This is a genomic window from Sphingomonas sp. Leaf198 (assembly GCF_001424005.1).
In the GTDB taxonomy this organism is placed as follows: domain Bacteria; phylum Pseudomonadota; class Alphaproteobacteria; order Sphingomonadales; family Sphingomonadaceae; genus Sphingomonas.
Genome location: NZ_LMPX01000003.1, coordinates 221,133 through 275,989, shown reverse-complemented (window position 1 = coordinate 275,989; position 54,857 = coordinate 221,133). Strand labels below are relative to the sequence as shown.

The window sequence follows — 54,857 nt, the reverse complement described above, 5'->3', positions numbered from 1 at the left end:
GAAGCTGGCTCAAGCCGTCCGACCACGTCCCGATCATGACCGAGTTCGCGTTTTGAGTAATCCTCGCGCAGCGGCACGCGCGGTGGACGCTTTACGGCGTGGCTGGCCGATCGCGATCGACGGGCTTGTCCTGCTCGCGGTCGAGACGGCGGATGCGGAGCGGTTGGCGGCGTTCGATCCCGACGCGAATGGCGGCGTGCTGATCTCGTCGGGACGCGCGGCGACGTTGAAGCTCGCGAACCAGCTCGCGGCGGCGGATCCGACCGAGCCCGTGCTCGTCGATCGCGCGCCGTGGATCGACTTCGCCGCCGCGACCGCGCTGGCCGATCCGCAGTTCGACTTGGCCACCCCCCTCAAGGGTCCGTTCCAGACGCTCCCGCTCGCCGATCCGGACGCGGCGGCAGCTGCGTTGCGACTTGCCCGGATCGCGGGATTGCTACCGGCATTCTTCCTCGGCACGGGCGAACCCGAGGTCCGCATCGCCCGCGCGGACATCGACGCACACGAGGACGCGAACCGACTGACACTCGCGGCGCGCGCACGCCTTCCCGTAGAGGGCGCGGAGGATGCGGAGATCGTCGCGTTCCGCAGCCCCGAAAGCGCAGACGAGCATATCGCGCTGCTGATTGGCCAGCCCAACGGCCAGCCGCCGCTCGTCCGCCTCCACAGCGAGTGCCTGACGGGCGACGTACTCGGAAGCCTCAAATGCGACTGCGGCCCGCAGCTGCACGCCGCGATCCACGCGATCCAGCATGGCGGTTGGGGTATCCTTCTGTATCTGCGGCAGGAAGGTCGCGGGATCGGGCTGGTCAACAAGCTGCGCGCGTATGCGTTGCAGGACCAGGGCTTCGACACGGTCGATGCTAATACGCGGCTCGGCTTTGCGGTCGATGCGCGCGATTTCGGGGTAGCGGCGCGGATGCTGACGCTGCTCGGCCAGCGCGAGGTTCGGTTGCTGACCAACAACCCCGCCAAGGTTGCCGGGCTTGAAGCGGCGGGCGTGACGGTGATCGAACGCGTGCCGCATTTCCTCCCCTCGAACCCGCACAACGCGCAGTATCTCGCGACCAAGCGCGACCGCACGGGCCATCAGTTCTGATCGACATTCTTCCCTCACGCCGCCTGATCGTGGTGTTCGGCGCGGCCGTTCGTCCTGATGGCAGCCCGAGCCCGACCCTCGCCCGCCGCATCGCGTTCGCAGCGGCGGCGGCCGCGCGCTACGTCGATGCGGACCTGTTCTGCTCAGGCGCGAAGGGGACGCATGGCCCGTCGGAAGCGTCGGTGATGGCGGATGTGTTGGCCGAGACGGTCGATCGGTCGCGAATCCATCTCGACGAAGCGAGCGTGGATACGTTGCAAAGCGTCCTCGCCGCGACCGCGTTCGCTCGCGTGGGTCAATATGCGCAGTGCATGATCTGCACCGACGGCTATCACCAACCCCGCATCCGCATGCTCTTCGCAATGCTCGGCATGCCCGCGAGCGCGATCCACGTGCCGCACGGAGGGAGCCGGCGGTACCAGCTCAAGATGCGGTCGCGGGAAGCGGCGGCGATTCCGTATGATCTGGTCGCGGGGATCGGTGCGATCTGGCGGCGCAAGCGGGTGGGCTAAGCGAACATCGCCTCCACGCTCATCGAGCGGAGCACCCTTGGCCGTCGTCTAGTTTGTTTCCCCGCGAAGGCGGGGACCCAGACTGGGCTCCCGCCTTCGCGGGAGAACAAGGAGGCAGGAGCCCCCCAGGCTCCGATCAAATGCTTCCAATCAACCGGGTCACGTCGGCGAAACTCTCCGCCAGCGCATCGACACCGATCGCCTTCAACCGAGCACCATGCTCCGCATTGCAATGCGACCCCGCCGACAAACCAATGACATAGCCACCCGAAGCGACCGCGCCAGTCGCACCCACCGGCGAATCCTCGAGAATCGCCGTCCGCGTAATATCCACGCCAAGTTGCCGCGCCCCGAACAGATACAAATCAGGCGCGGGCTTGCCGTTCGTCACGTGCTCGCGGCCACTGTAGAGATGATCTCCGAACGCATCGCGCAGGCCGATATGCTCCAGATGCCGCGCGATCCACAAGACCGGGCTCGAAGACACGATCGCCTTGGGCAGGTCGGCAGGGAGCGAGCGGACGAACGCCACCGCGCCCTCGATCGCATCGACACCGGCCGCCATCACGCGCTCATCCTCGGTCTTCCGCGCGGCGTAGAAGTCTTCGGGGAGCGGCCGGTCGATCCAGCGCTCGATCGCGTCGATGAACTGCCGCCCGGCTAGCCCCATGAAGTTCGCCATCGACTCGTCGGCAGTCGTCGGATGCCCCGCGGCGGTCAGCCATTCGGCGATGTGCCGGTTGCCGACGGCTTCACTGTCGATCAGCACGCCGTCGAAGTCGAACAACAGCGCGTCGAACCGAACCGGAATGCTCATGCGCTCGTCCCCCGCGCGCCAAACAGCGCGCTGCCGATCCGGACATGAGTCGCGCCGATCGTCACCGCGGTCTCGAAATCGTCGGACATGCCCATGCTGAGCCCGGTCAGCGCGTGATCGCGCGCGAGTTTCGCGAGCAGCGCGAAATACGGCGCCGGCTCAATGTCCGCGGGGGGCAGGCACATCAGCCCTGCGATCGGCAAACCGGCGGCACGCGCCTGGTCCACCAGCGCGGGGAGATCGGAGATCGCACAGCCGCCCTTTTGCGGCTCGTCGCCGATATTGACCTGGAGAAAACAGTCCGGCCGACGATCGCTCGCCTCCATCGCCTTCCCCAGCGCGGTGACCAGCGACGGGCGATCGACCGCATGGATGCAGTCGAACAGCGCCACCGCCTCGGCCGCCTTGTTCGATTGAAGCTGCCCGATCAGATGCAGTTCGACGTCAGGATATTTCTCACGCAACGCCGGCCATTTCTCGGACGCCTCCTGCACACGATTCTCGCCGAACACGCGCTGGCCCTCGACGAGCAGCGGTTCGATCGCCTCGACCGGATGCGTCTTGGAGACCGCGATCAGCGTCACGTCGTCCGCGCGGCGATCGGCGATCTCGGCGGCCTTGGCGATCCGGGTGCGGATGGCCTGCAATTTGGTGGTGTCGTCAGCAATCATGCGGCGCGCTATAGGCAGCGGCGTGGCCCGTCGTAACCCCATTCCCACACGCTGGCTGATGACGGACGAGCGGATGGGCGACGCGCTCTGGCCAGCGCTGAGGCGATTGACGCCGGGATCCGGCGTGGTGTTTCGGCATTATGCCACGCCCGAGCGGGAACGGCAGGCGCTGCTGCGGCGAGTTATCCGCATCGCACAGGCGCGCAGGCTGGTCGTAGTGGTGGCCGGAAACTTTACGATCGCGGCCGACGGCGTGCATGGTCCGGCACGGACTCGCGGGATCAGAACTTGGCCCGCGCATTCACGCATAGAGGCCTTGGCCGGAAAGCGCGCTGGGGCTGATGCCCTGTTCGTATCGCCGATCCATCCCACTCGGTCGCACGACGGCGCGGCGGGGATCGGTCCGGCGCGCGCCATACGAATCGGAAGCGGGCTTGGGATACCGATGATCGCGCTAGGCGGAATGACCGAGTCGCGCTGGCGGCGCATCCAGCGGTTCGGTTTCCACGGCTGGGCCGCGATAGATGCCTGGATGCCTACAACGCGCCGTCATCCTGACGAAAGTCGGAGTCCAGTGCCATGAGACGCAGCGATCGGTAACCCTGGGTCCTGACGTTCGTCAGGATGACGGGAAGAAAGCCGAGCATCGCTCCACCGGATGCCTAGAAGCGGAAGGCTGTGCCCAGATACACGGCCTGACTATCGCGACGGTCGTCGTCGACCTTCACGAAGCGCTCGCGGTCAGACCGGTACCGGACTCCCGCGGTCACTGCGAGGCTGCGCGTCAGGGCGTAGGAGCCACCGACATCGACCGAATAGCTCGGCGCTTCCTCGACCAGGTGCGGTGCGTTGGCGAGCGGACGATCCGCTACAGCCTTCACAGTGCCGCTGAACTTCTTCGCGCTATAGCTCACCGCGAGGTCAGCCGCTTCACGGCCACCCGGCATCGCGCCGAGATCGAGCTTGTTCACGTCGCCCGAGATCGCGAACCGCTTCCAACCCACCGACATGCCGAGGTTATACGCGATCGGCGCAATACCGACGGTCGGCGTGGTCGAAGCAAGGCTGGCCGTGTTCACGATGCCGCGGTTGGTCTGCGCACGGACCGCGACGGTCACGGCGCGGTTGTCCTGGCGCGTTTCGGCGGGCGTGAAGCGGAAGCTGCCGGCGTCGAAGCCACCGCGCGCGAACATCGCGGCAAGGCGGGGGTCGGCGGCGGCGGGGGTGAACGATCCGATACCGCGAACCGCGGCGACGTTGTGCTTGGCGATCCGAGCAGGCTGTTCGCTGGCGCCGAAGGCGGGCGCGACGATTGCGGCGGTGGCGACAAGCGCCCCGGCAACCACCCCGAAAATTCCCCCACGCGTCATCACAACGAATTTGTCCTTCGAATCCCGTAATCGGATCCTCGTGAAACTGCGTCTATCACGAATTGATCCACCGCAAAGGCCGCAGACCCGGCGGATTGCCCTCTTCATCGCTGATTTGTCGGACAGTGTTGCAATCAGCACACAGATCGCTGCGTTAGCGCTACCGGATCGGTCGTAATCGACTCGATGCAGCGTCCGCATGTCGCCTTGCGCTGAGCCATGACTGGATGCCCGCGTCTGCTTGCGGGCACGCGGGCTCGCCTGTAGAGCAAGGTCTGATTTTCTTGCCAGGATGATGCCCATGTTCCGCCGCTCGCGTATCGCAGTCGTGCTGTTTGCCCTGCCTCTCGTCGCTTGCGGCGGCGGATCGGCGCGTCCCAAGGCGGATCTCGCCGCGTCGAAGATCACGACGATTGGCGTGAACAGCTACCTGTGGCGCGCGAGCCTCGACACGCTGGGCTTCATGCCGTTGCTGCAGACCGACTCCAATGGCGGCGTGATCGTCACCGACTGGTACATCAATCCGCAGACGCCGACCGAGCGTATGAAGGTCACCGTGTCGATCCTCGACCAGGACCTGCGCGCCGATGCGCTGCGCGTCGCCGCGCTCCGCGAAGTCAATCGCAACGGCCAGTGGGTCTCGTCGCCGGTCCAGGCCGCGACCACGCAGAAGCTTGAGGACATCATCCTGACCAAGGCCCGCGACCTGCGCCGCGCCTCGATCGCGGGCTGAGGACTAATATAATGGCGTCGCGTTTCAATGCGTTGAAGGCGGACGCGGCGTGGCAGAAGGTCTGGGACGAGCGCAAGACGTTCGCCGCGGACGACCTGTCGACCAAGCCGCGCTCGTACGTGCTCGAGATGTTCCCCTATCCGTCGGGGCGCATCCACATGGGGCATGTCCGGAACTACACGATGGGCGACGTGCTGGCGCGGTTCCGTCGGATGAAGGGCATGGAAGTGCTCCATCCGATGGGCTGGGACGCGTTCGGCATGCCCGCCGAGAACGCGGCGATGGAAAAGGGCGTGCACCCGGGCAATTGGACGCGCGCCAACATCGCGACGATGAAGGCGCAGCTGAAGCGGCTGGGTTTCGCGCTCGACTGGACGCGCGAGCTGGCGACGTGCGAGCCCGACTATTACGGGCATGAGCAGGCGCTGTTCCTCGACCTGTTCGCGGCGGGCTTGGTCTACCGCAAGGAATCGGCGGTCAACTGGGATCCGGTCGACATGACCGTGCTCGCCAACGAGCAGGTGATCGACGGTCGCGGCTGGCGCTCGGGCGCGCTGGTCGAGCGGCGCAAGCTGTCGCAGTGGTTCCTCAAGATCACCGACTTCGCCGACGAGCTGGTCGACGGGTTGGGCGCGCTCGAGCATTGGCCCGACAAGGTCAAGCTGATGCAGGAGAACTGGATCGGCCGCAGCCAGGGCTTGCAGTTTAAGTTCGACCTCACTGCTCCGCTCGCGGGAGGGGTCGGGGGAGGGCCTGACACGAACGCGGCAGCGTCCGAGGATGCCTCCCCTCCCGCAGGCGGAAGGGGAATAGATAGCGTCGAGGTCTTCACGACCCGTCCCGACACGATGTTCGGCTCCAGCTTCGTCGCGGTCGCCGCCGATCACCCGATCGCGCGCGCCATCGCCGAGACGAACCCCGACGCCGCGGCCTTCATCGAACTCTGCAAGCGCGGCGGCACCACCGCGGCGGAACTCGATACGCAGGAAAAGCTCGGCTTCGACACCGGCATCCGCGCGGTGCATCCGCTCGACAAGTCGTGGCACCTCCCGGTCTACATCGCCAACTTCGTGCTTATGGAATACGGCACCGGCGCGGTGTTCGGCGTCCCCGCGCACGACCAGCGCGATCTCGATTTCGCGCGCAAATACGACCTGCCCGTCAAGCGCGTCGTCAGCGAAGGCGATGACGACGCGCCCGTGTTCGTCGGCGACACAGCCTGGACTGGCGCCGGCACGATCGTGAACTCGCACTTCCTCGACGGCATGGACATCGAGGACGCCAAGCGCGTCGTGATCGAACGCGCCGAGGGCGACGGCTGGGGCAAGGGCACGACCGTGTTCCGCCTGCGCGACTGGGGTGTCAGCCGCCAGCGCTACTGGGGCACGCCGATCCCGATCATCCACTGCGACGCATGCGGCGCAGTGCCGGTGCCCAAGGATCAGCTGCCGATCGTGCTGCCCGAGGACGTCTCGTTCGACATCCCCGGCAACCCGCTCGATCGCCATCCGACCTGGAAGCACGTCCCCTGCCCGTCCTGCGGTGCGAACGCGCGGCGCGAGACCGATACGCTCGACACGTTCGTCGATTCGTCGTGGTATTTCATCCGCTTCGCCAGCCAGCCGGACGCCAAGCCGTTCGACCGGACGGGCGCGGAAAAGTGGCTGCCGGTCAACCAGTATATCGGCGGCGTCGAGCACGCGATCCTGCATCTGCTCTACGCGCGCTTCTGGACGCGCGCGCTGAAGCATATCGGCATGCTCGACATCGCCGAGCCGTTCGCCGGGCTGTTCACGCAAGGCATGGTCACGCACGAGACGTATAGCCGAGGCGACGCCGGCGACGTGCAGCCGGAGGTCGACACCGACGACGACGATTCGAGCGACGCGCCCATGAAGACGAAGTGGCTGTCTCCCGATGAGGTCCGCAAGACCGATACGGGGTATATCGAGATCGCGACCGGCGGCCCCGTGACGGTCGGTCGCGTGACGAAGATGTCGAAGTCGAAGAAGAACACCGTCGATCCCGAGCCGATCGTCGACCAGTATGGCGCCGACGCGGTGCGCTGGTTCGTGCTCTCCGACTCGCCGCCCGAACGCGATCTCCCCTGGAGCGAATCCGGCATCGAAGGCGCGTGGCGGTTCGTTCAGCGTCTCTGGCGCCTGATCGAGTCCGACGACGCAGCCAAGGCCGAGGGCGACGACATCGCCCTGCGTAAACTCTGCCACCGCACGACCGTCGGTATCGAGAGCGATATCAACGCCTTGCAGTTCAACAAGGCCGTCGCACGGCTCTACTCCCTGTGCAGCGCGATCGAGAAGGCCGCGCCCTCCGCAGACCGCGAGCAGGCGATCCGCACGCTGCTGCTGCTCGTGAGCCCGATGGTCCCGCACGTCGCCGAGGAAGCCTGGGCGACCGCGGGAAACGACGGCCTGATCGCCGACGCCGCCTGGCCGATCGTCGATCCGGCGATGTTGGTCGACGACGAGGTCACGATCGCGGTGCAGGTCAACGGCAAGCTGCGCGACACGCTCGTCTTCCCCAAGGGCGCGCCGAAGGACGAGGTCGAAGCCGCCGCGCTCGCCTCCGAAAAGATCGTCCGCCTGCTCGAGGGTAAGCCGCCCCGGAAAGTGATCGTCGTGCCCGACCGTCTCGTGAACATCGTCGCATGAAGCGCCTAGCGATCCTCGGCGCGCTGGCGCTGGCCCCCGCGCTGTCCGGCTGCGGCCTGCACCCGCTCTATGCCGGCGGCAGCAGCGGTCCGGTCGCGGGCGCGCTCGGCCAGGTCGAGATCGCACCGATCGCGGGCAAGAACGGCTGGCTGATGGCCACCGCGCTGCGCGACCGCCTGCCCTCGAACGGTGCACCCGCGCTCTACCGGATCGACATCCGCCTCGACGACGCGATCAGCGGCCTCGGCGTCCGCACCGACGACAGCGTCTCGCGCGAACGTCGCACGTTGCGCGCGCGCTATCAGCTCGTGCGGATCGGCGACAATTCGGTGTTGCTCGACGCGACCGCGGGCTCCGACGCCGGCATCGACGTCGTCCGCTCCGAATATGCGACGATCGCGGCCGAGAACACCGCCCTCGAACGCCTGTCGCAGATCGTCGCCGACCAGATCGTTGCGCGTGTCGCGCTGTACGCACGCAACACGCCGGCGGTCGCCGCGGCGCAGGCCACTACGCCCGCCAAGTGAAGGCCAGCGCAGGCCAGATCCGCGGTGCGCTGGCCAAACCGGGCGGCGACATCCGCCTGTACCTGCTCCACGGCCCCGACGAGGCCGGCGCAAGCGACCTCGCCCGCGTACTCGCCAAGGCGATGGGCGCGGATGCCGAACGCGTCGATCTCGACGGCTCGACGCTGAAAAGCGACCCCGGCCGGCTGACCGACGAAGCCGCGTCGCTATCGCTGTTCGCGGGTGCCCGGTTCGTCCGCGTCGCGTCGGCCGGCGAGGAAAGCCTCGAAGCCTTCACCAATCTCCTCGCGGCCGAGCGCGTCGGCAACCCGGTCGTCGCGATCGCCCCCACCGTCAAATCCACCGCCAAGATCGTCAAGCTCGCGATCGACTCTCCGCGCGCGATGGCGTTCGCCTGCTACGCCCCGACCGCGCAGGACGCCGAACGCCTCGCGACGACGATCGCCAACGAGAACGGCCTCCGCCCCGCCCCCGGCGTCGCCCGCCGCCTCGTCGACACGACCGGCGGCGACCGCGCCGTCATTTCGCGAGAGATCGAAAAGCTCGCGCTGTACCTAGACGCCGCGCCCGACCGACCCGCGGACCTCGATCACCACGCGCTCGATGCCGTCGGTGCAGACCTCGGCGATGCCGAAATGAGCCGTGCGATCGATGCCGTCATTGAAGGCCGGGTCGACGATCTAGGCGCCGAACTCGCCGTGCTCGAAGAAGCCGGCACGTCGCCGATACCGTGGCTTCGCCAACTCGTCCGCCGCCTGATCGCGCTCGCCGACATGCGCGGCGAAATCGACCGCGGCGAAGCGGTCGACGCCGTGATGAAACGCCACCGCGTATTCTTCAAGGAAGAGGCCAGCACGGCTAGGTCGCTACGCCGCTGGTCACCGGTAATGCTCGCGACGGCGATCCAACGCGTCCGAACCGCCGAGCGCGCGATCATGGCGTCGGGGAATGCTGGCGGGGTTGTGGCGGAGGCGGCCGTAGTGGCGCTATCCCAAGCGATCGCACGGCGAAACTAACGCGCAACCGCAATCGCGTCTGCGTCCGCCTCCGCTTCCCGCTTCCCGCCCCCTACCTTCCGTCATCCCGGCGCACGCCGGGACCCATGGACAGGGTGCGATCACTAACGAAGCGGACCGCAACCGTGGGTCCCGGCTTCCGCCGGGATGACGGAGAGTATTGGTCCTCCCTTCACCCTCCACCCCCTCCTATCCCCCGTTCGTCCTGAGCGAAGTCGAAGGATGGTCCGGGACGCAGGTGCTTCGACTTTGCTCAGCACCAACGGGCGGCGTGCGATTGGATCAGGCCGGCGACCTAAATCGCCCCACCCGTCAACCGCTGGCAAACCATATCGAGCTGGTCGAGCGTCGAGTAATTCAACGTCAACGTCCCCCCAGTCTCGGTATGCGCCACCTTCACCTGCAACCCGAGCAGATCCGCCAACTGCCGCTCCAACGCCGCGATATCCGCATCCGGCACCCGAGGCTCGGACGACCCGCCGCCGCCACGACTCCGCCCGGGCTTCGCATCACGCGCCAGCTTCTCGGTTTCGCGCACCGACAGCCCACGCGACACGACCTGGTCTGCGAGCGACTCCACATCCGGCGACCCCAGCAACGCCCGAGCATGCCCCATCGACAACGATCCATCGACCACCTGCGACTGCACCTGCGCCGGCAATTCGAGCAGCCGCAGCAGATTAGCCACATGACTGCGCGACTTGTGGACGATCTTGGCGAGCACCTCCTGCGTATGCCCATACTCGCCCGCCAGCCGCTGATACGCCTGAGCCTCTTCGATCGCGTTGAGATCCTCGCGCTGGATATTCTCGATCAGCGCAATCTCGAGCGTCTCGGCATCGTCGAAATCACGAACGACGACCGGCACCTCGTGCAGCCGCGCGCGCTGCGCCGCCCGCCAGCGCCGCTCGCCGGCGACGATCTGGAAATCATGCCCGTGCGGCCGCACCACGATCGGCTGGATCAACCCACGCGACGCGATCGACGCCGCCAACTCGTCGAGCATCGCCTCGTCGAAATGCCGGCGCGGCTGATCGGGGTGCGGCGACAGCGAACTGACCGGCAGCATCCGAACGCCCGACGATTGCGGCGCTGAGGCCCCATCGGCCGACACCGGCGTCTCGCGCGCCATTTCGCCGAGCAGTGCGTTGAGGCCCCTGCCCAACCCCGGACGCCCGCGCTTGTTCTCGCTCATGCCGCAGCCTGCGCGGTAGCGGGAAGCCGGCCGATCAACTCACGCGCGAGCGCGATATACGCCTGCGACCCCGAGCAGCGATGATCGTAGATAAGAGCGGGCAACCCGTGGCTCGGCGCCTCCGACAGCCGCACGTTGCGCGGGATCACCGTCTCGAACACGACCTTGCCGAGCACCGCGCGGACATCCGCCGAGACCTGGTCGGTCAACCGGTTACGCCGATCGAACATCGTCAGCGCGACCCCCAGGATCGACAGCCCAGGGTTGAACCGCTGGCGGATCCGCTCGACCGTACTCAACAACTGCGACAACCCCTCGAGCGCGAAAAACTCGCATTGCAGCGGCACCAGCAGCGAGTCCGCCGCGACCATCGCATTGATCGTCAGCAGCCCCAGCGACGGCGGACAATCGATCAGCGCGATATCCCACGGCCCCTGCGCCGCCTTCACCGCACGATCGAGCCGGTGCGTGCGCGCGTCGAAATCGACCAGTTCGATCTCGGCGCCGGACAGGTCTACCGTCGCCGGGACGATATCGAGCCGCGGCACGCGCGTGTGCACCACCGCTTCCTCGATCGACGTCTCGCCGACCAGCACGTCGTAGCTCGACCGCTCGCGCTGCGAATGGCCGATGCCGAGCCCGGTCGACGCGTTGCCCTGCGGATCGAGATCGACCAGCAGCACGCGCATCCCCGTCGCCGCGAGCGCGGTCGCAAGGTTGATGGCGCTGGTGGTCTTGCCCACCCCGCCCTTTTGATTGGCGACCGCGATGGTGATCATCGCGCGCTTACCCGATCCAGAACCACGATCGACGACTCCGGGTTCGTGACGCTTTGTTCCACGTGGAACATAAACCGCCAATGCTGCTTGAGCGCGGCCAGCTCCTCCTCGTCGAAACGCCCCCGAGGAAGCAACCATCGCGTCTCCGTTGTGGCGCAGTGCGCCGCGCCACGCAAAAGGTTTTGCAACGACGCAACCGCACGAGCGGAAATGATCGACGCGTCCGCGGTCGCATTCTCCACCTTCGAAGCATGAACGCGGACCTGTTCGCCAAGGCCAAGCCGAGCGACACACAGCTGAAGGAAGTCCGCACGACGGCGCCGGGGCTCGACCAGATCGACCGGACCCTCGCGAACCAGCGCAACGACCATACCGGGAAACCCCCCGCCGGTGCCGATATCAAGCCAGCGCTTCGCCGACGTATCCACCCCTGCAAGCGCGACGAGCTGGAGCGAGTCGACCACATGCCGATCCCAGATCGTCGGGATCGTCGACGGCGCGATCAAATTCTGGTGCGGCGCTTCCTCGACGACCATCGCCACGAACGCGTTCAAGCGCTCGGTCGCCTCTGCGCCGAACCGTTCGGTCGTCCAGCTCTGTGCATCGTCTTCGGTCATGCTGGCACTCGTTTCGTATGCAATAATACCGCGGACAAAGCCGCCGGGGTGATCCCCCGCACCCTCGCCGCCGCCGCCAGCGAGGTCGGCCGCGCAGCACTCAGGCGATCGATCATCTCGTTCGAAAGACCAGGCACGCGGTCATAGGCAAGGTCCTCCGGCAAACGGATCGCCTCGTCCGCCCGCAACCGCGCGACCTCCTGCGCCTGCCGCTCGATATACGGGGCGTAGCGCGCGTCCTCTAACACTTCGTCAACGACTGCCGCCGGGGTCCCCGCCGCGGCGTCCGGCGCGACATGCGCGAGCTTGACCCCCTCAAACCGGAGCCAATCGAACGCAGTCCGCCGCGCGCCATCCCGACCGATCGCAACACCTTGATCGGCCACATGGGTCGCAGTCCGCTCGCAGTCGAGTGCCGACCGGAAACGAGCACGGTCCTCGGCCAGCGCGTGTTGATGCGCCAACCGCTCAAGTCCAAGACACCCAGCGGCCTCCGCAATCCCGCCCAGCCGCGTCTCGGCATTGTCCGCACGCAACGACAGCCGGAACTCCGCCCGTGCCGTCAGCATCCGATACGGCTCGGTCACACCCTGCAGCGTCAGGTCGTCGATCATCACCCCAAGATAACTCGACGCGCGATCAAGTATCACCGGAGCCAGATCGCACGCATATGCCGCCGCGTTGAGTCCTGCGACCAGACCCTGCCCCGCCGCTTCCTCGTACCCGGTCGTGCCGTTGATCTGCCCCGCGCAGAACACCCCCTCGATCGCACCCAGCGCAAGCCGCGTATCGAGCGCACGCGGGTCGATATAATCATACTCGACCGCATAACCCGGCATCGTCATCGTCACGCGCTCGAGCCCCGGAATGCTGGCGAGCATCGCCGCCTGGACCTCGACCGGCAGCGACGTCGACAGCCCGTTCGGATATACCGTCGCGTCATCGAGGCCCTCGGGTTCGAGGAAAACCTGATGCCCATCGCGGTCGCCAAACCGATGCACTTTGTCCTCGATCGACGGACAGTAACGCGGCCCCGCCGCCTCGATCGCACCGGTGAACAGCGGCGACCGGTGGAACGCCTCGCGGATGATCGCATGCGTCCGATCGGTCGTCCGCGTGATGGCACAGGCGATCTGGGGCAATGGACGAGCACGGGTCATCGGCGACATCGTCCACGGATCGAGGTCCGACGGCTGTTCGGCGAGCGCACCCCAGTCGATCGTCCGACCGTCGAGCCGCGGGGGCGTCCCCGTCTTCAGTCGCGCCATCGGCAAGTCCCGCGCACGCAACTGATCGGCAAGTGGCTTGGCCGCACGCTCGCCGATCCGGCCCCCTTCCTCGCGATCGTCACCCCGGAAAATACGTCCTCCCAGGAACGTGCCGGTCGCCAGCACGACCGCTCGTGCCGCCACGATCGCGCCATCCGCCAGCACGACACCCGCCACGCGATCGCCGTCAAAATGCAACGCCGTCGCCTCGCCTTCGACGATCGACAGCCCTGCCGTGGCCGCAAGCATCGCTTGGATCGCACCGGAATAGAGACGCCGATCGGCCTGGACTCGAGGCCCCTGCACCGCCGAACCCTTGCTGCGATTGAGCATCCGATAATGGATCGCGGCAGCGTCGGCAGCGCGACCGATCAGCCCGTCGAACGCATCGACCTCGCGAACCATGTGCCCCTTACCGAGCCCGCCTATCGCCGGATTGCACGACATCGCGCCAATATGCGCAGCGTCGAACGACACGAGCGCGGTACGCGCGCCCCTCCGCGCCGCCGCGGCTGCGGCTTCGGTTCCGGCATGGCCACCGCCAACCACCACTACATCGAACATGTCACGGCCGTAGAACGCCGCGACCGACGCGTCAAAGATGTTCCACGTGGAACATCACTTCCCGATACAGAATCGTCCGAACAGCGCGTCGAGCATTTCCCCGGTGGTATCGAGGCCGAGGACGCCGGCGAGGATTGCGCGGGCTTGGCGTAGATGCTCGGCGACGATAAGCGCGTCCGAGCTTTGATACCGAAGAGCCTCGACCGCCGCAGCGCATTGCCGGCGCTGATGCTGCTTCAATGCGATCTCATCGCCACGCGGCAGCATAGCAATCGCTCGCCGATTCAGTTCACCCCACAGCGCATCGAGTGATCCGCGGTCGTTTTGCGCCACCGACAATGTCCGACCGGAGGGCAGTTCCCCCCGGCCCGGCAGATCGGCGCGCGCATGAATCCAGATCGCATCCGCACGGGGCGGCACGGTATCGGCCAGCCACATCACGATGTCCGCCGCGGCGAGCGCACCTTCCGCACGCGTGACGCCGATCGCCTCGATCGGGTCGAGCGTGTCGATCAAACCCGCGGTATCGGTCAGCACATAGGCGATACCGTCCCGCGTCACCGGCACATCGATCCGGTCGCGCGTGGTTCCCGAGATCGGCGAGACGATCGCCGCATCGCGCTCGCCGAGCAGGTTGAGCAACGTCGACTTGCCGCTGTTGGGCGGACCGCCAATGACGACGCGCAGGCCGTCCTTGAGCCGCTCGACCGGGGGGGCGTCGACCACCGCCTCGATCTCAGCAGCTAGCGTATCGATCTCCGAGACGATCGCGTCGAACGCGGCAGTATCGCTCGCCACATCGTCCTCGTCGGCAAAGTCCAGCATAGCCTCGACCCGCGCGGACAGCATCGCGACCGTGTCCATCCAGCCGCGAACAGCCTGACTCACCCGCCCCTCGGCCGCCGTCATCGCAGCGACGCGCTGGCTCTCGGTCTCGGCTTCGAGAAGATCGGCGAGCCCCTCCGCCTCGGTCAGGTCGATGCGGCCATTGGTCAGCGCGCGACGCGTGAACTCCCCCGGCTCGGCATGACGTAGGCCGGACATTACCGACAAAGCACGCTCGACCGCCGCGATCACTGCGCGACCACCGTGGCAATGAAACTCGACCAGGTCTTCGCCAGTCGCCGTAGTCGGTCCCGGAAACACGATCACCAGCGCACGGTCGAGCAACGCCCCATCGCTGTCCCGCAGTCCCCGGAGGCTGGCATGGCGCGGCGCCGGCAATGGTCCCGCCAACGCCTCGGCCGCGGCAAACGCCTGGGGCCCGCTCGCCCGAACCACGGCAATCGCCGCGGGCGGCCGTCCGCTCGATACCGCGAAAATCGTCTTCACGGGAAACTCAGCCGCTTTTCGTCGCGCTGTCGAACAGCCGCTTCCACATCGCCATGCCCGCCTCGCCCATCGGTTGCCACCCGCGCATCATCGATTCGAGCATCTCGGGCTTCATCTGGCCGTCCGGAATGGCCTCCATCATCATCGCGATATAGCGGTCGTGGATCGGCGTCAGATCGGGCAGCCCGACCGCGCGCCGTGCTTCCTCGGGGGTGCATTCGATCTCGATATTCATCTTCATGTGACGCACCCTCGATGACGCTTGAGCGGTCCATCGCGGCGCTGCATAGCGGGGGAATGTATGCGCGCGATGCCGCCTCGATCGCAACGCCTATCGGTCTGGTCCGCGTGACCGGCACCGGGGACCGGATCGACGCGATCGATATCGGCGTAGAGAGTGGTTCGACCAGCGACGCCCCCGCGATCCTCGAAGCACTCCGCCAACTGGAAGCGTATTTCGCCGGACGGCTGGCCGTGTTCGACCTTCCCCTCGCGCTCTCCCCTATCCCGCGCGGTGCCGACCTTCGCCAGGCGATCGTCGACATCGCCTACGGCACGACGGCGAGCTACGGCGCGCTCGCGAAAGCGATCGGCTCCAGCCCGCGCGCCATCGGCTAGGCGTGCGCGCGCAATCCTTTTCCGATCATCGTCCCCTGCCACCGAATCCTTGGAGCCGGCGGAGCGCTTGGTGCGTACTCCGCGGGGGAAGGCCCGATCACCAAATCCCGGCTGCTCGACCACGAGCGGCCGCAAGGAGGACTGTTATGACGAACACTAGCAAGATCGCCACGCTCACGAGCGATGGCGAATTCACCGCGTATCGCGCGACGCCGGCAGGCACGCCAAAGGCCGCGATCGTCGTGATCCAGGAGATCTTCGGCGTGAACGCCGGAATCCGCCGCAAGTGCGATACGCTCGCCGAGGCCGGCTATCTCGCAATCGCCCCCGACCTGTTCTGGCGACTGGAGCCCGGCATCGAGCTCGATCCGGACATCAAGCCCGAGTTCGACCGCGCACTCGAACTGATGGGCCAGTTCGACCAGGACAAGGGTATCGCCGATATTGAAGCGAGCATCCGCGCCGTCCGCAGCGAGCTCGGTGCCAATGATTCTGGGAACGCCAAGGTCGGCGTGGTCGGCTACTGCCTGGGCGGGCGCCTGGCGTTCATGACCGCGGCACGGACCGATGTCGATGCAAGCGTTGGTTATTACGGCGTCGGGATCGACGGCCTGCTGGGGGAGAAGCACGCGATCGCACACCCGGTGCTGCTGCACGTGCCGGAGGAGGATCACTTCGTCGACAAGGCTGCGCAGGCAGCGATGCATGCCGGGCTCGACGATCACCCCAAGGTGACGATCTACGATTACGCCGGCGAGGACCACGGCTTCGCGACCGAGTTCGGCGAGCGGCGTTCGGATGCGTCAGCCAAGCTGGCGGACGAGCGTACGGCCAAGTTCTTCGAGGAGAACCTCGCCTAAACCCTGCCTCCGTCACCCCGGACTAGTTCCGGGGTCCACGGTCCCGCGCACTCACGACTACCGAGTCTGCGGAACAGTGGATGCCGGAACGAGCCCGGCATGACGAGGTATGGACGGAGACATGAAAAGGGCCTCGCCGGATGATCCGGCGAGGCCTTATCTTATCCCAACTGCCCCCGCGATCAGCGCAGCAGCGTGATGATCCCCAGCGTATCGCCGGTGCCGACCCAGCCCTCGTAGATCATCTTCACCGCGACCACGAGGATCACCGCGAGGCCGATATAGGCGATCCAGCGATACTTGTTGATGACGCGCGCGATGTAGTTCGCCGCCAGCCCCATCATCGCGACCGACAGCAGCAGGCCGATGACCAGGATGCCCGGATGCTCACGCGCCGCGCCGGCAACCGCCAGGACGTTGTCGAGGCTCATCGAGACGTCGGCGACAGCGACGGCCCAGGCCGCGCTCGCAAAGCCCTTCGAGGAGCGGATACCCGAGCGCTCATCGCCCTCAATTTCCTCGGAACCCGCGTTCTCTGCGCCTTCGCGGATTTCGCGCCAGAACTTCCAGCTCACCCAGAGCAGCAACAGGCCACCCGCGAAGATCAGCCCGACGATGCCCATCAGCCACGTCACGATCAGCGCGAAGAAGATGCGCAGCACCAGCGCCGCGCCGATGCCGATCAGGATGACCTTCTTGCGCTGGTCGGTCGGCAGTCCGGCAGCGAGTGCGCCGACGACGATCGCGTTGTCGCCCGCGAGGACGAGGTCGATCATCAGGACCGATCCGAATGCGGCCAAGGCCTTCGGGTCGCCGAGGTTGGAGAAGTCTGCGACGATGTGCTGCCAGATTTCCAGCGGCGAGCCGGGGCCCGCGGTGCTCGATGCGGCGGCGGCCAGCATGGCGATGATACTCAAGATGTCAGCTCCCGGTGACGTGGGTCACCAGCGGCGAGCGATGGTGACGGATTATAGGGCGTTTAATAGCGAAACGGCACGCGAAAGCCATGCTCTCGCGTGCCGTCTTGGTCTGCTTGGCCGGACATGGGCAAAGCCCATGTCGTCGGTCGGGGCCTTGCCCCGCCGGCCGGATCGATGCGAGTCCCGCTGCAGCGTGCAGCGGGCCGCATTCGATCACTGATTCATAGAATCGAAGAAATTCTCGTTGGTCTTCGAATCCTTCATCTTGTCGAGCAGGAACTCCATCGCGTCGATCGTGCCCATCTGCATCAGGATGCGGCGCAGGACCCACATCTTGCTGAGCTTGGCCTTGTCGACCAGCAGCTCTTCCTTGCGGGTACCCGACTTGCCGACGTCGAGCGCCGGGAAGATGCGCTTGTCCGCGACCTTGCGATCGAGCACGATTTCCGAGTTGCCGGTGCCCTTGAACTCCTCGAAGATCACCTCGTCCATGCGGCTGCCCGTATCGATCAGCGCGGTTGCGATGATCGAGAGCGAACCGCCCTCCTCGATGTTGCGCGCAGCACCAAAGAAGCGCTTCGGACGCTGCAGCGCGTTCGCGTCGACACCACCGGTCAGGACCTTGCCCGACGACGGCACGACGGTGTTGTAGGCACGACCCAGACGCGTGATCGAGTCGAGCAGGATCACCACGTCCTTCTTGTGCTCGACCAGGCGCTTGGCCTTTTCGATCACCATTTCAGCGACCTGCACGTGGCGCTGTGCGGGTTCGTCGAAGGTCGAGCTGACCACCTCGCCCTTCACGCTGCGTTGCATGTCGGTGACTTCCTCGGGGCGCTCGTCGATCAGCAGGACGATCAGGAACACCTCGGGATGGTTGTCGGTGATCGCCTTGGCCATGTTCTGCAACATGACGGTCTTGCCGACGCGCGGCGGGGCGACGATCAGCGTGCGCTGGCCCTTGCCCTGCGGCGAGACGATGTCGATCACCCGCGCCGACTTGTCCTTGACGGTCGGGTCGGCGGGATCGAGCGTCAGCTTGCTCTCGGGGTAGAGCGGCGTGAGGTTGTCGAAATTGACGCGGTGGCGGACGACGTCGGGATCGTCGAAATTGACCGCGGTCAGCTTCACCAGCGAGAAATAGCGCTCGCCATCCTTCGGCCCGCGGATCTCGCCCTCGACCGTGTCGCCGGTACGCAGGCCGAACTTCCGCACCTGGTTCGGCGAGATGTAGATGTCGTCCGGGCCGGCGAGATAGTTCGATTCCGGCGAGCGCAGGAAGCCGAAGCCGTCGGGCAGCACTTCGATCGTGCCGAGCCCCATGATCTGGTCGCCATTGTCGGCTTGCACCTTCAGGATCGCGAACAGCAGGTCCTGCTTGCGCAGCGTCGAGGCGCTCTCGACCCCCAGTTCTTCGGCCAGCTGGACCAGCTCGGCAGGTTTCTTCTTCTTCAGGTCTTTGAGATGCATGGGGATTTCCGGATAGCAATCAACGGGAGAACGCTCGGTCGGCGGTGCGCTTGGGAAGCGGAACTGGGCGAGACGAGTCTGGCAAGACACGACCGGGCAGGACGCCAGGAGGCCGTGTTGGGAGAAGGGGTTAGAATTGGGGGGCGGGTTAGTCAAGCGGGGACGGGACCGCCGCCCTAGCCGTCATCCTGGGCTCGACCCAGGATCCAGAGCCACAAGCAATATCGTCCGCCGCTCTAGATCCTGGATCAAGTCCAGGATGACGTGGTGGTTAGAACGGCTTCACGATCACCAGCACGACGATCAGCGTCACCGCCAGCGCAGGCACCTCATTGAGCATCCGCAACTGCTTCCCCGCCAGCGTCGGCTTCCCCGCGGCGAGCTTCTTCGCATAGCCGACCGCCCAGCCGTGATATCCCGTCAGCAGAAATACGATCAGCAGCTTCAAGTGCAGCCACCCCAGCCCCGGCGCACCGTCCGCCAGCCCGAGGTTCAGCGCCAGCGCGATCCCCAACACCCAGACGACGATCATCGCCGGCGTCAGGATGATGTGGCGGATCTTGCTCTCACGCTCGACCCAGTTCGCCGCCTCGGTCGTGTTGCCCGCCGCCAGCGCCTCCTGGTGATACACCAGATAGCGCGGCAGCATGAACAGCCCCGCCATCCAGAAGATCACGAAGATCAGATGCGCGGCCTTCACCCAATCATAGGCCGCCCCGAGAAAACCGCTCATGTCGTGCTCCTTACGCGGGCGATCAGCTGCTCGACATGCGCGATGGGCGTGTCGGGAAGGATGCCGTGGCCGAGGTTGAAGACGTGCGGGCGCTCGACGAACGCCGCGAGGATCCGGTCGATCGCCGCATCGAGATCCGCCCCGCCCGCGATCAGCGCCAGCGGATCGAGATTGCCTTGTACGGGCATATCAGCAGGCAACGACGCATGCGCCCAGACCGGATCGACGGTCTCGTCCAGCCCGATCGCATCGACGCCCGTCTCACGCGCGTAAGCCGGAAGCTTGCCCCCAGCCCCCTTCGGAAAGCCGATGATCGGCACGCCGGGGCAACGCGTGTGAAGCCGCTCGACGATCGACGCGGTCGGCGCGATCACCCAGCGCTCGAACTGTGCGGGCGAGAGCGAGCCCGACCAGCTGTCGAACAGCTGGACCACGTCTACGCCCGCTTCGATCTGCCGCGCGAGATACTCGACGGTGTTATCAGCGATCGCGTCGATAATCGCGCCAAACGCCTCCGGGTCTCGATACGCAAAGCGGCGCGTCTCGGACTGATCCTTGCTGCCCTTCCCCGCCACCATATAGGTCGCGACAGTCCAGGGAGACCCCGCAAAGCCCAGGAACGTCGTCTCGGGTGGCAATGCCGCAGCGACCTTTGCAACGGTGCCGTAGACCGGCTCCAGCCGTCCCATGACCGGTTGCAACCGATCAAGCGCATGGTCAACCAGCGCCGGCTCGAGCCGTGGCCCCTCGCCGACCCCGAAGCTCAAATCCTGTCCGAGCGCCCACGGGATCATCAGGATGTCTGAGAACAGGATAGATCCGTCGAACCCGAACCGGCGGATCGGCTGGAGCGTGACTTCGGCTGCGGCGTCGGGATCGGTCGCGAGGGCGAGGAAGCCGCCCTTCTCCGCGCGCAGTTCGCGATATTCGGGGAGATACCGCCCCGCCTGCCGCATGAGCCACAGCGGCGGCACGGCCTGACGCTCCCCGCGAAGAGTCGCCATGAGAGGCTTGATGGGAGGCGAGTTGGGGGTCGGATCGGTCAGCGGAGCACCCTTCTTCTACTATAAGAAGATTCTAGAAATAGGTTGTTGCAGTGGTTGGGCGGTTGAACCCGGGACTTATGCGGTGATCCCCGAATTGCCAACAGCTTGACCCTCGCGCACCGCCACAAACGCGCTGATTCGATTCAAGGCTCCCCGTTACCCACAGCCTGTGGATAAAATCCGGCCCTGTGCGCGGCGGTGTGGATAGAATCGGTGTTATCCACGGCACACCCGTCGCTTGGCGGGACGGACGAGTTACGCTAGCCGTTCTCCCCATGTTATCCACAGATTCACGCCCAGAGGCCCGCCCGTTGGGGATAAAACGCCGATGATGCGGCTCCACCTTCATCTGCTGTCGGATTCGACCGGCGAGACGCTGGAGAACATCGCGAAGGCGGCGCTGGCGCAATATGACGACGTCGAGACGGTCCGCCATTTCTGGCCGATGGTGCGGACCGAGGCGCATCTCGAACGCATCCTACAGGAGATCGCGCAGAACCCGGGACTGGTCGTGTTCACGCTGGTGAACCCCGCGACCCGGCGGATTTTGGAGCAACGATGCCTCGCGCTCGGCCTGCCCGCGGTGGCGCCGCTCGACCCGGTGAATGACGCGCTTTCCGGGTTGCTCGGGCAGCAGGCGAAGGCGCGGCCGGGACGCCAGCACGTGCTCGATGCCGCGTATTTCGCCCGTGTCGATGCCATCCAGTGGACGATCGCGCACGACGACGGGATCGCATCGGAAGAATGGGAGGAGGCCGATATCGTCCTCGCGGGCGTGTCGCGTTCGTCGAAAACGCCGACCTCGATCTACCTCGCCAACCGTGGCTACAAGACCGCCAACATTCCGATCGTGGTCGAAAGCCCACCGCCGCTGAATCTCTACAAGCTTACCAACCCACTGATTGTCGGCCTCACGACCAGCGCCGACCGCCTGATCCAGGTCCGCCGCAATCGCCTGCTGTCGCTCAACCAGCAGCCCGACACGTCGTATGTCGAGGAGGAAGCGGTGATGCGCGAACTCGCCTTCGCGCGGCGGATGTTCGCCGACAATGGCTGGCCGGTGATCGACGTCACCCGCCGCTCGATCGAGGAAACCGCGGCCGCGATCATCGCGCTGTGTAACCAGCGGCGGAGCGACGACGTCGCTAAGATCGAGTTATGAGCCTGATCCTCGCCTCGCAAAGCGCCTCGCGTCGCGCGATGCTGACCGCCGCCGGCGTGCCGTTCGAGGCGACCTTTGCCGGCGTCGACGAGGATGCGGCGAAGGCGGCGCTGCGCGACCTGTCGCCGCGCGATCTTGCCGATGCACTGGCCGAACTGAAGGCGCTCAAGGTATCCGCGCGGATGCCGGGCTATCTCGTCCTCGGCAGTGACTCGCTGGTCGCGCTGGAAGACGGCATCATCCTCGACAAGCCCGTCGACCGTGCCGACGCGGCGGCGCATCTGCGACTTATGTCCGGCAAACGCCACGACCTGTGGAGCGCCGCGGTCATCGCCGAGAACGGCCAGGCGATCTGGCGTCACGTCGAGCGCGCGAAGATGCACGTCCGCCCGCTGTCCGACGCGTTCATCGAGACGTATCTCGATGCGGAATGGCCGGCGATCTCGGGCTGCGTCGGCTGCTACCACATCGAGGGCCCCGGCGCGCAGCTGTTTGCCAAAATCGAAGGCAGCCAGTTCACGGTACTCGGCATGCCGCTACTCAACGTCCTCGACTTCCTCCGCGCGCGCGGCGAGCTGCCGGTCTGATTTAAAACAATCCTCCCCCGTCAGGGGGAGGTGGCTGGCTCTTGCCAGACGAAGGGGGAGGCAGGCGGAACTTCGGTTCGTATCCTCCCCCTCCGTCACCTTCGGCGACACCTCCCCCTTGCGGGGGAGGATTGAATGCACCGTCGCGCGTGGCAATCCGCGCACGCTAGACTAAACCTTGTTCACCCGCGAAGGCGGGTGCCCAGACTGGATCCCCGCCTCCGCGGGGAAACACGGAGCCTCGAATGACCCGTCCCTATGCAGAAGTGATCGGCGATCCGATCGCACAGTCGAAATCACCCTTGATCCACGGCTTCTGGCTAGACGCGCTCGGGATCGACGCGGAATACCGCCACAAGCTCGTTACCGCCGACGCCCTCCCCGCTTACTTCGCCGAGCGAAAGGCCGACCCGGCGTGGCGCGGGTGCAACATCACGATGCCGCACAAGCTCGCCGCGCTCGACCATGTCTCCGATCCCGGCAACGTCCGCGGGACGATTGGCGCGATCAACACCGTGTTCCGCAACCAGGCTGGCGACTGCATCGGCACCAACACCGACGCCGCCGGGTTCTGGGCCCCGATCGACGACCTCGATATCGCCGGCCAGCCCGTCACGGTGATCGGCGCAGGCGGTGCCGCCCGCGCGATCCTGTTCGCCCTGTCGCGAATTGGGGTCGGCCCCGTCACCATCCTCAATCGTAATCCGCTGAAGGGCGCGGCATTGCTGTCGACGTTCGGCCTCAAGGGTCAAGCGCTCCCGATCGGCCCCGCCGCCCCGCCCTCGAGACTGCTCGTCAACGCCAGCGTACTCGGCATGGCCGGTCAGCCACCGCTTGACATCAATCTCGGCGCGCTCGAACCGGACTCGCTGGTCTACGACATCGTCTATTCCCCGCTCGAAACCGGTCTCTTGAAAGCGGCACGCGCACGCGATCTGGAAACCGTGGACGGCCTGGAGATGTTGATCGGCCAAGCCGCCGTCGCATTCGAGATATTGTTCCACGTGGAACCACCGCGCGATCGCGACGACGAACTCCGCGCATTGCTGACAAAATGATAATCGGCCTCACCGGCTCGATCGGCATGGGCAAGTCGGCCGTCGCCGCGATGTTCGCTGATGAAGGCGTTCCCGTGTTCGACGCCGACGCCACCGTCCACCGCTTGCAAGGCATCGGCGGTCGACTAGTAGCCACGATCGAAACCGCGTTCCCCGGAACCACCGCCAACGGCGCGGTCGACCGAACGAAACTCGGCGCGGCGGTGTTCGGCGATGACGCCGCGATCAAGCGGCTCGAAGCGATCGTCCACCCCGCCGTCGGCGAAGAACGCGCCGCCTTCCTCGCCAAGCACACGGGAAAGCGAGTCGTCTTCGACGTCCCCCTGCTGTTCGAGACCGGCGGCGACCGCAACGTCGACGTGATCGTCGTCGTCTCCGCCGCCCCCGACGTCCAGCGCGCCCGCGTCCTCGCCCGCCCCGGCGTGACTGCGGAGAAGTTCGCCGCGATCCTCGCCCGCCAGACCCCCGACGCGGAAAAACGCGCCCGCGCGGATCACGTCATCCACACCGACACCAGCTTCGACGCAACGCGCGCGCAAGTCCGGGCGGTGCTTGCATCCTTCGAAATCTGAGCCGATACCATCGGGATGCGTGAGATCGTCTTCGATACCGAAACCACCGGGCTCAGTTTTTCTGGCGGCGACCGCATCGTCGAAATCGGCTGCGTCGAGATGCTCAACCGGGTCGAGACAGGCCGCACCTTCCACGCCTATTACCATCCCGAACGCGACATGCCGGTCGAGGCGTTCAACGTCCACGGGCTGAGCGCGCAGTTCCTCTCCGACAAGCCGAAGTTCGCCGACGCGGTCGAGGACCTGCTCGAATTCGTCGGCGACGCGCCGATGATCGCGCACAATGCCGGCTTCGACTTCTCGTTCCTCAACGGCGAGCTGACCAAGTGCGGGCGCCAGATCGTCCACATGAAGCGGATGGTCGACACGCTGCAGATCGCGCGCAGCCGTCACCCCGGCGCCAAGCATTCGCTCGACGCGCTCTGCTCGCGGTTCGGGATCGATCGCAGCCACCGCGTCCTGCACGGCGCGCTGCTCGACGCGCAGTTGCTCGCGCAGGTCTATGTCGAGCTGATGGGCGGTCGCCAGATCGGCCTCGGCCTGCTCGGCGATACCGGCAGCACCGCCGCGACTCCGATCGTCGCACAGGCGCCTCGGGTCGTTCGCCCTGCCCGCGTTTTCGCGGTGAGCGAGGGAGACCTTGCGGCCCATGCTGCGTTTATGAAGGGGATCAAGGATCCGATCTGGGGGGCCGTGGCGTCCGGATGACGCTGGCAGGGTGGAGCCAATAGGACCGCCCGAAGACTGTAACGCCGACAAGGAGACGACAATGGATATCCGGATTTCTGGTCATCAGGTTGACACTGGCGAAGCACTCAACAGCCACGTGGAAGACCGACTCCAGGGTATCGCCGACAAGTATTTCTCGCGCGCCATCTCGGCGGAAGTCACGTTCGGCAAGGGCCCGCACGACGCCGGCTTCAAATGCGACATCGTTGCGCATGTAATGAAGGGCCTCGTGATCAAGGGTCACGGCGACGCCTATGACGCGCGCGCCGCCTTTGATGGTGCCGCCGCCAAGATCGAGACTCAGCTCCGCCGTTACATGCGCCGCCTGAAGGATCGCCACGCCGGCGAAGCGGTCGCGATCGCCGAGAGCAACGGCTACGACAATGCCGGCTACACGTTGTTCCAGGAAAGCATCGAGGAAGACGATGTCGCGGATGCACCGCTGATCATCGCCGAGACTCGCGTCGACATCCCCGAGGCCAGCGTGTCCGACGCGGTGATGATGCTCGATCTGCGCAACACCGCGGCGTTGCTCTTCATGAATGCGGGAACCGGCGCGCACAACATGGTGTACAAGCGCGGCGACGGCACGATCGGTTGGGTCGAGCCACAGCGCGCGGCGGCCTCCCCCCCCCAGTAAAGAAGGGTCCATAAAGGCGCGGGTCTCAAGGCCGCGCCTTTACGCCTCCGCGCAACCCGCTAAGGCGGACGCGCGCGGGGGCGCTTGAGACATTGAACACCATGACCGATTTCAGCGATTTGCTGCGTCCCGACGCAGTGCAGACGGGCGTCATCGCCACCAACAAGAAGGCGGTGTTCCAGCATCTCGCCACGACCGCGTCGGAGATACTCGACGCCGACCCCAAGATGATCGCCGACCGGCTGGCGGCGCGCGAGAAGCTCGGCTCGACCGGGTTCGGCGGCGGCGTCGCGATCCCGCATGCCAAGCTCGAAGGCCTTGCGCAGGTCACCGGTGTCTTCGCCCGGCTCGCGCAACCGGTCGATTTCCAGGCGGTCGACGATCTCCCCGTCGATCTGGTCTTCATGCTGCTCTCTCCCACCGATGCCGGTGCCGTCCACCTGAAGGCCCTAGCCCGCGTATCACGACGCTTGCGCGACAAGGCGTTCCTCGAGAAACTGCGCGGCGGCGGTTCGCCCGACGCGATCTACGCGCTGTTCACCGCCGACGAGGTCCGCGATGCCGCGTAAGGCCTTCGCACATCACCCCGTCATCCTGACGAAAGTCAGGACCCAGGGTACCAAAGGACAGCCCTCCGTGGCTCTGGGTCCTGACTTTCGTCAGGATGACTGTAGTGGGCTGGCCACGAGCGAAACAGATGTCTGACGCCGGGAACACAGCAGGCGCAGACGCCCATTTCCGCGCGCTGGAGTCGCTCTACGCCCAAGCGCCGATCAACCGGTTCTTCGACTCCTCGCTGGAAATTCCCGAAGCCGGCGTCGCACGCATCCATTTCACGATCGACGAGCGCCATTACCACGCGGGCGGCGCCGCGCACGGTACGAGCTATTTCAAGATGCTCGACGACGCCGCGTTCTACGCCTGCAACAGCCTCGTTACCGACCGTTTCCTGCTCACCACCGCGTTCAACCTGCTGCTCACGCGACCGCTGAAGGTCGGCCCGGTGATCGCCGAGGGACGCTGGATCAGCGGCAAGCGACGTGTATTCGTCGCGGACGCGCGCCTGATCGATGCCGACGGCGAAGAGGCGGCAAGAGGCACCGGCACCTTCATGCGCTCGCGGATCGCGCTCGCCGGACTGCCCGGATACCGCAGCGCAGCATGAGTGGCCGTCTCTCCAGCGGAATCCTCGTCAGCGCGCTGCTGCGGCGCGTCAACGACGCCGGCGGCTTCGGCGCTGTGATGGCGAAAGGCGACCCGCAAGGCGGCGCGATCCTCGTCATTGCGATCGACAAGGGCGCCCCGCCTCGCCTGCTCGAACGCGGCATCGGACCCGACGGACGGACCGCGCTGATCGACTCGACTCCGGCCGAAAACCTTGACGGCTATTGGCAACGCAGGCGCGCAAGCGACCCGGATCTATGGGTAATCGAGGTGGACATCGCAGCGGCGGAACGCTTCGCCGCTGAAACGATCCTCGACGATTGACTCGAAAGCCCCCCCAATAGAGGGGGATTGCAACATTGATTGGCGTTGTGCTGGGACGGGTGCGATCCGGATCAGTTACGCAGTCGGGGGGATGCCCGGACGATCGGCTCGTACGATTGGTTCCGTGGTCCAACCGCATCTGAACAAGTTTGAATGACGATTCTTCAGCGGGCTGCAACGATCGCAGTCATGACATTTTCTCTTGCGGGCCTGCTTGGCAACAGCGCACCGGGTCATGCTACTGGCATCGACCGTCCAGCGGTTAACCTCACCGCTCTCGCAAATCTAAACGTCCTCTCCCCGCAGAATGTTCCGCAGATCGCTCCAGCCGCAACCCCGGTTGCACCCGTTGAGCAGAATAGCGTTGAGCCTGCCATGGACACGGCGAAGTCCGAAGCCGAAGAATTCGATACGCTCGCCCAGGCCGTTGCCGCGCAGGATAGCGCCGCCGCCAGCGACGCGCTCCAGTGCCTCGCCGGTGCGATCTATTTCGAATCGAAGGGCGAGCCGCTGACCGGCCAGCTCGCGGTCGCCGAAGTCATCATCAATCGCGCCAAGTCGGGTCGTTTCCCCGCCGACGTCTGCGGCGTCGTCAAGCAGCGCGGCCAGTTCAGCTTCGTTCGTGGCGGCGAAATCCCGTCCATCAACGCCGGCACCGCCTATCGTACCGCGATCGCGGTCGCCAAGGTCGCGCTCGCCAGCGCATGGAACAGCCCCGCCGACAAGGCGCTGTATTTCAACACCCCCGACCGTCGCCCTTCGGTCCGCGCGGTCAAGGTCGCCTCGATCGGCAATCACGTCTTCTACCGCTGAGATCCAGCGGGCGTTTCGGGTCAGCGTCTACCCTGAGCCCTTCTTTCCGTTTCCCCCTACCCCTTCCGTTCGCCCTGAGCGAAGTCGAAGGGTGTGTTCCAGGCTAGGTGTTTCGACTTGGCGCGGGACGAACGGGACAGGTGGACGGCGATTTCGCCAGTCGCTTTTCCCCACACCACGATCACAATCCGCGAATGAGCTTGCCTCGTTCGCGGATTGTTCTATTTCCGGGGCATGCTCGATATGCCGCCGGACTCCTGCATCGACAAACCCGGATCCCCCCAAGATTCGACGCTGTGCGCCGCCGACGTAGCGCGCGGCGTAATCCGGATGTTGCTGCGTCACGACCTCACCGCCATGACCGAAGTCCCGCTCGACGGCGGTCGTCGGGCCGACCTTATGGCGGTCGACGCGCGTGGGCAGATCGTGATCGTCGAGATCAAGGTGTCGCGTGCCGACCTGCTCGGCGACGGTAAGTGGCCCGATTACCTGGGGCATTGCGATCGGTATTTCTGGGCGGTGCCGGCGGGGTTCGATGTCGGGCCGCTGCATGGGCCTACGTTCCTGCCCGAGCGCACCGGGATCATCGTCGCGGACCGCTACGACGCGGCGATCGTCCGCGAGGCGCACACCACCCCCCTACCCGCGCATATCCGCAAGCGGGGCACGCTCGCGTTTGCGCGGCGCGCCGCGCGTCGGCTGATTGCGCAGATGGACCCGGATGCGGACGGGTTGGCGTTTTAGTAGCTTGGCAGCTCCCCTCCCTGGAAGGGAGGGGCTGGGGGTGGGTCGGTTTCCGCATCGTGTAGCGGTTGCGTCACAAGCTGGCCGACCCACTCCCGACCCCTCCCTTCCAGGGAGGGGGGCGCGTCGTGGTTTCGGCGGCGTTGGCCGCCACTATTCAGGTTTAGAACTTCGGGCCTGACACGGCCTTGCGCACCTTTTTCGGCGCGTCTTCCAGCAGCTTGCTTACGATCGGGTTGCGTCCATCCTGCTTGGCATAGGCGCGCGCCGACATCCCGGCGATGATATCCGCCTGGTCCGGATCGGCCCCCTCGGTCAGCAAAACCCGGATCATCGCCACGTCACGCCGCTGCACCGCACGGATCAGCGGAGTCTCGCCAGCCGAATTGGCCAAGTTCGGATTCGCGCCCGCCGCGGTCAGGATCGGGATCATGCCCGTCTGCCCCAGCGTCACCGCGAGCAGCAGCGGCGTGTTGCCCTTCCCGTCGCGCAAATTCGCATCAGCCCCCTTTTGCAGCAGGAAGCGCAGATACACCTCGTCGCTGCGCTTGATGACGATGTGGAGCGCGCCCTCCCCGCTCGTCACGTCGCGCGTGTTGATGATGTTGCTGCCGGGCCTGCCGAGCATCTCGAGCACGTCGTTGTTCTTCGCATCGCGGACCGCGGACAGGAACTTGTATCCCTCCGACTGGCCTTGCGCGAACGCGGGTGCCGCGGTGACGGACAAAGCCGACATGACGAGGGTAGCGGCGAGCATCAGGCGAATACGCATCGAGAAACTTCCTTGGTTCGTCCTGGATATGGGCAACGCTTGCGCCGCAGTAGCGAACAGATCAAGGCTGGCGGCACCATGACCCGACGTTTCATCCTTTGCGCGCTCGCCCTGCCCGGCTTGGCCCTGTCGGCCTGCACCGCCTCCGCCCCTCCGGCCAAGCCTCCGCTCGAAGGCGCCCGGATCGGCGGCGGCTTCACGCTGACCGACCAGAACGGGCAGACCGTCACCGAGCGCAACTTTGCCGGCAAATACCGGATCATGTATTTCGGCTACACCTTCTGTCCCGATGTGTGTCCGACGGATGTCCAGGCGATCGGCGCAGCGGTGAAAAAGCTCGAATCGAGCGACCCCGCGCTCGCTGCCAAGATCGTGCCGGTGTTCGTGACGGTCGATCCCGCGCGCGATACGCCCGCGGTGCTCAAGCAGTTCGTCTCGGCGTTCCACCCGCGCATGGTCGGCCTCACCGGCACCGATGACCAGATCGCGAAGATCAAGACCGAGTACGCCGTCTATTCGAGCAAGGGCGACGCCTCCCCCGGCGGCGGCTACCTCGTAAACCACTCGCGCCAAGCCTATCTGATGGACCCGGACGGCAAGCCCCTCGCTTTGCTGCCGCAGGAACAAGGGCCCGACGCGGTGGTGACGGAAATCAAGCGCTGGGCTCGATGAGCGCGCGCTTCTGGGAAGATACGCCGATCGACCAGCTCGACCGCGGCCAGTGGGAAGCCTTGTGCGACGGCTGCGGCAAATGCTGCATCCACAAGCTCGAGGACGAGGATACGGGCGAGCTGGTGCCCACCAACGTCTCGTGCCGGCTGCTCGATCGCCGCAGCGGGCAGTGCTCAGACTACCGCCATCGCCATGCCTATGTCCCGGAATGCGTGCGGCTGACGACGGGCAACGTCCGCGGGATCGACTGGCTGCCCTCGACCTGCGCGTACCGCCTGCGCGCGGCCGGCGAGCAATTGCCCGAATGGCACTACCTCGTCTGCGGCGACCGCGAGGCCGTCCACCGCGCCAAGCAGTCGGTGCGCGGCTGGACGATCAGCGAGGACGAGGCCGGCGAGCTCGAATATCATGTGATCGAGCGCGAGCTATAACGCGGTGATAGAAGGCCTGGAGATCGTCCGTCACCCCCGCGCCCGTCGCGCGCGCCTGTCGATCGATCCCGCAAGTGGCCGGGCGCGTCTCGTCCTGCCGAAACGTGCGGCCTTGAAGCAGGCACTGGCCTGGGCCGAGGACAAGGCCGGCTGGATCGCCGAACAGCGCGCGTTGCTCCCACAGCCCCGCCCGTTCGTGACGGGCGCCGTCGTCACGGTCGCCGACGAGCCGCTGACGATCGAGTGGACGCCCGGTAGCCGCCGCACCGTGGTGCGCGAAGGCTCGGTCCTGTCGCTGTCGGGCCCGCCCGAAACGATCGCGCGCCGCGTCGAGGCATGGCTCAAGCGCACCGCACTCGCCGTGCTGGAAACCGAGACCACCGAATACGCCGCCAAGGCCAAGGTAACCGTCGCGCAGGTCGCGGTCGGCGATGCCAAGGGCCGCTGGGGAAGCTGCGCATCGAGCGGCGTCATCCGCTACAGCTGGCGGCTGATCCTCGCGCCAAGCTGGGTCCGCCGCGCCACCGTAGCGCACGAAGTCGCACACCGCGTCCACATGAACCACGCGCCCGTCTTCCACGGGCTGGTCGAGCAGCTCTACGGTGAAGACCCGACACCCGCGCGCGTCTGGCTACGCACGCACGGTGCCGAACTTCACTGGTTCGGGCGGTCGTCCTGAGAGCGATCCTGACGCGTCCCGTCATGCGTTAGCGGCTGGCGTCCTGCCGGCTGCTCCTGACGCGGCTGGTCGCGGCCCGTGACCCGGTTGATCCAGTCCTGGTTGAGCTGTTGCGGCGGTGCGGCCGGAGCAGCAGGCGCCGGCTCGGGCTGATCCGCATCGGGCCGCGGGATCGTGTCGCCGGTCTGCGCATCGGTCGGGACCGGCGGCTGGCCCTGCTCGATCGGATTGCCGTCCGCGTCGACCGCCATCTGGCCGTTGTCGGGCTGGCCGAAATAGCTCTGCTCGTCGGGTTCCAGCTGCCACTCGGGCAAGGTCACCTGCGTATCGAACTGCTCGATCGGCCGGTTCGCGGTCGCGGGCTTCATGAACGCCGCCCAGGCCTTGGCGGGCGCGGTGCCGCCGTGCAGGCCAGCGATCGGCTTGGCGTCGTCGCGGCCCATCCACACGCCGGTGGTGATGCCGCTGGAGAAGCCCAGGAACCAGCCATCCTTCGACGCGGTGGTGGTGCCGGTCTTGCCCGCGACCGGGCGACCGATCTGCGCGGCACGACCGGTGCCGGTGTTGACCGCGGTCTGCAGCAGGTCGGTCATCTCGGCGGCGACATAGGGCGCGACCAGCACATGGCTGCGGTCGACCTCGTGCGTGTAGATCGTCTGGCCGTTCGCGGTGACTCGCGTGATCCCGTACGGCGTCACCGCGACGCCCTTGTTGGCGACGCTCGCGAACGCGCGCGTCATGTCGATCACGCGGACTTCGGAAGTGCCCAGCACCATCGACGGGTGCACGTTGACCGGCGTCGTGATGCCGAACCGCCGTGCCATGTCTGCCACCGTGTTGAAGCCGACCTCCTGGCCGAGCTTGGCGGCGACGGTGTTGAGCGAATAGGCGAACGCGGTGCGCAACGACACCGCACCAGAGTTGTGCCGCGAATCGTTGCGCGGGCTCCAGCCCTGGATCGTCACGGGTTCGTCGACGATCGAATCGTCGGGCTTGTGACCGGCTTCGAGCGCGGCGAGGTAGACGAACAGCTTGAACGCCGAGCCCGGCTGGCGGACCGCCTGCGTCGCGCGGTTGTAGATCGACGACACGTAATCCTTGCCGCCGACCATCGCCCGGACCTCGCCGCCACGATCGAGCGCGACCAGCGCGCCCTGCGCCCCGGGTGGTGCATTGGCGCGGATCGCGTCGTCCGCCTGGCGCTGCATCGTCAGGTCGAGCGTTGTCCACACCTCTAGCGGTTCGGTGGTCTCGTCTATCAGCGTATCGAGCTGCGGCAACGCCCAGTCGGTGAAATACCGCACGCTGTTCTGCTTGGGCTCGGGGGCGAGTTTCAGCCCGCTGACATTGGCATCGGCAGCCTGCTCGGCGGTGATCGCACCGGTCTCTCGCATCGTCTCCAGCACGACGCCCGCACGGCCGACCGCGGCCTCCGCGTCGGCGGTCGGCGAGTAGTTCGACGGCGCCTTGACGAGGCCGGCGATCACCGCCGCTTCGGCGAGGCTCAGATGATCCGCGCCATGACCGAAGAATTTCCGCGACGCCGCGTCGATCCCGTAGGCGCCGCCGCCGTAATAGACCTTGTTCAGATAGAGTTCGAGGATCTGGTCCTTGCTGAACTTCCATTCGAGCGCGAACGCAAGGATGCCCTCGCGGAATTTGCGGCCGAACTTCTTCTGGTTGTTGAGGAAAACGGTGCGCGCGAGCTGCTGCGTGATCGTGGAGCCGCCTTGCGTCCAGTGGCCGCGGTCGAACCGCACCTTCACCGACCGCGCGACGCCGACCGGATCGATGCCGATATGCGACCGGAAGCGGCGATCCTCGACCGAGACGGTCGCGTCGCGCATCACCTGCGGGATCTGCGAATACGGGAGCCATTCGCCGAAGCTCGGCCCCATCGACACGATCACCGTGCCGTCGGCGGCATGGACGCGGATCATCTGGCCGTTGGGCGACGACTTCAGGCTGTCGAAGCTCGGCAGTTGCGACATCGCTACATAGACCGCGATCACCAGCGCACCCAGCGCGAGCAGACCGAGTCCGATGCAGACCTTCAGGAAGACGACCAGCCGCCGACGCCAGCGAGACGCCGGGGTAGACGGGGGCCGACGGGACGGTGAAGCAGAACGCGTACTGGCCATGTGACCGCGAGAATTACGCGTTCCGCCCGCGCCCTACAAGCGCGATCAGGCCGCGACGTTCGCTTTGCGCGGCCGGAATTCCAGCGATAGCGAGTTCATGCAGTAGCGCTGGCCGGTCGGCGGCGGGCCGTCGGGGAAAACATGCCCCATATGGCTGTCGCAGCGCGCGCACCGTGTCTCGACGCGGGTCATGCCGTGGCTGCGATCGGTGTGGTCGGTGACCGCGTCGGGGCCGATCGGCTGCGTGAAGCTCGGCCAGCCCGAGCCGGAATCATATTTGTCCGCGCTGTCGAACAGCTCGTTGCTGCACGCCGCGCACCGATAGATGCCGTCGGCCTTGTTGTCGTTGAGCGCACCGGCGAACGCACGCTCGGTGCCCGCCTCGCGCAGCACGTGATATTGCTCGGGGGTGAGGCGCTGGCGCCACTCGGATTCGGAAAGGTTCAGCTGGTCCATGGGTTTGAATCTCGTGCTGGCGGGACGGATTTCAAGGTGGCCTGACACCGAACGCTAAGTGTGCCCTATTCTGGTTGCATTCGCGATCACCTGGATCAAGGCGGGGCGCAGCAATGGCAGCAGCCACGCCGCACGCGTACTTTCGGCGACCTGGCGGACGATGCTGGCGATGCCGATCGGACGGGCGAGGCGGCGCGCGAAATCTTCCTGCCAGTGCGCGGCGGCGTCCGTCCCGCCTTTGACATAGGCGTCGGCCGCCGCGACTCCGCTGGCCAGCGCGATGCCCATGCCCTCGCCTGCCAGCGACGGGATGACGCCGGCCTGATCGCCGAGTCGGAACATGGCGTTCACGCCCTGACGCTGCCGCCAGCCATAGGGGACGTTGGCGATGGCATCGATCGTCGCGGCGCCGTCGACCAGCGCGACCCATTCGCCGAGCGCCGGCATCTCGCGACCGAGCGCGTCGAGCAGTTGCGCGGGCGATCCCGCCGCCTGGAGGCGCGAGCGATGCACTGCGAGGCACAGGTTCGCGGTGCCATCCTCCTGCATCGCCAGCCCTGCATAGCCGCGATCGAACAGATGCAGCTCGATGCCCCCCTCGAGCGACCGGCGCAGCGCGGGAGACGGGGCGATCCGCACGCGCAGCCCGAGCGTCGGATCGTCGCCGCGCGCCTCCTCGGGGCGTGCCGACCCGCGAACGTCGTGCTTGCCGCTGGCGAGGAACAGCGCGTCGGGGGCGAAGGTCGCGCCATCCGCGGTGCGGACCGTCGTGCCGTCGATCTCGCGCACGGTGACACCGCGTTCGACCGGCGTGCCGAGCCGGACGGCTTCGGCCAGCAGCACCGTATCGAGGCGTCGGCGTGTCACAGAAACCGCCGGATGCGGCAGCGCGGCCTCCGCACGCCGCGCGCCAGCATAGATCCGCGCTCGCGTCACCCGCGCCGGGTTGAGCGCGTCGGGATCGATCCCCAGCCCGGCCAGCGTCTCCAGCGTCCGCCAGCTGAGGAACCCGCCGCAGATCGCATCGCCCGTCTCGCGCGATCGCTCGACGAGCAGGTGCGGCAAGCCGGCGCGCGCGAGCTGAATCGCGGTCGCGGCGCCAGCGAGCCCGCCGCCGACGATCAGCGCAGGCGTTCGACGCATAACCGGAACGGAAAGACGCGACGGACCTTCGCCTGGGATATCCCCGCCTCGGCGAGGATCGGTGGCCATTCGTCGGGGCGATAGCTGCGCGCGATCGACAGCGTGCCGTCATGCCGGACGATCCGGTGCCAGCGCGCGATCGTGGCGAGAATCGGGAACCCCCAATGCGCGAACCCGTGGCGGTGGAGATCGTTGACGAACCACCCCGCGCTCGCATGCGCTTCCATGAAGCGCAGGAACGCGACCAGCTGGTCGTGGCTCATGTGATGCGCGACGAGGCTGCTGACGATCACGTCCCAGGGTTCGTCGGCGAGATCGGCATAGCCGCCGGTGACATAGCGGATATCGCCGCCGATGGCGGTGCCATGCGCGCGCGCCGCCTGTTCGCTCCGCGGGTTGAGATCGACGCCGACGAGGTCCGCCTCGATCCCTTTCGCCTTGGCCCAGCGCGCGATCCGCCGCAGCATGTCGCCGTCGCCAAACCCGACATCGAGCACGCGGACGCGCTTGCGCCCTTTGGTCGCCCGGTCGAGAAAATCGAGCGTCGGCCGCCGCGCCATCGTCACGGTGTTCACGGTGGCGAGATCGCCGACCACGTCCGCATACGTCGCCGCGTCGAGATCGTCCGCGTCCATCAGCTCCTCGGCCTGGCTGCGCGTGGCGAGGCTCATGCCGCGCTCCGGAATCCGAAGCCCTCCGCGGCTAGCCCGGGTCCGAACGCCAGCGCGACTCCGTGCCCGATCGGCGGTCCGGCCAGCAGGCGTTCGAACACGAACATCAACGTCGCCGACGACATGTTGCCGTTCTCCGCCAGCACCCGCCGCGATGCATCGAGCGCGTCGGGCTTCAGGTGCATCGCATGCTCGACCGCGTCGAGGATCGAGCGTCCGCCGGCATGCACCGCCCAGCCGTCGATCGATTCGGGCGGGTGGCCGTCGCTGACGATCGTCCGGAACGCGGTATCCGCCAGCGCCGTGGCGATTCGCGCGGGCACCTCGCCCGACAGATGCATCGCGAACCCCGCATCGGTGACGTCCCAGCGGATCAGCGTCTCGGTATCGGGCAGCGCGGCGGCGAACGGCGTGCCGAGCTCGATCCCGGTCGCGTCCGCGGTCACCAGCGCGGCCGCAGCGCCGTCGCCGAACTGCAGCATCGCCAGCAACGGCTCGATATCGGTGGCGGGTTGAAGATGCAGCGTCGAGAGCTCGACCGTCACGACCAACACGCGTGCGTTGGGTGCGGAGCGGACGATGTGGCGCGCGTTGCGCAATGCGACGACCGCCGCGTAGCACCCCATGAAACCGATCAGCAGCCGTTCGACGCTGGGCGACAGCCCCAGCCGGCGCGCGATGATCTGGTCGATTCCGGGCGCGACGAAACCGGTGCAGCTCGCCACCACCAGATGCGTGATGCCCTCGACCGCGATTTTCGCGCGCAACGCGTCGATCGCGCGGATCGCCAGATCGGGCGCGTGCTCTGCATACAGCGTCATCCGCGCGGCGGTGCCGGGATGTGGTTCGGTCGCATAGAAGCCCGCAGCGTCGACCGGCGACCCCCCGTCCGCGGTCGGTGGCAACACCGACCAGCGATGCGCGATCCCCGACCGCGACGCCATCCGGTCGAACACCCGTGTCGCGCGCGCATCGGTCCGCGCGCGCGCCCAGGCGATGAAGGCGTCATGGATGTCGTGATCGGGCACCGCGGTGCCGACGGCATTCAGGAAGGCAGCGGGGCAGGCGGGGGAAGAAGCAGGCATGTCAGCGGGCACGACGTCCTTTGGTCCGTGCGGGATGGCACGCGATTCGATCACTATACGCACAGCGAGCGATTATAGACGTCGCCGCCGGCGATAATCCGCATGGTCCCACACGGTTATCGCTGAATGATATCGTGAAATGATGTCGCCAACCGCGTCCTTCGATGTCGCACAAGCCGGCGGTGTTGCGCCTCAGCCCGGGCGTTCGGTCTCGGCGGGGGCATCGATCGCGTCGGGCGTCAGGCCATATTTCTCGGCCATCAGCGTCATCGCCCATTCGACATAGGCGGCGATCGCATGATCCTCAGCGGCGTCCAGCGCCCGGCAGGCATCCTGTAACTGCGCATATACGCTGAACGCGTTCATGATCGAACTTCCACTATCAGGCGCCATGCCATGACGAATGCCAAGGCACGCCCCCCGATAGCCGAAAACCGGCAAGTCCGCCAGAACCGTATAATATCCCCGATTCGCAGCGTAGTTTCGAAATGGTACGATTAAAACCAAAACAAAACCAATTTGGATATAGTGCCGCAACACTACAGATTGATCCGAAATGAAGTTCAAACAGAGCTATTTTTGTATGTATTTCTCACATGGTTACCTATTTTCAAAGGATTAGGTTGAAAAACCGTGAGGGAAGGAGACAATGTCGTCAGTTCGATCTGTCAGGCCGCGGTGGTTCCGCATCGCGAACAGGGCGGATCGGCCGATGATGTCTCATCCTTGGTGAACGACGGGAGTCTTTGAGTGAAGAACGAGTCGGTGGTCGAACTGATCAAGGATCTCACGGCCAAGCTGTCCGCCGTGGCGGAGGAATTCAACGGGCGCGTCGCGCATGCCGCCGAAGAGGCGCCGGTAGGCGAGGAAAACGACGAAGCCGCGCTCGTCGATTATGCCGAAACGGTACTCGAGCAACGGCGCATGCGGCGTCAGTTCCTGCCGGGCGAACTGTTTCACGAACCGGCCTGGGATATGCTGCTCGCGCTGTTCGTCTCGCGTGATGCCCGCCTGCCGATGAACATCAAGGCGCTGGTCAGCATGTCGGACGCGCCGGTGACGACATCGCAGCGCTGGATCGAACATCTTCACAAGCTCAAGCTCATCGATCGCGTCATCGATCCGACCGATCGCCGACGCGTCGAGATTTCGCTCAGCCATACCGGCGACCAGGCGATGAAAGCCTATCTGCGGGCGCTCAAGCACCAGTGAACCGCCAGAAGCCGGGCTTTGTAAAGGCACCGGACTTTCGCGCGCGCGTTTATCGATGACCAGAGCAGGCACGCCCGACGGGCACGATCTAAAGCTGCGTCTGGCGCCCGAATCATGATCGTATACTTGCTACGATCGCTATCTCGGAGCAACGATACAACCAGAAGACAGTTAACGGTCCATTTTAGTGTAAATTTGCGACGAACAAGTCACCATTTTCGTTGGAAACATACGAAAAACATCGCCGCTGTTTGTCGTTTTGATTTAGTAGGTTTTAGTTAAGCGATACGACGCAATTTTGTTCCCTAACAAAGGTCAGGGGGACAAATTGGTTCGGCAAAATCAAGCATTTGCAATGAGGGCAGGGTACCGATCGGTCTCCGTCACTGCGTTGCGTGCGTTGATCGCCGGAGCAGCGGGCCTGCTCGCGCCAGCGCCGGCCTGGAGCCAGGCCACTGCTCCGACGCCTGCCGGTACGCCGATCGTCAACACCGCGGCGCTGGGGTTCGACCTGAACGGCGCGACCCAGTCGACTGTCTCCAACACCGTGACGATCATCGTCGCCGAACGGCTCGATGTGAGCCTGGTCCGCACCGGGCAGGGCGCCGTCGTCGTCACGCCGCAGCCCAAGGCGGTGCCGTTCACGCTGACCAATCGCGACAATGGCAATGAATCCTTCGCGATCGCTGCCAGCGTGTCGGCCGGCGTCTTCGGCGTCCAGGCGCTGGTGATCGATGCGGACGGCGATGGGCTCTATGATCCGGTCAAGGATCTGCCCCCTGCCGATGGCAGGACTCCGGTCCTGTCGCCCAGCCAGTCGATCAAATTGCTGGCGATCCTGGTCAGGACCGATTCCTCGGGTGGCGCCGCGACCGCGACGCTGACGGTCACCGCACAATCGACCACTGGATCGGGCCAGCCGGGCAGCACCTATGCCGGGCTGGGCGACGGTGGCGGCGATGCGGTCGTCGGCCCGACCGGGGCGATCGCCAGCGTCGTCGTGCCGATCACCACCGGCATCGCCGGCCCGTCGTTGTTCAAGAGCCAGTCCGTGCTGGCCGCCGACGGATCGCAGAACGCGGTGCGCGATGCGGTCATCACCTACACGCTCGAGGCGCGGTTCACCGATGCGGTCACCGGCGCGCGGATCGTCGATCCGATCCCCGAGGGCACGGTGTTCGTTCCCGGCAGCCTCACGCTCGACGGCACGCCGCTGACCGATGCCGGCGACGGCGATGCGGGTGCCTTCGATCGCAACGCATCGGCTCCCGGCGCGGCTGGCGGCGGCATCGCCGTCGCACTCGGCCAGGTCGCCGCCGCCGCCGTCCACACCGTTCAATTCAAAACCAAGATCCAATGAGGAGTCCAAGCATGATCACGCGTCCCATGATTGCCGCCGTCCTGATGGCGACCACCGCCTCCGTTTCTGCCGCGGGCCCGCTGCAGGTGACGAGCAGCATCCTCGTTGAGAGCCGCAGCGCGGCCGCCGATGGCACCACGCGGATCACCTTGGTCAAGCCGGGCAAGGTGACGCCGGGCGACAAGGTCATCTTCGTCCTCGCCTATCGCAACACCGGCAAACAGCCGCTGGCCAACGTCGTCCTGGCCAACCCGTTGCCGGCGGCGATCTCCTATCGATCCGCAAATCCCGGTTCGCCTGCACCCGACGTGTCGGTCGACGGCACGACGTACGGCGCGCTCGACGCGCTCCGCGTCCGCAGCCTCGACGGCAGCACGCGCGCGGCGAGCCCCAGCGATGTCACCAGCGTCCGGTGGCGCATTGCGAACCCGATACCGGCCGGTTCGCAAGGCCAATTCGCGTTCCAGGCCGTCCTCAAATGATCTCCCCCCACCACCAAGCCTGACTAAACACACATAAGGAAAATCAAGACATGTTCGCAAAAGGGGTACTACGCACGCTGTTGGCCGGTACGGCCGCCATCGTGTCCGCCGGCACGATGGCCGGCACCGCCAACGCACAGGCACCGGGGCCCGCCGGCACCGCCGCCGGCACGACCGTCACCAACACCGCGCAGGCGAGCTACACCGTCAACGGCGTCCAGCAGAACGCGACGTCGAACGCGGTGAGCTTCGTGGTCGATCGCAAGGTCAACCTGACCGTGATCGCCAACCAGCCGAACAACACGCAGGTCGCGATCGGCCAGACCGCTGCGGTGACGACGTTCAAGGTCACCAACAACACCAACGGCACGCAGGACTTCCTGCTGTCGTCGAGCCAGACGCCGATCCAGGGGCTGTTCAACGGCGACAATTTCGATGTGACCAACATCCACATCTACGTCGATTCGAACGGCAACGGCACCTATGACGCCGGTACCGATACCGCGACCTACATCAACGAACTCGGCGCCGATCAGTCGGCGGTCGTCTTCATCGTCGCCGACATCCCCAACAACCAGGCCAACGTCCTCGCCGGCATCACCCTGATCGCCCAGGTCGCGGCTGGTGGCGATACGGCTGCGCAGGGCTTGCCGCTGGCGCCGAGCGTCGCCCCGAACGACGATAACGTCGTCGACGTGGTCTTCGCCGACAACGACTCGGACGGCCTTGGTCCCGATATCATCTATAACGGGCAGGGCCGCGCGGCGCTCGGCTACGAGATCACCACGCGCAACGTCGCCTTGAGCGTCGCCAAGTCGCAGCTGGTGTTGACCGATCCGATCAACCTCGCCGTCGCACCAAAGGCGATCCCGGGCGCGGTCGTGCAATATTGCCTGGTCGTCAACAACGGCACGGTGGGGACGCCGGCGTCGAACGTAACGCTGACCGACGTCGTCCCGCCCAACACCACCTATGTCGCCAACTCGATGTCGATCGGCGCGATCGCGCTCGGCGGCACGTGCCTGCTGACGGGTATCGTCGACGGCGTTTCGCTGGCCGACGACGGAACGGTGACCGTGCCGCTGGTCAACTACACCGGCTCGTTCAACGCCACCACGAAGACGGTGAACGCGCGGATACCGGTCTTGCTGGGCGGGACCTCGGTCGCGGCGACCTTCCGCGTGACGATCAACTAAACCCACCTCGCATCCGAAAGGACCGACCGATCCCGGCGCGTGGCGACGCGTGCCGGGAAAGGATCCCTTATGTCCAGCTCCCGTCGCCTCTCGCGCCTTGGCGCCCTCATTCCGATGCTGTTGCTCGGGCCCGCCATCGGCGCGGCACCAGCGATGGCGCAGACGATCCGTGTCCAGAATACCGCAACGCTGTCGTTCGACGACGCAGGTAGCGACTCCGGCACACGGGCCGTTCCGTCCAACACGGTCGCGCTCGACGTGAACCGTGCCAAGCGTCCGACGACGCTCTCATTCCGTCTGGCCCCGATCAATTACGCCTTCACCGGCGCGACGTGTCAGACCGTCCCGACCTATCTGTTTACGCCTGCACCGATCGATGCACCGACCTTTGCCGCGGCGCCCAACGTCGCGGCGCTCGACGTCAAGGAAGACATGATCCTGGTGCTCGACAACCAGGCGGGCAATCACGATCCGGCGGTCCGTGAGACGGCGGTGATTACCGCAAATATTGGCGAAACCAAGGTTCCGCTGACGCTGGTCGAAACTGCCGCCAACAGCGGCATTTTCGCCGGCGGCGTTCCCTCGACCGAAACGGGCCGATATCCCGATCTCGAACCGTGCGAAGTGCGTACGCGCGGCACACCGATCACGCTCAGCTTCGCCGAAGACGAGTTCAGCTACGCCTCGACCGCGTCGATCCTGATCGATCCGGCGGGCTACACCTTCGATTCGCGCACCGGCGCACTGGTCGATGGCTCCACCGTGTCGCTGGTCGACGAGACCGGCCAGCCAGCCACCGTCTTCGGCGACGACGGTGTCAGCCGCTACCCCTCGACGATGATGACTGGTGCGACCGTCACCGACGCCAGCGGGCGCGTCTATCCCGGCGAAACCGGCCGCTATCGGTTCCCGCTGACGACGCCGGGCCGCTATGCTTTGAAGGTGGTCCCGCCGGGTGATTATGTCGCCCCGTCGACCGCCGACCGTACTGCGCTGGCCGCGCTCAAGGATCTGGACGGCGCACCGTTCATCCTCAAGGAGGCAAGCTTCGGGGACGTGTTCACGCTGGCCAGGCCTGAGCCGTTCACGGCGGATATTCCGCTCGATGGCCCCGGTCCCGGCAAGCTGCTGCTGACCAAGATCGCGTCGGTGCGCGAGGCGTCGCCGGGCGATTTCGTCCAGTATCTGCTGCGCATCACCAATCGCGATTCGGTCCCTGCGCGCGGACTCCACGTCGCCGATACGTTGCCAAGGGGGCTGCGCTACGAACGCAATTCCGCGCGCGGCGGTGACGAGCCGACCGTGTCGAGCGATGGCCGCAACCTCGATTTCGCGATCCCGCTGCTGGCTGCCGGCGCCTCGACCGAACTGAAATACGTCGTCAGCATCGCGCCTGGCGCACCCGTCGGCGAGGCGCTGAACCGCGCCCGCGTCGCTGGGCAGGGCGACGTCTCCAGCAACGAGGCTGCCGCCTCGGTGCGGCTGCGTCCGCTGCTGTTCACCGACGCGATGACGATCATCGGCCGCGTGACCGAGGGGAATTGCGGCGATCCGGTCGACAAGCGCAAGGGCGTACCTGGAATCCGCCTGCTGATGGAGGACGGCACGTTCGTCTCCACCGATCGCGACGGGCTGTACCATTTCGAGGGCGTCCGCGCCGGTCGCCACGTCGTCCAGATCGACACGTCGAGCATCCCCGTCACGCATGCGCCGGTCGCCTGCGACATCGACACGCGCCAGGCCAACAGCCCGATCTCGCGCTTCGTCGAGGGCGACGGCGGCCTGCTCAAGCGCGTCGATTTCCAGCTGAAGCCGACCGGCAAGGCTGCCGCTGTCGACGCCACGCTCCCCGTCACCATCCTCGACGACGCCACCGCCGCCGGCAGCCGCGACTGGCTGGCCGGTGGACAGACGGCGGGCATCGACTGGCTGTTCCCGCTCGCCGACCACAACCCGCGCGCGCCGATCGTCCGTGCGGTCGTCAAGCACATGCCCGGTCAGCGGGTAGCGCTGACGATCAACGGCAAGCAGGTCGAAGCGCTCGCGTTCGACGGCACCGATCAGCGTGACGGCACCGACATCGCGGTCTCGCGCTGGACGGGTATCCCGTTGATCGACGGCGACAATCGCCTCCAGGCACGCGTGCTGGCCGCCGACGGCAGCGTCGTGAAGACGCTCGACCGCTTGGTGCATTATTCGGGCGCAGGCGTGCGCGCGGTGTTCGACGCCGCCAGCAGCCGGCTCGTCGCCGATGGCCTGACCCGTCCGCTGATCGCGGTCCGCGTCACCGACAAGACCGGCCGTCCGGTTCGCGCCGGAACGCTGGTGCCGTTCACCGTCGACCAGCCCTATACCGCTGCGGTCGAGGCCGAGCTCGAACAGGGTCGCCAGCTTGCCGGCCGCGAGCGGTCCGCCACCACCGCGCTGGTGGTCGGCGACGACGGGCTCGCCTTCATCACGCTCCAGCCGACCACGCAGGCGGGTGCCGTCCACGTCGTCGTCTCGCTGACCCAGGACAAGGTCGTCCATGCCAACGAGGTTCGCGCCTGGCTCGCCGCCTCCGCCAAGCAATGGGTCGTGGTCGGCTTCGGTGCGGGCTCGCTCGGCTACGACATGCTCAGCAAGCGCCAGTCTGGCCTCCCGCGGTCGCAGCGCGGCAGCGTCGTCACCGACGGCCAGCTCGCCTTCTACGCCAAGGGTCGCGTCAAGGGCTCGTGGCTGGCGACGATCGCCTATGACAGCGACCGCAAATACGATCCCGATCGCGGCCTGCTCGGCACGATCGATCCCGATCGCTACTACACCGTCTATGGCGACGGCTCGCGCCAGGGCTATGACGCCGCCACCAAGCGCAAGCTGTACCTGCGGCTCGAGCGTCGCGAATTCTACGCGCTGTTCGGCGATTTCGAGACCGGCTTCACCGACACGCAGCTGACCCGCTACAACCGCACGCTCAACGGCGTGAAGGCCGCCTATGAGGGCAAGCGGATCCGCGCGACCGGGTTCGCCGCCAACACCGACACGCTGTATTCGCGCGACGAGATTCAGGGCAACGGCCTGAGTGGTCCATACCGGCTGTCGGGGCGCGATATCGTGCCGAACAGCGACAAGCTGCGGATCGAGACGCGCGACCGGTTCCGCTCCGAGCTGATCATCGCGACCACCCAGCTGACGCGGCACATCGACTACGACATCGACACCTCGATGGGCACGGTGCGCTTCCGCCAGCCTATCCTTAGCCGTGACAGCAACCTCAACCCGGTCTTCATCGTCGCGGATTACGAGGTCGAGGGCGGCAAATCGTCCAAGCTCGCCGCCGCCGCGCGCGTCGCGACCAAGCTGGCGAACGGTCGGGTCGAGATCGGTGCCGCGGTCATCCGTGACGAGACCATCGGCAAGGCCACTGTGCTCGGCGCCGATATCAAGGCACACGTCACCGCCAATACCGAACTGCGCGGCGAGATCGCCAAGGGCGGTCGCGGCGGGCTGGGTCAGGGCCTCGCCTATTTGGCCGAGGTCGATCACCACGGCACCAAGCTCGATCTGCTCGCCTATGCCCGCCAGCAGGATACCGCGTTCGGCGTCGGCCAGCAGAACCTCGTCGAGGCGGGGACGCGCAAGTTCGGGCTCGACGGCCGGCTGCGGCTGACCGATCGGCTGAGCGTGACCGGGGTCGCCTGGTACCAACAGCAGCTGAGCACCCCCGGTACGCGTGCCGCCGGCGAGGCCCGTATCGAATATCGCCGCGACACCGGCACGATCTTCGTCGGCGGCCAGTTCGCGTCGGACCGCGGCAGGGACGGCAAGGACCGCGACAGCCGTCTGCTGACGGTCGGCGGCACGCAGGCGCTGTTCGGCGACAAGCTGACGCTCACCGGCCAGACGCAGTTCGCGCCTGGCGGCGACAGCGACAGCGTCGACTTCCCGGTCCGCCATCAGATCCAGCTGGCCTACCGGATCAAGCCCGGCATCCGCCTGATCGGTGGCTACGAGATCGCCAACGGCGACGGCTATGTCGCGCATACCAAGCAGTTCGGCGTCGACGTCGCGCCCTGGACCGGCGCCAAGCTGATGAGCACGCTGAACCAGCAGGCGATCGGCGAGAACGGCGCGCGGACCTATGCGCAATACGGCCTCAGCCAGTCGGTGCCGCTCGGCAAGCACTGGACCATCGACGGGACGCTCGACGCCAGCAACACGCTCAAGGGCAAGATCCCCGAAGGCGCGGTCGTCAACGCGTTCCAGCCGGTCACCTCGGGCGGCTATGTCGGCCAGGACCAGACCAACGGCGACTACGCGGCGGCAACGTTCGGGGCGACCTACCGCCAGGCTCGCTGGTCGGTGAACGGACGGCTCGAATATCGCAACGCCGACAGCGGCGATCGCTGGGGCATCACCACCAACTTCCTGCGCACGCTGGGGCAGGGCAAGACGCTCGCGTCGAGCATCAAGGCCTACACGATCAAGGATCGGACCGGCGCGGTCGCGACCTATGCCACCGCCGATCTGGCGCTCGCGCTGCGGCCGCTCGACAGCCGCTGGTCGGTGCTCGAACGGCTCGAACTGCGGCACGAGAGCGCAGATGCCGGGTTCAGCGACTCGAATGCGCTGGGCGTCCCCGCCTATGGCGCAGGCGATCAGGTGACGTCGCGGATCATCAACAACCTCGCGGTCAACTATCGTACCGGTCCGGAAGGGCTCGGACACGGCACCGAGGCGACGGTGTATTACGGCGCGAAATACGTCGCGGGGCGGTTCGCCGACGATACCTATGACGGGTATATCGACGTCACCGGGTTCGAGTTGCGCCAGGATATCGGCACCCGGTTCGATATCGGCGTCAGCGGATCGGTGCAGCATGCGTGGTCGCGCGGCGCCTGGTCGTGGAGCGGTGGGCCATCGGTCGGCGTATCCCCCGCACGCAACACGTGGATCAGCGCCGGTTACAACATCTCGGGCTACCGCGACCGCGATTTCGAGGACGACCGCTACACGCGGCAGGGGCCGTACGTGACGATGCGGCTGAAGTTCGACCAGGCCACGATCGGCGGCGCGACGCGCGCGCTGTTCGGTGGTCGCCGATAATCACAGGGAGAGAAATCTATGCCGATGTCGATGCCGATGCCGAGTCCGACGATAATGCCGCCGCGCGACTTCACCGATCACGGTCCCTGCGTGGAAGAGCTGGCGCGCGAGTTCGCAAAGCAGGACGCGGCGACCAGCGAGGCGCTGATCGAGACGCTGGCGACGCAGGCGATCCGGCAATGGCGGCTCGACGACGCGACCTTCTGGCAGCGCGTGAAATTCCAGGCGCGGATGATCCGGGCGAGGCAGGGGGCGGGGAGGCACTGAGCGGCAACCGATGTGATGCCCGCTGCTTTCCCCTCCCTGGAAGGGAGGGGCAGGGGTGGGTCGGCTTCCGCGTAATCCGGACCGGGGTGGCACGAGCAGGCCAACCCACCCCCAACCCCTCCCTTCCAGGGAGGGGAGCGTATCGGCCTATCGGCGCCGCGTTCGAGATTTAGCCACCGCTATTTCTCGTCGGTGGTGAGCTTCACCTTGTTGGGCAGCTTCTTTCCCTTGGTCCGCCGCGAGGGCAGCTGGACCGGGTTCTTCTTCTTCCACTGCGCAAACGTCATCGGCCCCTCGGGCGTGTCGATGATCGTGTCGTCGATCGAACTCATGCAAATTCCTCCACCCGGCCCAACGCATGAACGCGGCGGGAGTGGCAATCGAAGGGGTGGCCCTCGAAGGGGATGTTCATTTCATCGGGAAAAATGGTGCGGCCAAGAAGACTCGAACTTCCACGGGCTTTCGCCCACAACGACCTCAACGTTGCGCGTCTACCAGTTCCGCCATGGCCGCCCATGAAACATCACCGGGCGGACCCGGCATCTGGTAGGCGAGCGCCACTAGCAAGGGTTTGAACGCGACGCAACGGCCTTTGCGAGAAAGTCGTCGGCGGAGACCGCAAACGCCGATTTTGCTACGCTCGGCCGCCGCTGCCGGATCGTCGCGTGTCGCCGCTAGCGGGTCGACTCACCTGCGAAGCTCAGCTCGAGCCGCTTCGAGTTCGCCGGCACGTTGAGCGTCGCCGAATTGAAATCGATCGTCCCGCCGGGAGCCAGCGTGCGCTGTTGCGGGGTGATCGTCCAGCTGTACACCAGCCGCCCCTGCGCATCGCGGAGTTCAGCCCTGATATCGGGCACGCGCTGGCGCTGGTCCGACGGGTTGCTCACCTGGCCACTGACCGCGAACAGCTCGGAGCCGTTGTCGAGTTCGCGCCGCTCGATCGGGTTGTCGCGCAGCCGCAGCGGGCTGTCGTCGGTGGCGACGCCGATGCCGAGCTTGGCGGCGACACCCGGCGCGCCGAGATAGACGATCGCGCCTGCCGCGAGCAGCATAAGCAGCCCGGCGATGACCGCGACGATCGTCCAGCGCCGCGTCGTGTTGCGGCGCGGACGGAACGGCGGCTGCTCGGCGACGGCTTGGTAGGTCGGCGCGACGAACGCGGGTTCGGGCTCGGCCTGGGCAGCCGGCGGGGTCGGCGTCGGCGCTGGAGCGACCGCCGCGAACCGCTCGGATACGTCGGCGATCGGCGCGCGGGGCAGCGGGGCAAGCGGGGCGGGCGCCGGTGGGAGTGGGGTCGATTCCGGCATGTCGACGACGGTGTCGGGGGCCGCGGCGGGTCCCTGGAACCAGCTGTGCTTGCAATTGGCGCAGCGCACGGTGCGCCCCTCGGTCCCGATCGCGCTGTCGGGAACCAGATAGCGCGTGCTGCACTCGGGACATTGGAGGATCATGGATGCGCTTCACCAGCGGCCGCTGGAGCGCGACCGGTCTTGTGCCGAATAAGCACGCGGCCCGCATAGGTGGCAAGCTTGAAGCGGCGCGCGCTTTCATGCGAAAGCGCCGATACGGGCATCAAGCGGGCGAAAGCGGGCGCAACCACGTCATGGCGAATATCGTCCAATTCGAGAATGTCGGGCTTCGTTACGGCACGGAGTCAGATTCGGGACCGGACGCCGGGCCGGAGACGCTGTCGGACCTCAGCTTCACGCTGCGCAGCGGTGCGTTCTATTTCCTGACCGGCGCGAGCGGCGCGGGGAAGACCTCGCTACTCAAGCTGCTGTATCTCGCGCAGCGGCCGACACGCGGCGTGATCCGGCTGTTCGGCGAGGATGCGGTGGTGTTGTCGCGCGACCGGCTGCCCGGTTTTCGGCGGCGGATCGGCGTGGTCTTCCAGGATTTCCGGCTCGTCCCGCATCTGTCGACCTGGGACAATATCGCGCTGCCGTTGCGCGTGGCGGGGATGCCCGAGGCGGATATCGAGCAACCGGTGCGCGAGATGCTCGCCTGGGTCGGGCTCGGCGACCGTGCCGACGCGCGCCCGGCGACGCTGTCGGGCGGGGAGCAACAGCGCGTCGCGATCGCCCGCGCGGTCATCGCACGCCCCGAAATCCTGGTCGCGGACGAGCCGACTGGCAACGTCGATCCCGACATGGCGGAGCGGCTGCTGCATCTGTTCGAATCGCTCAACAAGCTGGGGACGACCGTCGTGGTCGCGACGCACGACTTCCACCTGCTCGGGCGGATACCCGGCGCGCAGATGATGCGGCTCGATCGCGGACGATTGCTCGATCCGACCGGCTCGCTCCGCTATCCGCCGACGCGGCCCGAATGATGGGGGTGTCGAAGGCGCGATCATCGGCAGAACGCCGCGTGCTCGACGAAGCCGGCGGCCTGCGCGCGATGACGTGGGTGATGGCGATCATGCTGTTTCTGACGATGCTCGCCGCCGCCCTGGGACTGGCGACCGCGGGCGCGGCGCGCTTGCTCGATCGACAGCTGGCGGGCCGGTTGACGGTGCAGGTCGTCGATGGCGATCCCGTGCGGCGTGACGCCGTCGCGGCGCGCGTGCTGGCGGCGCTGCGGACGATGCCGGCGGTCGCGACGGCGACGCCGGTCGATCGCGCCGAACTCACGCGGCTGCTGCAACCCTGGCTCGGATCCGATGGCGCGGACCCGCAATTGCCGGTGCCGGCAATGATCGACGTCGACCTGGCCGATCATGACGGGGCGGCGGCTGTGCGCGTCGCGGCGACAGTGCGGCGCCTGAGCCCGATCGTCCGAGTCGACCGCCACGAAAGCTGGATGTCGCCGGTCAACGACGTGATGCGCTCGCTGACGTTCCTCGCGCTGGCGCTGGTCCTGCTGATGGCGAGCGCGACCGCCGCGGTCGTCGTGCTTGCCGCGCGCGCGGGGCTCCAGACGCATCACGCGACGATCGCGGTGATGCACATGCTCGGCTCGACCGATCTCCAGGTCGCGCGGTTGTTCCAGCGGCGGATCGCGCTCGATGCGACGATCGGTGGTGTCGGCGGCGGCGTCACGGCGTTGCTGGTGGTGGCGTTCATCGGCATCCGGTTGCACGGGCTGGGCTCCGAACTGCTCGGCGGGGTGACGCTCGGCGGAGTCGACTGGGTGGTGCTTGCGCTGCTCCCGGTCGCGTTCGTCGTGCTGGCTACGCTCGCCGCCCGCGTGACGATCGTCCGCGCGCTGAGGCATATCCTGTGATCGTCCGGCTGTTCGGCATCATGGCGCTCGCCTGGGCGTTCGGGTTCGCGGTGTTCATGCTGCTGTTGCCCAAGCCGCTCGACGGTTTCACCTCGGATGCGATCGTCGTGCCGACGGGTGGGGCAGGGCGGATCGACCGCGGCATCGCGCTGCTCCGCGATCACCAGGCGAAGCGGATGCTCGTGACGGGAGTCGCGCCAGGGGTGCGGCCAATCGATCTCGCATTGGAGTATCGCACCTCGCCCGCGTTGTTCGCGTGCTGCATCGATCTGGGTGCGGACGCTGTCGATACGCGGTCGAATGCCGAGGAAACGGCGCAATGGGTGCGCGTGCACAAATACCGGTCGGTGCGGCTGGTGACGTCGGATTGGCATGTCGCGCGCGCGCGGATGGAGCTGGCGGCGGCGCTCGACAAGAATGTCGTGATCCTAGGCGATGGGGTGCCGGGGACGCCGCGGCTTGGGACCTTGGTCAACGAATATAACAAGTTGATCCTTCGCCGGATCGCGTTGTGGATTGGATATGGCGGATGATCTGGCTGCGTAACTGGGCGTTCATGCTCGTTTTTTACACGATCTCGGTGCCGATCGTGGTGACCGTGCCGATCTCGGCGCTGTTCGGCTCGCGCGCGGTGATCGTGCATTCGACGATCTGGACTCGCTTCCACCGCTGGTGCGCGCGCGCGATCCTCGGCGTGCATATCCGCGTGGAGGGGACGCGACCGACCGGGCCGGCGTTCTATGCGTGCAAGCACCAGGCGATGTTCGAGACGCTCGAATTGCAGGCGTTGCTCGACGGCCCCGCGATCGTGCTGAAGCGCGAACTGGCGGATATCCCGGCCTGGGGCTGGGCAGCGCGGCGTTACGGCGCGATCGTCGTCGATCGCGAGGCGTCGGCGACGGCGATGCGGAGCATGATGCGCGAGGCGACCGCGGCGAAGGCGACGGGGCGCTCGATCCTGATCTTTCCGGAGGGGACGCGGGTTTCGCCGGGCGAGCATCCGCCGCTGAAGCCGGGGTTTGCCGGGCTGTATCGTGCGCTGAAGATGCCGACGGTGCCGATCGCGTGCGACAGCGGGCTGGTGTGGCCGAAAAAGGGGCCGAAGCTGCCGGGAGTGATCACCTTCCGGTTCGGCGAAGTGGTGCCGCCGGGTTTGCCGCGGGAAGAGGCGGAGCAGCGAGTCCATGCGGCGATGAACGCGCTGGATTAGGTTCGGTGAAGCTACCACCTCTAAGAGCCACCACCCCGGCGAAGGCCGGGGCCCAGTTGGGCGACGTCGCTAATCTGCGTTGCGAGCCGTTACTCCGGCCTACCCAACTGGGCCCCGGCCTCCGCCGGGGTGGTGCGCTTCTGAACGGTGTGGGGGGCTCCTGTTCAACCGTGCGTACGCCCGAAATCCTGAACGTCATCGTCCTGACCCTGCTCGACGATGCTCCGCCGGATCGCCCGAGTCCGCGTGAACAGGTCGAACAAAGCATCCCCATCCCCCCAGCGGATCGCCCGCTGGAGATGGCTCAGGTCCTCCGAGAAGCGTTGCAACATCTCCAGCACAGCCTCGCGGTTGTTGAGGAAGATGTCGCGCCACATCGTCGGGTCCGACGCCGCGATGCGCGTGAAGTCGCGGAACCCACCGGCCGAATATTTGATGACCTCCGACTGCGTCACTTCCTCCAGGTCACCTGCGGTGCCGACGATCGTATAGGCGATCAGATGCGGCAGATGGCTGGTGACGGCGAGGACGCGGTCGTGATGCTCGGGCGCCATCGTCTCGACCTGCGCGCCGAGCCTGCGCCAGAATTCGGAGACGCGCTCGACCGCGACCGGGTCGGCGCCCTCGGGGGGCGTGACGATGCACCAGCGATGGCGGAACAGCGTCGCGAAACCAGCCTCGGGGCCGCTCCGCTCGGTGCCTGCGACCGGGTGCGCCGGGATGACGGTCGCGTTGGGCAGTGCCTCGGTAAGCGCGCGGACGATCTCCGCCTTGCAGCTGCCGACATCGCTGACGATCGCATCCGCGGGGAGTTCATTCGCGAACTCAGCAGCGACCTCGCCCATGATCCCGACGGGCACGCACAGGATCACCAGGTCGGCGTCGATCACCGCCGCGCCGGCCGAATCCGCGACGTCATCGCAGAATTGCAGCCGGTCCGCGGCCTCGCGCACGGTCGCGTCGGCATCATAGCCGATGACGCGGACCGTCGGCATCGTCGCCTGCACCGCGCGCGCCACCGACGAGCCGATCAGTCCCAGCCCGATGATCGTGACGCGCGCGAACGGGAGCATCAGGCCGCTTCGACCAGGTTGCGCAGCGCCGCGGTGACGCCGCGCGTTTCCGCCTCGGTACCGATCGTGATGCGCAGCGCGTTGGGCAGGCCCTGACCCGGCAGCCAGCGGACGATGTAGCCCGCGTCCATCAGCCCGCAATACGCGGCGTCGGCGGTCAGCGTGCCCTCGAACAGCACGAGCACGAAGTTCGCCTTCGACGGCACGGCACGAAGCCCGGCGTTGCCCATCTGGCCGATCTGCTCGACGAACCAGCCGCGCCACGTGTCGTTGTGCGCGCGCGTCGCGTCGACGAAAGCGGTGTCGCCGATCGCGGCGACTGCAGCGGCCTGGCCCGCGGTGGTGACGTTGAACGGCGCGCGGATGCGGTGCATCGCGTCGATGATCGGCGCGCAGGCATAGCCCCAGCCGATCCGCTCCGCCGCCAGCCCGTGGATCTTCGAGAAGGTCCGCGTCACCAGCACGTTCGCCTCGGTCATCGCCAGCGCGAGGCCGGCATCGTCCTCCTCGGGCGACAGATATTCGGCATAGGCCTGATCGAGCACGAGCAGCACCGACTTCGGCAGCCCGGCATGCAGCCGCGCGATTTCCACGCGCGGCGTGAACGTGCCGGTCGGGTTGTTGGGATTGGCGACGAACACGATGCGGGTACGCTCGGTGACCGCGGCGAGGATCGCGTCGACGTCGGTCGCATAGTCGCGGTCGTCAACGATGACGGGTTCCGCCCCCACCCGGCGCGTCGCGATCTCGTAGACCGCGAAGCCGTAGCGGACGTGGATGATCTCGTCGCCGGGACCCGCATAGGCGCCCGCGACCAGATGCAGGATCTCGTCGGAGCCGGTGCCGTAGATCACGCGCGCCGGATCGAGGTCGTAATGCGCCGCCAGCGCCTCGCGCAGTTCGACCGCGCCCGCGTCCGGATAGCGTTCCAGCGTGCGGTCGGCGGCATCGAACGCGGCCTTCGCGGCGGGACTGGTGCCGAGCGGGTTCTCGTTCGACGACAGCTTGATCACCGTGCGGCCATCGTCGGTCGTCGAGCGACCGGGCGTGTACGGCGCGATCCCCAGGATCCAGGGCTTCGGCGCGGGTGCGGGCATGATGTTTGTCATGGCGCGGGACATAGCGGGCGGTGTGGCGCGGTGGCAATCTTTGTGCGTGGGCGTGGGCTTCCTCCAGTTCCCCCGTCATCCTGACGAAAGTCAGGACCCAGGGTAACAAGCGGTGTCGGTCGCGGCTCTGGATCCTGACTTTCGTCAGGATGACGGTGTGGTTCGGACGGTCCGCGCCCGCCAGCGGGGCGCTGACGGTGTGGTTCGGACAATCCTCCCCTGCCAGGGGGAGGTGGCGCCGAAGGCGACGGAGGGGGAGGATACGGAACAGGCGTGGTCGCTTGCCTCCCCCTCCGTCTGGCAAGGGCCAGCCACCTCCCCCTTGCGGGGTAGGATCGTACCCAAGTCCGGACTACCACCGCGCTGGCATGACGGAGGCCGCTTATGGTAGCGCGCGGCATGCTCGACACGCCTGCAATCGACCCCGGGACCGGCCACAGCACCGACCAGCGCTTCGGCCTCGCGCGGCGCGTCACGTTGCCGGGGCCGCTGCGGCTCGATGGCGGCGTGCTGTTGTCGCCCGTGGACATCGCGTACGAGACCTACGGCACGCTTAACGCCGATGCGTCGAACGCCATCCTGATCTGCCACGCGCTGACCGGCGACCAGCACGTCGCCTCGCATCATCCCCGGACCGGCAAACCCGGTTGGTGGACGCGCATGGTCGGCGAGGGCAAGCCGATCGACCCTGCGCGGCACTTCGTCGTCTGCGCCAACGTGCTCGGCAGCTGCATGGGGACGTCCGGCCCCGCGACGATCAACCCGGCGACCGGGCGGCCGTGGGCAATGAGTTTCCCGGTCATCACGATCCGCGACATGGTGCGCGCGCAGGCGATGTTGCTCGACCATCTCGGCGTCGGCGTGCTCCATGCGGTGGTCGGCGGATCGATGGGCGGGATGCAGGCGCTGAGCTGGCCCGCGACCTTCCCCGACCGCGTGAAGGCGTGCGTCGTGATCGCCTCGACCGCGCGGCATACCGCGCAGAACATCGCGTTCCATGAGGTCGGGCGGCAGGCGGTGATGGCCGATCCGAACTGGCGTGGCGGCGAGTATCACGACGACGACGCGCCGACTGCCGGGCTCGCGGTCGCGCGGATGGCGGCGCACATTACGTATCTGTCGGAGGCGGGGCTGACCGAGAAGTTCGGGCGGCGGCTTCAGGCGCGCGACGCGAAATCGTTCGGGTTCGACGCGGATTTTCAGGTCGAGAGTTATCTGCGCCACCAGGGGCTCGCGTTCACCGATCGGTTCGATGCGAACTCGTACCTCTACATCACGCGCGCGATGGATTATTTCGACCTCGCCGAGGAGCATGGCGGGCTGCTCGCCAACGCGTTCCGCGCGACCAGATCGCGGTTCTGCCTCGTCAGCTTCGACACCGACTGGCTCTACCCCACCGCAGAATCGCGCGCGATCGTCCAGGCACTCAACGCAGCAGGCGCGCCGGTCAGCTTCGTCGAGCTGTCGAGCCCGTACGGCCACGACGCGTTCCTGCTGGAGGCGCCGGACCTGAACCGGGTCGTCGACGGCTTCCTGAGGGCCGGCCGATGACGATCATCCTGTCCGACGACGCAGGCAAGTTGCAGGTCGACCGCATCCACGGCTGGCTCGCGAGCAGCTACTGGTCGCCGGGGATCGAGCGCACGCTGGTCGAGCGTGCGATCGCCGGGTCGCATTGTCTCGGCGCGTACGAGAACGAGCAGCAGGTCGGCTTTGCGCGAATGATCACCGATCACGCGACGTTCGCATGGCTGGCGGACGTCTGGGTCGACGAGGCCGTGCGAGGGCAGGGGCTCGGGCGTCGGATGGTGAGCTGGTTCCTCGATCATCCGTCATTCGCCGGGTTGCGGCGGATCGGGCTCGTCACGGCCGATGCGCACGGCGTCTATGCAGAGCTCGGCTTCCATCCGCTGGTCCGCGCCGATCGCTACATGGAACGCCTCGCGCCGGGCCTGGCCGAGCAACTGCGGAGCGCG

General features: G+C 66.5%; 60 protein-coding genes, 1 tRNA gene and 1 pseudogene (2 of these 62 cut by a window edge). 37 read left to right on the top strand and 25 right to left on the bottom strand.

From position 1 onward, the window contains the following. The 3 genes in view from ASG20_RS13900 to ASG20_RS13890 are tightly spaced (at most 29 nt apart) and all read left to right on the top strand, a layout consistent with a single transcriptional unit that may run on beyond the window. A protein-coding gene (locus tag ASG20_RS13900) for an exodeoxyribonuclease III (RefSeq protein ID WP_056053855.1) crosses the window boundary here: on the top strand, positions 1-56 show its 3' end. Its footprint begins 727 nt before the window's first position; only the last 56 of its 783 coding nucleotides appear in the window; the start codon falls outside the window, past its left edge; it ends in the stop codon at positions 54-56. Next, positions 53-1,099: a GTP cyclohydrolase II gene (gene ribA, locus ASG20_RS13895; RefSeq protein ID WP_056053853.1), complete on the top strand. Its 1,047-nt coding sequence runs from the start codon at positions 53-55 to the stop codon at positions 1,097-1,099. The genes ASG20_RS13900 and ribA overlap by 4 nt, the downstream gene beginning before the upstream one ends. Positions 1,100-1,128: 29 nt before the next feature. After that, positions 1,129-1,611, top strand: coding sequence for a YdcF family protein (locus ASG20_RS13890; protein ID WP_056053851.1), 483 nt, complete (start codon positions 1,129-1,131; stop codon positions 1,609-1,611). 136 nt (positions 1,612-1,747) lie between these two features. On the opposite strand, the gene ASG20_RS13885 is transcribed toward ASG20_RS13890, so the two are convergent. Both ASG20_RS13885 and ASG20_RS13880 read right to left on the bottom strand, forming a co-directional pair. Continuing rightward, positions 1,748-2,428: an HAD family hydrolase gene (locus ASG20_RS13885; RefSeq protein ID WP_056053849.1), complete on the bottom strand. Its 681-nt coding sequence runs from the start codon at positions 2,426-2,428 to the stop codon at positions 1,748-1,750. Further along, positions 2,425-3,099, bottom strand: coding sequence for a YggS family pyridoxal phosphate-dependent enzyme (locus ASG20_RS13880; RefSeq protein ID WP_056053846.1), 675 nt, complete (start codon positions 3,097-3,099; stop codon positions 2,425-2,427). Before ASG20_RS13880 ends, ASG20_RS13885 begins: the two co-directional genes overlap by 4 nt. Here ASG20_RS13880 and ASG20_RS19080 point away from each other — a divergent pair. Further along, a complete protein-coding gene (locus ASG20_RS19080; protein ID WP_330218684.1) occupies positions 3,065-3,682 on the top strand; it encodes a thiamine phosphate synthase in 618 nt (205 codons plus the stop codon). The two genes, ASG20_RS13880 and ASG20_RS19080, sit on opposite strands and share 35 nt — an antisense overlap. Positions 3,683-3,761: 79 nt before the next feature. On the opposite strand, the gene ASG20_RS13875 is transcribed toward ASG20_RS19080, so the two are convergent. After that, positions 3,762-4,469: a hypothetical protein gene (locus tag ASG20_RS13875; protein ID WP_201780729.1), complete on the bottom strand. Its 708-nt coding sequence runs from the start codon at positions 4,467-4,469 to the stop codon at positions 3,762-3,764. Positions 4,470-4,770: 301 nt separating this feature from the next. On the opposite strand from ASG20_RS13875, the gene ASG20_RS13870 reads away from it, so the two are divergent. From ASG20_RS13870 to holA, 4 genes are read left to right on the top strand one after another with little or no spacing between them, the layout of a single operon-like run. Beyond that, positions 4,771-5,202, top strand: coding sequence for a DUF3576 domain-containing protein (locus ASG20_RS13870; protein WP_056053843.1), 432 nt, complete (start codon positions 4,771-4,773; stop codon positions 5,200-5,202). An 11-nt stretch (positions 5,203-5,213) separates the two neighbouring features. Further along, positions 5,214-7,874, top strand: coding sequence for a leucine--tRNA ligase (gene leuS, locus ASG20_RS13865; protein ID WP_056053839.1), 2,661 nt, complete (start codon positions 5,214-5,216; stop codon positions 7,872-7,874). Continuing rightward, a complete protein-coding gene (gene lptE / locus ASG20_RS13860) occupies positions 7,871-8,401 on the top strand; it encodes an LPS assembly lipoprotein LptE (RefSeq protein WP_056053836.1) in 531 nt (176 codons plus the stop codon). The genes leuS and lptE overlap by 4 nt, the downstream gene beginning before the upstream one ends. Continuing rightward, entirely contained in the window at positions 8,398-9,417 is a 1,020-nt protein-coding gene (gene holA / locus ASG20_RS13855) for a DNA polymerase III subunit delta (RefSeq protein WP_056053835.1), read from the top strand. Before lptE ends, holA begins: the two co-directional genes overlap by 4 nt. 295 nt (positions 9,418-9,712) lie before the next feature. Here holA and ASG20_RS13850 read toward each other — a convergent pair whose 3' ends face one another. From ASG20_RS13850 to ASG20_RS13825, 6 genes are read right to left on the bottom strand one after another with little or no spacing between them, the layout of a single operon-like run. Further along, positions 9,713-10,612, bottom strand: coding sequence for a ParB/RepB/Spo0J family partition protein (locus ASG20_RS13850; protein ID WP_056053832.1), 900 nt, complete (start codon positions 10,610-10,612; stop codon positions 9,713-9,715). Further along, a complete protein-coding gene (locus tag ASG20_RS13845; protein ID WP_055874932.1) occupies positions 10,609-11,391 on the bottom strand; it encodes a ParA family protein in 783 nt (260 codons plus the stop codon). Before ASG20_RS13845 ends, ASG20_RS13850 begins: the two co-directional genes overlap by 4 nt. After that, entirely contained in the window at positions 11,388-12,008 is a 621-nt protein-coding gene (gene rsmG / locus ASG20_RS13840) for a 16S rRNA (guanine(527)-N(7))-methyltransferase RsmG (RefSeq protein WP_056053829.1), read from the bottom strand. Before rsmG ends, ASG20_RS13845 begins: the two co-directional genes overlap by 4 nt. After that, on the bottom strand, positions 12,005-13,840 hold the full coding sequence (gene mnmG, locus ASG20_RS13835) for a tRNA uridine-5-carboxymethylaminomethyl(34) synthesis enzyme MnmG (RefSeq protein ID WP_056053826.1): 1,836 nt from the start codon (positions 13,838-13,840) through the stop codon (positions 12,005-12,007). The genes rsmG and mnmG overlap by 4 nt, the downstream gene beginning before the upstream one ends. A gap of 54 nt (positions 13,841-13,894) precedes the next feature. Then, positions 13,895-15,172 carry a tRNA uridine-5-carboxymethylaminomethyl(34) synthesis GTPase MnmE gene (mnmE, locus tag ASG20_RS13830; protein ID WP_056053823.1) on the bottom strand — a complete coding sequence of 426 codons (1,278 nt, stop codon included), beginning with the start codon at positions 15,170-15,172 and terminating at the stop codon, positions 13,895-13,897. Between the two features lie 7 nt (positions 15,173-15,179). Further along, positions 15,180-15,413, bottom strand: a complete 234-nt coding sequence (locus ASG20_RS13825) for a DUF6489 family protein (RefSeq protein ID WP_056053820.1) — start codon at positions 15,411-15,413, stop codon at positions 15,180-15,182. A gap of 14 nt (positions 15,414-15,427) precedes the next feature. Between ASG20_RS13825 and ASG20_RS20105 the strand changes: the two genes are divergently transcribed. From ASG20_RS20105 to ASG20_RS13815, 3 genes and pseudogenes are all read left to right on the top strand, one after another. Continuing rightward, complete coding sequence (locus ASG20_RS20105) at positions 15,428-15,790, top strand: methylated-DNA--[protein]-cysteine S-methyltransferase (protein WP_330218681.1); 363 nt, start codon at positions 15,428-15,430, stop codon at positions 15,788-15,790. A 12-nt stretch (positions 15,791-15,802) separates the two neighbouring features. Next, positions 15,803-15,940: pseudogene (locus tag ASG20_RS20100) on the top strand (MGMT family protein); the annotation flags it as partial. After that, on the top strand, positions 15,937-16,650 hold the full coding sequence (locus tag ASG20_RS13815; protein ID WP_056053818.1) for a dienelactone hydrolase family protein: 714 nt from the start codon (positions 15,937-15,939) through the stop codon (positions 16,648-16,650). The pseudogene ASG20_RS20100 and the gene ASG20_RS13815, both read left to right, overlap by 4 nt. Positions 16,651-16,832: 182 nt before the next feature. On the opposite strand, the gene ASG20_RS13810 is transcribed toward ASG20_RS13815, so the two are convergent. From ASG20_RS13810 to hemE, 4 genes are all read right to left on the bottom strand, one after another. Further along, complete coding sequence (locus ASG20_RS13810; RefSeq protein WP_201780732.1) at positions 16,833-17,552, bottom strand: TerC family protein; 720 nt, start codon at positions 17,550-17,552, stop codon at positions 16,833-16,835. 231 nt (positions 17,553-17,783) lie between these two features. Next, the gene (gene rho / locus ASG20_RS13805) at positions 17,784-19,040 is read right to left on the bottom strand and encodes a transcription termination factor Rho (RefSeq protein WP_031395107.1); all 1,257 of its coding nucleotides are present in this window, start codon (positions 19,038-19,040) and stop codon (positions 17,784-17,786) included. A 271-nt stretch (positions 19,041-19,311) separates the two neighbouring features. Continuing rightward, complete coding sequence (locus ASG20_RS13800; RefSeq protein ID WP_056053815.1) at positions 19,312-19,773, bottom strand: CopD family protein; 462 nt, start codon at positions 19,771-19,773, stop codon at positions 19,312-19,314. Beyond that, on the bottom strand, positions 19,770-20,777 hold the full coding sequence (gene hemE / locus ASG20_RS13795; RefSeq protein WP_056053812.1) for a uroporphyrinogen decarboxylase: 1,008 nt from the start codon (positions 20,775-20,777) through the stop codon (positions 19,770-19,772). Before hemE ends, ASG20_RS13800 begins: the two co-directional genes overlap by 4 nt. A gap of 370 nt (positions 20,778-21,147) precedes the next feature. Between hemE and ASG20_RS13790 the strand changes: the two genes are divergently transcribed. From ASG20_RS13790 to ASG20_RS13740, 11 genes are all read left to right on the top strand, one after another. Beyond that, a complete protein-coding gene (locus ASG20_RS13790) occupies positions 21,148-21,981 on the top strand; it encodes a pyruvate, water dikinase regulatory protein (protein ID WP_056053809.1) in 834 nt (277 codons plus the stop codon). Next, positions 21,978-22,568, top strand: a complete 591-nt coding sequence (locus tag ASG20_RS13785) for a Maf family protein (RefSeq protein WP_082470976.1) — start codon at positions 21,978-21,980, stop codon at positions 22,566-22,568. The genes ASG20_RS13790 and ASG20_RS13785 overlap by 4 nt, the downstream gene beginning before the upstream one ends. A 245-nt stretch (positions 22,569-22,813) precedes the next feature. Then, complete coding sequence (locus ASG20_RS13780; protein WP_056053806.1) at positions 22,814-23,626, top strand: shikimate dehydrogenase family protein; 813 nt, start codon at positions 22,814-22,816, stop codon at positions 23,624-23,626. Next, positions 23,623-24,198, top strand: coding sequence for a dephospho-CoA kinase (gene coaE, locus ASG20_RS13775; protein ID WP_056053803.1), 576 nt, complete (start codon positions 23,623-23,625; stop codon positions 24,196-24,198). The genes ASG20_RS13780 and coaE overlap by 4 nt, the downstream gene beginning before the upstream one ends. A gap of 15 nt (positions 24,199-24,213) precedes the next feature. Beyond that, on the top strand, positions 24,214-24,906 hold the full coding sequence (gene dnaQ, locus ASG20_RS13770) for a DNA polymerase III subunit epsilon (RefSeq protein WP_056053800.1): 693 nt from the start codon (positions 24,214-24,216) through the stop codon (positions 24,904-24,906). 61 nt (positions 24,907-24,967) lie between these two features. Continuing rightward, positions 24,968-25,567, top strand: a complete 600-nt coding sequence (hpf, locus tag ASG20_RS13765) for a ribosome hibernation-promoting factor, HPF/YfiA family (RefSeq protein WP_056053797.1) — start codon at positions 24,968-24,970, stop codon at positions 25,565-25,567. 101 nt (positions 25,568-25,668) lie between these two features. Further along, positions 25,669-26,136, top strand: coding sequence for a PTS sugar transporter subunit IIA (locus tag ASG20_RS13760; RefSeq protein ID WP_056053794.1), 468 nt, complete (start codon positions 25,669-25,671; stop codon positions 26,134-26,136). Between the two features lie 128 nt (positions 26,137-26,264). Further along, positions 26,265-26,732: a PaaI family thioesterase gene (locus tag ASG20_RS13755; RefSeq protein WP_056053791.1), complete on the top strand. Its 468-nt coding sequence runs from the start codon at positions 26,265-26,267 to the stop codon at positions 26,730-26,732. Next, a complete protein-coding gene (locus ASG20_RS13750; protein ID WP_056053788.1) occupies positions 26,729-27,055 on the top strand; it encodes a DUF1491 family protein in 327 nt (108 codons plus the stop codon). The genes ASG20_RS13755 and ASG20_RS13750 overlap by 4 nt, the downstream gene beginning before the upstream one ends. Positions 27,056-27,430: 375 nt before the next feature. Beyond that, the gene (locus tag ASG20_RS13745) at positions 27,431-27,868 is read left to right on the top strand and encodes a cell wall hydrolase (RefSeq protein ID WP_231420586.1); all 438 of its coding nucleotides are present in this window, start codon (positions 27,431-27,433) and stop codon (positions 27,866-27,868) included. Positions 27,869-28,102: 234 nt separating this feature from the next. Beyond that, complete coding sequence (locus tag ASG20_RS13740; protein ID WP_056054767.1) at positions 28,103-28,612, top strand: MmcB family DNA repair protein; 510 nt, start codon at positions 28,103-28,105, stop codon at positions 28,610-28,612. Between the two features lie 163 nt (positions 28,613-28,775). Here the strand turns inward: ASG20_RS13740 and ASG20_RS13735 are convergent, their stop codons facing one another. After that, entirely contained in the window at positions 28,776-29,384 is a 609-nt protein-coding gene (locus ASG20_RS13735; RefSeq protein ID WP_231420587.1) for an ankyrin repeat domain-containing protein, read from the bottom strand. 78 nt (positions 29,385-29,462) lie between these two features. Here ASG20_RS13735 and ASG20_RS13730 point away from each other — a divergent pair, with 78 nt between their 5' ends. The 3 genes from ASG20_RS13730 to ASG20_RS13720 are packed head-to-tail and all read left to right on the top strand — an operon-like array spanning position 29,463 to position 31,166. After that, the gene (locus tag ASG20_RS13730; RefSeq protein WP_056054761.1) at positions 29,463-30,056 is read left to right on the top strand and encodes an SCO family protein; all 594 of its coding nucleotides are present in this window, start codon (positions 29,463-29,465) and stop codon (positions 30,054-30,056) included. Continuing rightward, positions 30,053-30,487 (top strand): YcgN family cysteine cluster protein, encoded by a 435-nt coding sequence (locus ASG20_RS13725; RefSeq protein WP_055874881.1) that lies wholly within the window; start codon positions 30,053-30,055, stop codon positions 30,485-30,487. Before ASG20_RS13730 ends, ASG20_RS13725 begins: the two co-directional genes overlap by 4 nt. Positions 30,488-30,491: 4 nt before the next feature. Beyond that, positions 30,492-31,166, top strand: coding sequence for a M48 family metallopeptidase (locus ASG20_RS13720; RefSeq protein WP_056053783.1), 675 nt, complete (start codon positions 30,492-30,494; stop codon positions 31,164-31,166). Here the strand turns inward: ASG20_RS13720 and ASG20_RS13715 are convergent. The 6 genes from ASG20_RS13715 to ASG20_RS19470 all read right to left on the bottom strand — a co-directional run bounded on the left by ASG20_RS13715 (position 31,142) and on the right by ASG20_RS19470 (position 37,028). After that, the gene (locus tag ASG20_RS13715; RefSeq protein ID WP_056053781.1) at positions 31,142-33,307 is read right to left on the bottom strand and encodes a transglycosylase domain-containing protein; all 2,166 of its coding nucleotides are present in this window, start codon (positions 33,305-33,307) and stop codon (positions 31,142-31,144) included. The genes ASG20_RS13720 and ASG20_RS13715 overlap by 25 nt on opposite strands. 45 nt (positions 33,308-33,352) lie before the next feature. Then, positions 33,353-33,763, bottom strand: a complete 411-nt coding sequence (msrB, locus tag ASG20_RS13710) for a peptide-methionine (R)-S-oxide reductase MsrB (protein ID WP_056053779.1) — start codon at positions 33,761-33,763, stop codon at positions 33,353-33,355. Positions 33,764-33,817: 54 nt separating this feature from the next. Then, complete coding sequence (locus ASG20_RS13705; RefSeq protein WP_056053776.1) at positions 33,818-34,906, bottom strand: NAD(P)/FAD-dependent oxidoreductase; 1,089 nt, start codon at positions 34,904-34,906, stop codon at positions 33,818-33,820. Continuing rightward, positions 34,885-35,577, bottom strand: a complete 693-nt coding sequence (locus tag ASG20_RS13700) for a methyltransferase domain-containing protein (protein WP_056053775.1) — start codon at positions 35,575-35,577, stop codon at positions 34,885-34,887. Before ASG20_RS13700 ends, ASG20_RS13705 begins: the two co-directional genes overlap by 22 nt. Further along, positions 35,574-36,662 carry a type III polyketide synthase gene (locus ASG20_RS13695; protein ID WP_056054758.1) on the bottom strand — a complete coding sequence of 363 codons (1,089 nt, stop codon included), beginning with the start codon at positions 36,660-36,662 and terminating at the stop codon, positions 35,574-35,576. The genes ASG20_RS13700 and ASG20_RS13695 overlap by 4 nt, the downstream gene beginning before the upstream one ends. A gap of 192 nt (positions 36,663-36,854) precedes the next feature. Further along, positions 36,855-37,028: a hypothetical protein gene (locus tag ASG20_RS19470; protein ID WP_156364332.1), complete on the bottom strand. Its 174-nt coding sequence runs from the start codon at positions 37,026-37,028 to the stop codon at positions 36,855-36,857. Positions 37,029-37,412: 384 nt separating this feature from the next. On the opposite strand from ASG20_RS19470, the gene ASG20_RS13690 reads away from it, so the two are divergent. From ASG20_RS13690 to ASG20_RS13665, 6 genes are all read left to right on the top strand, one after another. Then, complete coding sequence (locus tag ASG20_RS13690) at positions 37,413-37,874, top strand: hypothetical protein (protein WP_056053772.1); 462 nt, start codon at positions 37,413-37,415, stop codon at positions 37,872-37,874. 355 nt (positions 37,875-38,229) lie between these two features. Continuing rightward, positions 38,230-39,234 carry a hypothetical protein gene (locus ASG20_RS13685; protein WP_082470975.1) on the top strand — a complete coding sequence of 335 codons (1,005 nt, stop codon included), beginning with the start codon at positions 38,230-38,232 and terminating at the stop codon, positions 39,232-39,234. Between the two features lie 11 nt (positions 39,235-39,245). Next, positions 39,246-39,716 carry a DUF11 domain-containing protein gene (locus ASG20_RS13680; protein WP_056053766.1) on the top strand — a complete coding sequence of 157 codons (471 nt, stop codon included), beginning with the start codon at positions 39,246-39,248 and terminating at the stop codon, positions 39,714-39,716. Positions 39,717-39,766: 50 nt separating this feature from the next. Continuing rightward, positions 39,767-40,912 (top strand): DUF11 domain-containing protein, encoded by a 1,146-nt coding sequence (locus ASG20_RS13675; RefSeq protein WP_056053763.1) that lies wholly within the window; start codon positions 39,767-39,769, stop codon positions 40,910-40,912. A gap of 69 nt (positions 40,913-40,981) precedes the next feature. Beyond that, complete coding sequence (locus ASG20_RS13670; protein ID WP_231420588.1) at positions 40,982-45,997, top strand: DUF11 domain-containing protein; 5,016 nt, start codon at positions 40,982-40,984, stop codon at positions 45,995-45,997. Positions 45,998-46,015: 18 nt separating this feature from the next. After that, positions 46,016-46,264 carry a hypothetical protein gene (locus ASG20_RS13665; RefSeq protein WP_056053760.1) on the top strand — a complete coding sequence of 83 codons (249 nt, stop codon included), beginning with the start codon at positions 46,016-46,018 and terminating at the stop codon, positions 46,262-46,264. A 179-nt stretch (positions 46,265-46,443) separates the two neighbouring features. On the opposite strand, the gene ASG20_RS19710 is transcribed toward ASG20_RS13665, so the two are convergent. From ASG20_RS19710 to ASG20_RS13655, 3 genes are all read right to left on the bottom strand, one after another. Then, positions 46,444-46,596, bottom strand: coding sequence for a hypothetical protein (locus tag ASG20_RS19710; RefSeq protein ID WP_165886441.1), 153 nt, complete (start codon positions 46,594-46,596; stop codon positions 46,444-46,446). 94 nt (positions 46,597-46,690) lie between these two features. Further along, a tRNA-Leu gene (locus tag ASG20_RS13660) sits at positions 46,691-46,777 on the bottom strand. Between the two features lie 161 nt (positions 46,778-46,938). Continuing rightward, positions 46,939-47,715 (bottom strand): MJ0042-type zinc finger domain-containing protein, encoded by a 777-nt coding sequence (locus ASG20_RS13655; protein WP_056053757.1) that lies wholly within the window; start codon positions 47,713-47,715, stop codon positions 46,939-46,941. 152 nt (positions 47,716-47,867) lie between these two features. Between ASG20_RS13655 and ftsE the strand changes: the two genes are divergently transcribed. Genes ftsE through ASG20_RS13635 form a run of 4 tightly spaced genes read left to right on the top strand, consistent with a single transcriptional unit; the run spans position 47,868 to position 50,699 of the window. Then, complete coding sequence (gene ftsE / locus ASG20_RS13650; RefSeq protein ID WP_056054749.1) at positions 47,868-48,596, top strand: cell division ATP-binding protein FtsE; 729 nt, start codon at positions 47,868-47,870, stop codon at positions 48,594-48,596. Further along, positions 48,596-49,489 carry a cell division protein FtsX gene (locus ASG20_RS13645; RefSeq protein ID WP_056053754.1) on the top strand — a complete coding sequence of 298 codons (894 nt, stop codon included), beginning with the start codon at positions 48,596-48,598 and terminating at the stop codon, positions 49,487-49,489. Before ftsE ends, ASG20_RS13645 begins: the two co-directional genes overlap by 1 nt. Beyond that, entirely contained in the window at positions 49,486-50,022 is a 537-nt protein-coding gene (locus ASG20_RS13640; protein ID WP_056053750.1) for a YdcF family protein, read from the top strand. The genes ASG20_RS13645 and ASG20_RS13640 overlap by 4 nt, the downstream gene beginning before the upstream one ends. Beyond that, on the top strand, positions 50,019-50,699 hold the full coding sequence (locus ASG20_RS13635) for a lysophospholipid acyltransferase family protein (RefSeq protein ID WP_056053747.1): 681 nt from the start codon (positions 50,019-50,021) through the stop codon (positions 50,697-50,699). Before ASG20_RS13640 ends, ASG20_RS13635 begins: the two co-directional genes overlap by 4 nt. A gap of 164 nt (positions 50,700-50,863) precedes the next feature. Here ASG20_RS13635 and ASG20_RS13630 read toward each other — a convergent pair whose 3' ends face one another. Next, positions 50,864-51,772, bottom strand: a complete 909-nt coding sequence (locus ASG20_RS13630; protein WP_056053744.1) for a prephenate/arogenate dehydrogenase family protein — start codon at positions 51,770-51,772, stop codon at positions 50,864-50,866. Further along, positions 51,772-52,869: a histidinol-phosphate transaminase gene (gene hisC / locus ASG20_RS13625; protein ID WP_056054747.1), complete on the bottom strand. Its 1,098-nt coding sequence runs from the start codon at positions 52,867-52,869 to the stop codon at positions 51,772-51,774. The genes ASG20_RS13630 and hisC overlap by 1 nt, the downstream gene beginning before the upstream one ends. Before the next feature lie 396 nt (positions 52,870-53,265). Between hisC and metX the strand changes: the two genes are divergently transcribed. Together metX and ASG20_RS13615 are read left to right on the top strand one after the other, a co-directional pair. Next, positions 53,266-54,432: a homoserine O-acetyltransferase MetX gene (metX, locus tag ASG20_RS13620; protein ID WP_443025943.1), complete on the top strand. Its 1,167-nt coding sequence runs from the start codon at positions 53,266-53,268 to the stop codon at positions 54,430-54,432. Continuing rightward, positions 54,429-54,857: the 5' portion of a GNAT family N-acetyltransferase gene (locus ASG20_RS13615; protein ID WP_056053741.1), read on the top strand. 6 nt of this gene lie beyond the right edge of the window; the window shows 429 of its 435 coding nt (coding positions 1-429); it begins with the start codon at positions 54,429-54,431; its stop codon lies off the right edge, out of view. Before metX ends, ASG20_RS13615 begins: the two co-directional genes overlap by 4 nt.

Bases quoted from the DNA above. Each gene is read 5' to 3' on its own strand.
- ASG20_RS13885 (WP_056053849.1), bottom strand. From the start codon at position 2,428: ATGAGCATTCCGGTTCGGTTCGACGCGCTGTTGTTCGACTTCGACGGC.
- ASG20_RS19080 (WP_330218684.1), top strand. From the start codon at position 3,065: ATGGCCTGCAATTTGGTGGTGTCGTCAGCAATCATGCGGCGCGCTATA.
- ASG20_RS13880 (WP_056053846.1), bottom strand. From the start codon at position 3,099: ATGATTGCTGACGACACCACCAAATTGCAGGCCATCCGCACCCGGATC.
- ASG20_RS13875 (WP_201780729.1), bottom strand. From the start codon at position 4,469: ATGACGCGTGGGGGAATTTTCGGGGTGGTTGCCGGGGCGCTTGTCGCC.
- ASG20_RS13870 (WP_056053843.1), top strand. From the start codon at position 4,771: ATGTTCCGCCGCTCGCGTATCGCAGTCGTGCTGTTTGCCCTGCCTCTC.
- leuS (WP_056053839.1), top strand. From the start codon at position 5,214: ATGGCGTCGCGTTTCAATGCGTTGAAGGCGGACGCGGCGTGGCAGAAG.
- lptE (WP_056053836.1), top strand. From the start codon at position 7,871: ATGAAGCGCCTAGCGATCCTCGGCGCGCTGGCGCTGGCCCCCGCGCTG.
- ASG20_RS13850 (WP_056053832.1), bottom strand. From the start codon at position 10,612: ATGAGCGAGAACAAGCGCGGGCGTCCGGGGTTGGGCAGGGGCCTCAAC.
- ASG20_RS13845 (WP_055874932.1), bottom strand. From the start codon at position 11,391: ATGATCACCATCGCGGTCGCCAATCAAAAGGGCGGGGTGGGCAAGACC.
- rsmG (WP_056053829.1), bottom strand. From the start codon at position 12,008: ATGACCGAAGACGATGCACAGAGCTGGACGACCGAACGGTTCGGCGCA.
- mnmG (WP_056053826.1), bottom strand. From the start codon at position 13,840: ATGTTCGATGTAGTGGTGGTTGGCGGTGGCCATGCCGGAACCGAAGCC.
- ASG20_RS13825 (WP_056053820.1), bottom strand. From the start codon at position 15,413: ATGAAGATGAATATCGAGATCGAATGCACCCCCGAGGAAGCACGGCGC.
- ASG20_RS20105 (WP_330218681.1), top strand. From the start codon at position 15,428: ATGACGCTTGAGCGGTCCATCGCGGCGCTGCATAGCGGGGGAATGTAT.
- ASG20_RS13815 (WP_056053818.1), top strand. From the start codon at position 15,937: ATGACGAACACTAGCAAGATCGCCACGCTCACGAGCGATGGCGAATTC.
- ASG20_RS13810 (WP_201780732.1), bottom strand. From the start codon at position 17,552: ATGCTGGCCGCCGCCGCATCGAGCACCGCGGGCCCCGGCTCGCCGCTG.
- rho (WP_031395107.1), bottom strand. From the start codon at position 19,040: ATGCATCTCAAAGACCTGAAGAAGAAGAAACCTGCCGAGCTGGTCCAG.
- ASG20_RS13800 (WP_056053815.1), bottom strand. From the start codon at position 19,773: ATGAGCGGTTTTCTCGGGGCGGCCTATGATTGGGTGAAGGCCGCGCAT.
- hemE (WP_056053812.1), bottom strand. From the start codon at position 20,777: ATGGCGACTCTTCGCGGGGAGCGTCAGGCCGTGCCGCCGCTGTGGCTC.
- ASG20_RS13790 (WP_056053809.1), top strand. From the start codon at position 21,148: ATGATGCGGCTCCACCTTCATCTGCTGTCGGATTCGACCGGCGAGACG.
- ASG20_RS13785 (WP_082470976.1), top strand. From the start codon at position 21,978: ATGAGCCTGATCCTCGCCTCGCAAAGCGCCTCGCGTCGCGCGATGCTG.
- ASG20_RS13780 (WP_056053806.1), top strand. From the start codon at position 22,814: ATGACCCGTCCCTATGCAGAAGTGATCGGCGATCCGATCGCACAGTCG.
- coaE (WP_056053803.1), top strand. From the start codon at position 23,623: ATGATAATCGGCCTCACCGGCTCGATCGGCATGGGCAAGTCGGCCGTC.
- dnaQ (WP_056053800.1), top strand. From the start codon at position 24,214: ATGCGTGAGATCGTCTTCGATACCGAAACCACCGGGCTCAGTTTTTCT.
- hpf (WP_056053797.1), top strand. From the start codon at position 24,968: ATGGATATCCGGATTTCTGGTCATCAGGTTGACACTGGCGAAGCACTC.
- ASG20_RS13760 (WP_056053794.1), top strand. From the start codon at position 25,669: ATGACCGATTTCAGCGATTTGCTGCGTCCCGACGCAGTGCAGACGGGC.
- ASG20_RS13755 (WP_056053791.1), top strand. From the start codon at position 26,265: ATGTCTGACGCCGGGAACACAGCAGGCGCAGACGCCCATTTCCGCGCG.
- ASG20_RS13750 (WP_056053788.1), top strand. From the start codon at position 26,729: ATGAGTGGCCGTCTCTCCAGCGGAATCCTCGTCAGCGCGCTGCTGCGG.
- ASG20_RS13745 (WP_231420586.1), top strand. From the start codon at position 27,431: ATGGACACGGCGAAGTCCGAAGCCGAAGAATTCGATACGCTCGCCCAG.
- ASG20_RS13740 (WP_056054767.1), top strand. From the start codon at position 28,103: ATGCTCGATATGCCGCCGGACTCCTGCATCGACAAACCCGGATCCCCC.
- ASG20_RS13735 (WP_231420587.1), bottom strand. From the start codon at position 29,384: ATGCGTATTCGCCTGATGCTCGCCGCTACCCTCGTCATGTCGGCTTTG.
- ASG20_RS13730 (WP_056054761.1), top strand. From the start codon at position 29,463: ATGACCCGACGTTTCATCCTTTGCGCGCTCGCCCTGCCCGGCTTGGCC.
- ASG20_RS13725 (WP_055874881.1), top strand. From the start codon at position 30,053: ATGAGCGCGCGCTTCTGGGAAGATACGCCGATCGACCAGCTCGACCGC.
- ASG20_RS13715 (WP_056053781.1), bottom strand. From the start codon at position 33,307: ATGGCCAGTACGCGTTCTGCTTCACCGTCCCGTCGGCCCCCGTCTACC.
- msrB (WP_056053779.1), bottom strand. From the start codon at position 33,763: ATGGACCAGCTGAACCTTTCCGAATCCGAGTGGCGCCAGCGCCTCACC.
- ASG20_RS13705 (WP_056053776.1), bottom strand. From the start codon at position 34,906: ATGCGTCGAACGCCTGCGCTGATCGTCGGCGGCGGGCTCGCTGGCGCC.
- ASG20_RS13700 (WP_056053775.1), bottom strand. From the start codon at position 35,577: ATGAGCCTCGCCACGCGCAGCCAGGCCGAGGAGCTGATGGACGCGGAC.
- ASG20_RS13695 (WP_056054758.1), bottom strand. From the start codon at position 36,662: ATGCCTGCTTCTTCCCCCGCCTGCCCCGCTGCCTTCCTGAATGCCGTC.
- ASG20_RS19470 (WP_156364332.1), bottom strand. From the start codon at position 37,028: ATGAACGCGTTCAGCGTATATGCGCAGTTACAGGATGCCTGCCGGGCG.
- ASG20_RS13685 (WP_082470975.1), top strand. From the start codon at position 38,230: ATGAGGGCAGGGTACCGATCGGTCTCCGTCACTGCGTTGCGTGCGTTG.
- ASG20_RS13680 (WP_056053766.1), top strand. From the start codon at position 39,246: ATGATCACGCGTCCCATGATTGCCGCCGTCCTGATGGCGACCACCGCC.
- ASG20_RS13675 (WP_056053763.1), top strand. From the start codon at position 39,767: ATGTTCGCAAAAGGGGTACTACGCACGCTGTTGGCCGGTACGGCCGCC.
- ASG20_RS13670 (WP_231420588.1), top strand. From the start codon at position 40,982: ATGTCCAGCTCCCGTCGCCTCTCGCGCCTTGGCGCCCTCATTCCGATG.
- ASG20_RS13665 (WP_056053760.1), top strand. From the start codon at position 46,016: ATGCCGATGTCGATGCCGATGCCGAGTCCGACGATAATGCCGCCGCGC.
- ASG20_RS19710 (WP_165886441.1), bottom strand. From the start codon at position 46,596: ATGAGTTCGATCGACGACACGATCATCGACACGCCCGAGGGGCCGATG.
- ASG20_RS13655 (WP_056053757.1), bottom strand. From the start codon at position 47,715: ATGATCCTCCAATGTCCCGAGTGCAGCACGCGCTATCTGGTTCCCGAC.
- ftsE (WP_056054749.1), top strand. From the start codon at position 47,868: ATGGCGAATATCGTCCAATTCGAGAATGTCGGGCTTCGTTACGGCACG.
- ASG20_RS13645 (WP_056053754.1), top strand. From the start codon at position 48,596: ATGGGGGTGTCGAAGGCGCGATCATCGGCAGAACGCCGCGTGCTCGAC.
- ASG20_RS13635 (WP_056053747.1), top strand. From the start codon at position 50,019: ATGATCTGGCTGCGTAACTGGGCGTTCATGCTCGTTTTTTACACGATC.
- ASG20_RS13630 (WP_056053744.1), bottom strand. From the start codon at position 51,772: ATGCTCCCGTTCGCGCGCGTCACGATCATCGGGCTGGGACTGATCGGC.
- hisC (WP_056054747.1), bottom strand. From the start codon at position 52,869: ATGCCCGCACCCGCGCCGAAGCCCTGGATCCTGGGGATCGCGCCGTAC.
- metX (WP_443025943.1), top strand. From the start codon at position 53,266: ATGGTAGCGCGCGGCATGCTCGACACGCCTGCAATCGACCCCGGGACC.